The 57,671-nt window shown below is 45.6% G+C and carries 48 protein-coding genes (1 of these 48 running past the window's edge); 28 read left to right on the top strand and 20 right to left on the bottom strand.

Going from position 1 to position 57,671, the window contains the following annotated elements; genetic code table 11:
• Positions 1 to 926: the 3' end of an SO_0444 family Cu/Zn efflux transporter gene (locus tag VNM22_02635; GenBank protein ID HWP46036.1), read on the top strand. 1,246 nt of this gene lie to the left of the window's left edge; only the last 926 of its 2,172 coding nucleotides appear in the window; its start codon lies beyond the left edge, outside the window; its stop codon occupies positions 924 to 926.
• A 236-nt stretch (positions 927 to 1,162) separates the two neighbouring features.
• Here VNM22_02635 and VNM22_02630 read toward each other — a convergent pair whose 3' ends face one another.
• Positions 1,163 to 1,381, bottom strand: coding sequence for a hypothetical protein (locus tag VNM22_02630; protein HWP46035.1), 219 nt, complete (start codon positions 1,379 to 1,381; stop codon positions 1,163 to 1,165).
• Between the two features lie 400 nt (positions 1,382 to 1,781).
• Between VNM22_02630 and VNM22_02625 the strand changes: the two genes are divergently transcribed.
• The 3 genes from VNM22_02625 to VNM22_02615 all read left to right on the top strand — a co-directional run bounded on the left by VNM22_02625 (position 1,782) and on the right by VNM22_02615 (position 5,923).
• Positions 1,782 to 3,707 carry a hypothetical protein gene (locus VNM22_02625; protein HWP46034.1) on the top strand — a complete coding sequence of 642 codons (1,926 nt, stop codon included), beginning with the start codon at positions 1,782 to 1,784 and terminating at the stop codon, positions 3,705 to 3,707.
• Positions 3,708 to 3,711: 4 nt separating this feature from the next.
• Entirely contained in the window at positions 3,712 to 4,998 is a 1,287-nt protein-coding gene (locus VNM22_02620) for a substrate-binding domain-containing protein (protein HWP46033.1), read from the top strand.
• Positions 4,999 to 5,140: 142 nt separating this feature from the next.
• Positions 5,141 to 5,923 carry a hypothetical protein gene (locus VNM22_02615; protein HWP46032.1) on the top strand — a complete coding sequence of 261 codons (783 nt, stop codon included), beginning with the start codon at positions 5,141 to 5,143 and terminating at the stop codon, positions 5,921 to 5,923.
• On the opposite strand, the gene VNM22_02610 is transcribed toward VNM22_02615, so the two are convergent.
• Positions 5,920 to 7,875 carry a patatin-like phospholipase family protein gene (locus tag VNM22_02610; GenBank protein ID HWP46031.1) on the bottom strand — a complete coding sequence of 652 codons (1,956 nt, stop codon included), beginning with the start codon at positions 7,873 to 7,875 and terminating at the stop codon, positions 5,920 to 5,922. The genes VNM22_02615 and VNM22_02610 overlap by 4 nt on opposite strands.
• 33 nt (positions 7,876 to 7,908) lie before the next feature.
• Complete coding sequence (locus VNM22_02605) at positions 7,909 to 8,670, bottom strand: DUF4388 domain-containing protein (protein HWP46030.1); 762 nt, start codon at positions 8,668 to 8,670, stop codon at positions 7,909 to 7,911.
• Between the two features lie 279 nt (positions 8,671 to 8,949).
• Between VNM22_02605 and VNM22_02600 the strand changes: the two genes are divergently transcribed.
• From VNM22_02600 to VNM22_02535, 14 genes are all read left to right on the top strand, one after another.
• Positions 8,950 to 10,146 carry a response regulator gene (locus tag VNM22_02600; protein ID HWP46029.1) on the top strand — a complete coding sequence of 399 codons (1,197 nt, stop codon included), beginning with the start codon at positions 8,950 to 8,952 and terminating at the stop codon, positions 10,144 to 10,146.
• A 420-nt stretch (positions 10,147 to 10,566) separates the two neighbouring features.
• Positions 10,567 to 11,226 carry an RraA family protein gene (locus VNM22_02595; GenBank protein HWP46028.1) on the top strand — a complete coding sequence of 220 codons (660 nt, stop codon included), beginning with the start codon at positions 10,567 to 10,569 and terminating at the stop codon, positions 11,224 to 11,226.
• Positions 11,227 to 11,418: 192 nt separating this feature from the next.
• Complete coding sequence (locus tag VNM22_02590) at positions 11,419 to 12,192, top strand: alpha/beta fold hydrolase (protein HWP46027.1); 774 nt, start codon at positions 11,419 to 11,421, stop codon at positions 12,190 to 12,192.
• On the top strand, positions 12,189 to 12,644 hold the full coding sequence (locus VNM22_02585; protein ID HWP46026.1) for a MaoC family dehydratase: 456 nt from the start codon (positions 12,189 to 12,191) through the stop codon (positions 12,642 to 12,644). Before VNM22_02590 ends, VNM22_02585 begins: the two co-directional genes overlap by 4 nt.
• An 83-nt stretch (positions 12,645 to 12,727) precedes the next feature.
• A complete protein-coding gene (locus tag VNM22_02580; protein HWP46025.1) occupies positions 12,728 to 13,690 on the top strand; it encodes a D-2-hydroxyacid dehydrogenase family protein in 963 nt (320 codons plus the stop codon).
• 77 nt (positions 13,691 to 13,767) lie between these two features.
• A complete protein-coding gene (locus VNM22_02575) occupies positions 13,768 to 16,188 on the top strand; it encodes a GAF domain-containing protein (GenBank protein HWP46024.1) in 2,421 nt (806 codons plus the stop codon).
• A 624-nt stretch (positions 16,189 to 16,812) separates the two neighbouring features.
• Complete coding sequence (locus tag VNM22_02570; protein ID HWP46023.1) at positions 16,813 to 18,762, top strand: PQQ-dependent dehydrogenase, methanol/ethanol family; 1,950 nt, start codon at positions 16,813 to 16,815, stop codon at positions 18,760 to 18,762.
• Between the two features lie 143 nt (positions 18,763 to 18,905).
• On the top strand, positions 18,906 to 19,304 hold the full coding sequence (locus VNM22_02565) for a cytochrome c (protein HWP46022.1): 399 nt from the start codon (positions 18,906 to 18,908) through the stop codon (positions 19,302 to 19,304).
• Between the two features lie 207 nt (positions 19,305 to 19,511).
• The gene (locus VNM22_02560) at positions 19,512 to 20,384 is read left to right on the top strand and encodes an aldolase/citrate lyase family protein (GenBank protein ID HWP46021.1); all 873 of its coding nucleotides are present in this window, start codon (positions 19,512 to 19,514) and stop codon (positions 20,382 to 20,384) included.
• A gap of 47 nt (positions 20,385 to 20,431) precedes the next feature.
• Complete coding sequence (locus VNM22_02555) at positions 20,432 to 20,641, top strand: dodecin (GenBank protein ID HWP46020.1); 210 nt, start codon at positions 20,432 to 20,434, stop codon at positions 20,639 to 20,641.
• Positions 20,642 to 20,753: 112 nt separating this feature from the next.
• Positions 20,754 to 22,181 (top strand): OB-fold domain-containing protein, encoded by a 1,428-nt coding sequence (locus VNM22_02550; protein ID HWP46019.1) that lies wholly within the window; start codon positions 20,754 to 20,756, stop codon positions 22,179 to 22,181.
• 97 nt (positions 22,182 to 22,278) lie between these two features.
• A complete protein-coding gene (locus VNM22_02545; protein HWP46018.1) occupies positions 22,279 to 25,728 on the top strand; it encodes an NB-ARC domain-containing protein in 3,450 nt (1,149 codons plus the stop codon).
• Positions 25,729 to 25,923: 195 nt separating this feature from the next.
• Positions 25,924 to 27,189 carry a nickel-dependent lactate racemase gene (larA, locus tag VNM22_02540; protein ID HWP46017.1) on the top strand — a complete coding sequence of 422 codons (1,266 nt, stop codon included), beginning with the start codon at positions 25,924 to 25,926 and terminating at the stop codon, positions 27,187 to 27,189.
• Between the two features lie 109 nt (positions 27,190 to 27,298).
• Complete coding sequence (locus tag VNM22_02535) at positions 27,299 to 27,640, top strand: phage holin family protein (protein ID HWP46016.1); 342 nt, start codon at positions 27,299 to 27,301, stop codon at positions 27,638 to 27,640.
• Between the two features lie 69 nt (positions 27,641 to 27,709).
• On the opposite strand, the gene acpS is transcribed toward VNM22_02535, so the two are convergent.
• Positions 27,710 to 28,087 (bottom strand): holo-ACP synthase, encoded by a 378-nt coding sequence (acpS, locus tag VNM22_02530; GenBank protein ID HWP46015.1) that lies wholly within the window; start codon positions 28,085 to 28,087, stop codon positions 27,710 to 27,712.
• A gap of 12 nt (positions 28,088 to 28,099) precedes the next feature.
• Positions 28,100 to 28,522, bottom strand: a complete 423-nt coding sequence (locus VNM22_02525) for a VanZ family protein (GenBank protein ID HWP46014.1) — start codon at positions 28,520 to 28,522, stop codon at positions 28,100 to 28,102.
• A 417-nt stretch (positions 28,523 to 28,939) separates the two neighbouring features.
• Here VNM22_02525 and lsrF point away from each other — a divergent pair, with 417 nt between their 5' ends.
• From lsrF to VNM22_02505, 4 genes are all read left to right on the top strand, one after another.
• Positions 28,940 to 29,836 (top strand): 3-hydroxy-5-phosphonooxypentane-2,4-dione thiolase, encoded by an 897-nt coding sequence (gene lsrF, locus VNM22_02520; protein ID HWP46013.1) that lies wholly within the window; start codon positions 28,940 to 28,942, stop codon positions 29,834 to 29,836.
• A gap of 174 nt (positions 29,837 to 30,010) precedes the next feature.
• On the top strand, positions 30,011 to 30,817 hold the full coding sequence (gene otsB, locus VNM22_02515; protein HWP46012.1) for a trehalose-phosphatase: 807 nt from the start codon (positions 30,011 to 30,013) through the stop codon (positions 30,815 to 30,817).
• Position 30,818: 1 nt separating this feature from the next.
• Positions 30,819 to 32,321: a trehalose-6-phosphate synthase gene (locus VNM22_02510; GenBank protein HWP46011.1), complete on the top strand. Its 1,503-nt coding sequence runs from the start codon at positions 30,819 to 30,821 to the stop codon at positions 32,319 to 32,321.
• A gap of 33 nt (positions 32,322 to 32,354) precedes the next feature.
• Positions 32,355 to 33,581, top strand: coding sequence for a cation:proton antiporter (locus tag VNM22_02505; protein HWP46010.1), 1,227 nt, complete (start codon positions 32,355 to 32,357; stop codon positions 33,579 to 33,581).
• 212 nt (positions 33,582 to 33,793) lie between these two features.
• On the opposite strand, the gene VNM22_02500 is transcribed toward VNM22_02505, so the two are convergent.
• Together VNM22_02500 and lpxB are read right to left on the bottom strand one after the other, a co-directional pair.
• Positions 33,794 to 35,389 (bottom strand): class I adenylate-forming enzyme family protein, encoded by a 1,596-nt coding sequence (locus VNM22_02500; protein ID HWP46009.1) that lies wholly within the window; start codon positions 35,387 to 35,389, stop codon positions 33,794 to 33,796.
• 170 nt (positions 35,390 to 35,559) lie between these two features.
• A complete protein-coding gene (gene lpxB / locus VNM22_02495) occupies positions 35,560 to 36,693 on the bottom strand; it encodes a lipid-A-disaccharide synthase (GenBank protein HWP46008.1) in 1,134 nt (377 codons plus the stop codon).
• Between the two features lie 473 nt (positions 36,694 to 37,166).
• On the opposite strand from lpxB, the gene VNM22_02490 reads away from it, so the two are divergent.
• Both VNM22_02490 and VNM22_02485 read left to right on the top strand, forming a co-directional pair.
• Positions 37,167 to 37,817 (top strand): zinc-ribbon domain-containing protein, encoded by a 651-nt coding sequence (locus VNM22_02490; GenBank protein HWP46007.1) that lies wholly within the window; start codon positions 37,167 to 37,169, stop codon positions 37,815 to 37,817.
• Between the two features lie 83 nt (positions 37,818 to 37,900).
• Complete coding sequence (locus VNM22_02485; GenBank protein ID HWP46006.1) at positions 37,901 to 38,404, top strand: Rid family detoxifying hydrolase; 504 nt, start codon at positions 37,901 to 37,903, stop codon at positions 38,402 to 38,404.
• 195 nt (positions 38,405 to 38,599) lie between these two features.
• Here VNM22_02485 and VNM22_02480 read toward each other — a convergent pair whose 3' ends face one another.
• The 5 genes from VNM22_02480 to VNM22_02460 all read right to left on the bottom strand — a co-directional run bounded on the left by VNM22_02480 (position 38,600) and on the right by VNM22_02460 (position 43,555).
• A complete protein-coding gene (locus tag VNM22_02480) occupies positions 38,600 to 39,304 on the bottom strand; it encodes an ABC transporter ATP-binding protein (GenBank protein HWP46005.1) in 705 nt (234 codons plus the stop codon).
• 5 nt (positions 39,305 to 39,309) lie between these two features.
• Entirely contained in the window at positions 39,310 to 40,116 is an 807-nt protein-coding gene (locus VNM22_02475) for an ABC transporter ATP-binding protein (GenBank protein ID HWP46004.1), read from the bottom strand.
• A 2-nt stretch (positions 40,117 to 40,118) separates the two neighbouring features.
• Positions 40,119 to 41,363 (bottom strand): hypothetical protein, encoded by a 1,245-nt coding sequence (locus tag VNM22_02470; GenBank protein ID HWP46003.1) that lies wholly within the window; start codon positions 41,361 to 41,363, stop codon positions 40,119 to 40,121.
• Between the two features lies 1 nt (position 41,364).
• Positions 41,365 to 42,291 carry a branched-chain amino acid ABC transporter permease gene (locus VNM22_02465; protein HWP46002.1) on the bottom strand — a complete coding sequence of 309 codons (927 nt, stop codon included), beginning with the start codon at positions 42,289 to 42,291 and terminating at the stop codon, positions 41,365 to 41,367.
• Between the two features lie 127 nt (positions 42,292 to 42,418).
• Positions 42,419 to 43,555, bottom strand: coding sequence for a branched-chain amino acid ABC transporter substrate-binding protein (locus tag VNM22_02460; protein ID HWP46001.1), 1,137 nt, complete (start codon positions 43,553 to 43,555; stop codon positions 42,419 to 42,421).
• A 339-nt stretch (positions 43,556 to 43,894) separates the two neighbouring features.
• Here VNM22_02460 and VNM22_02455 point away from each other — a divergent pair, with 339 nt between their 5' ends.
• Positions 43,895 to 44,611, top strand: a complete 717-nt coding sequence (locus tag VNM22_02455) for a PHP-associated domain-containing protein (GenBank protein HWP46000.1) — start codon at positions 43,895 to 43,897, stop codon at positions 44,609 to 44,611.
• Between the two features lie 181 nt (positions 44,612 to 44,792).
• Here the strand turns inward: VNM22_02455 and VNM22_02450 are convergent, their stop codons facing one another.
• Positions 44,793 to 47,981: a hypothetical protein gene (locus tag VNM22_02450; protein ID HWP45999.1), complete on the bottom strand. Its 3,189-nt coding sequence runs from the start codon at positions 47,979 to 47,981 to the stop codon at positions 44,793 to 44,795.
• Positions 47,982 to 48,503: 522 nt separating this feature from the next.
• Here VNM22_02450 and VNM22_02445 point away from each other — a divergent pair.
• Positions 48,504 to 49,451, top strand: coding sequence for an alkaline phosphatase family protein (locus VNM22_02445; GenBank protein HWP45998.1), 948 nt, complete (start codon positions 48,504 to 48,506; stop codon positions 49,449 to 49,451).
• 209 nt (positions 49,452 to 49,660) lie between these two features.
• Here VNM22_02445 and VNM22_02440 read toward each other — a convergent pair whose 3' ends face one another.
• The 6 genes from VNM22_02440 to uvrB all read right to left on the bottom strand — a co-directional run bounded on the left by VNM22_02440 (position 49,661) and on the right by uvrB (position 56,311).
• Positions 49,661 to 49,981: a hypothetical protein gene (locus tag VNM22_02440; protein ID HWP45997.1), complete on the bottom strand. Its 321-nt coding sequence runs from the start codon at positions 49,979 to 49,981 to the stop codon at positions 49,661 to 49,663.
• Between the two features lie 774 nt (positions 49,982 to 50,755).
• Positions 50,756 to 52,102: an AI-2E family transporter gene (locus tag VNM22_02435; protein HWP45996.1), complete on the bottom strand. Its 1,347-nt coding sequence runs from the start codon at positions 52,100 to 52,102 to the stop codon at positions 50,756 to 50,758.
• Positions 52,103 to 52,665: 563 nt separating this feature from the next.
• Positions 52,666 to 52,803, bottom strand: coding sequence for a hypothetical protein (locus VNM22_02430; protein ID HWP45995.1), 138 nt, complete (start codon positions 52,801 to 52,803; stop codon positions 52,666 to 52,668).
• A 177-nt stretch (positions 52,804 to 52,980) separates the two neighbouring features.
• A complete protein-coding gene (locus VNM22_02425) occupies positions 52,981 to 53,493 on the bottom strand; it encodes a glycine/sarcosine/betaine reductase selenoprotein B family protein (protein HWP45994.1) in 513 nt (170 codons plus the stop codon).
• A gap of 67 nt (positions 53,494 to 53,560) precedes the next feature.
• Positions 53,561 to 54,193 (bottom strand): cyclase family protein, encoded by a 633-nt coding sequence (locus VNM22_02420; GenBank protein ID HWP45993.1) that lies wholly within the window; start codon positions 54,191 to 54,193, stop codon positions 53,561 to 53,563.
• A gap of 78 nt (positions 54,194 to 54,271) precedes the next feature.
• Positions 54,272 to 56,311, bottom strand: a complete 2,040-nt coding sequence (gene uvrB, locus VNM22_02415; protein ID HWP45992.1) for an excinuclease ABC subunit UvrB — start codon at positions 56,309 to 56,311, stop codon at positions 54,272 to 54,274.
• A 122-nt stretch (positions 56,312 to 56,433) separates the two neighbouring features.
• Here uvrB and VNM22_02410 point away from each other — a divergent pair, with 122 nt between their 5' ends.
• Both VNM22_02410 and VNM22_02405 read left to right on the top strand, forming a co-directional pair.
• Positions 56,434 to 56,802: a hypothetical protein gene (locus tag VNM22_02410; protein HWP45991.1), complete on the top strand. Its 369-nt coding sequence runs from the start codon at positions 56,434 to 56,436 to the stop codon at positions 56,800 to 56,802.
• A 2-nt stretch (positions 56,803 to 56,804) separates the two neighbouring features.
• Positions 56,805 to 57,422, top strand: coding sequence for a metal-dependent hydrolase (locus tag VNM22_02405; protein HWP45990.1), 618 nt, complete (start codon positions 56,805 to 56,807; stop codon positions 57,420 to 57,422).
• Between the two features lie 13 nt (positions 57,423 to 57,435).
• On the opposite strand, the gene VNM22_02400 is transcribed toward VNM22_02405, so the two are convergent.
• On the bottom strand, positions 57,436 to 57,671 hold a 236-nt coding region (locus tag VNM22_02400; GenBank protein HWP45989.1), incomplete at its 5' end, for an EAL domain-containing protein.

Below are 57,671 nucleotides of genomic sequence, written 5' to 3'. Positions count from 1 at the left end.
AGATCGGAGTAAAATTACGGTTTGGTAAGATCATTGCCTCCAACCTTGCTCCCGGCCTTCATTACCACGTTCCATGGCCTATTGAAAAAATTGAAAAGGTCCATAAGGATTTGATTCGAAGGGTTGAGCTTGGATTTAGAACGAATAATCTTTCCTTAGATAGCCAGAATCAGGTCAAAGCCCAGACAGTGACCGAGGGTTCAAACTTAGGCTCACAGTTCATGGTTTCGAATAGTCTTTGGTCTGAACAGAAACAGATAGAGGAGGAATCTTTCTTCCTGACCGGGGATGAGAACATTGTGGATATCAATCTAACGGTACACTATAAGGTGAAGGATCCGGTACAATATGCGTATCGGATGAACGAACCGGACCGTCTGGTACGGAGCTTCACATTATCTGGACTTCGTGAAGTCATTGGACAGATGAAAATTGATGCCGTGCTTACCATAGAAAGGGGAAATATAGAAAGGAAGGTCCAGCATCTTCTGCAAGAGGCTCTAGATGCCTATGAAGCCGGTATAGAAGTTCTCTTTGTTCAACTGTTGGCTGTAGATGCTCCCCGGGAGGTTCATTCTGCATTCCGGGATGTGGCCAGTGCCCAGGAGGATAAACTCCATATCATTAACCGAGCATTAACCTTTGCAGAAGAATCAGTGAATCAGGCTAAAGGGGAAGCTGCAAAAACGATCCAATCCGGCCTGGCCTTCAAGGAGGAAAAAATCTTAAAAGCCCAGGGAGATGCACAAGCCTTTACTCTCAGGAATCAGGCTTACCAGATTTCTCCTGAACTTAATCAGTTCCGTCTTTATCTGGAAACTATGGAAACCATTTTACCTAAAGTTCAAAAAACCTTGAGACCTGGGCCTCGTGATATCAAAGACGTTGATCTTTGGAGATGGAGCGCCACACCCGCAGAGCCCTGATAGGAACCCCTTTCAGATAGTAACATGAAGTAGGGCTAAATAATATAAAATAAAGACTTGAGTTTGGAAGCTCCCCTGGGCGGAAATTACCGAACTTTTTGTATTAACCCTCCTTCCGATGCAAGGGATCTTTTTGAAGCCATTGCGCAAATAACTTAAACAGTCCTCCAGATCGTATAGGCCAGTATGATAAAGATATCTTCGATCATTCTGGGATCTGAATTCGTCCCAATTGTTCAAGGTCCAGGAGTTACCTGACCCATCCATGTCGCCTGGCTGAGGTCGGGAGGAATCTCCCCTGGAGCAATGGCGACTATGGATGAGGTACCGGATGTTGCACAAACCATGGTCATGGCTTCCCGGATTGATATCCCATGGCGCTGTACGAAATATGGGAACCTTATCGTAGCCAGATTCACAGTCAGGGTGGGCATCCCACAGATGAGAGCGTTCACGAATCGGTGCCCCTAACATTGAGACCGTTTCAAAGTTAAAATTTACAGGTTAAGAGAAAAGATGGGGGTTTACTTATTTTAGAAAAGGAAAAGATTTGCCAGAACGATCAAATCGCTCTCTGCAGGGAAGTTTAAGAAGGCCAGGTCCTGTTGTTTCAAGTTTCGATACGCTTTGGCCAGATCTTTTTCCTCAGATTCGATGGGTTTCAGGACGTTGAATCTAAAGTTACACCTCAGGGTAGTATAAACAGCAAAAGGAAAAAGATGCAAAGGTCACCACTTTGAATCTTGTACAAAGCACACTTTTCCCTTGACAAGTTGCGAACTTATGATAATTAACAAAGGTTAATTTTAAAACTGTCACCGGATGGAATCTAGTTTTTAAAAGAAGGAGATAACCATGTTTGGGGGAGGAGAGATTGATCTTATATTTGCAGGGGTTAGAGCGGCCTTAAAGTTTGGTTTTGGAATTCAAAATTTGGTTACCCAGAAAGTGGTCCAGGAGAAGATTGTATTGCCCAGGCCTAAGAAAGAAACCGGGTGGTTAATAGTTGAAGATTACTTTCAAAATGAAGGAAAAAATCTGGTTCGGCCCGGAGGGCCTTATCATAAACCCTGGCAGGATAAGGATGTTCCGGAAACAGCGGAAACAAGTATTCAATCCCTTATTGAGGCTTACGAAGGAATCCTGGGAGCTAAAAGTATTATCAAAGTTTTTAAGAATGCTCCAGAGTTTCAAACTATCTTTGCCCATGTGGAGGAAGAGGAGCAATATGCCGCAATTGCCGCTTTGTTTAAAATAGAAGAGAAAAAGAAAAGCAAGCTATTTACAAAAATTTTTGATCTCACGTTGAGTGTAGTAAGGGAAAATGCACCGCTTTTCGCCGAAAGCAATCCTACCCTCTCCAGAGCCATTACCACCTTTTTACAGGTTTTCCCAACCGATGTAACGGCCCTCAGCAAAGATGAGATCTTCAAGGGGCTTTTAGATACCACCCTTAAAATCGCCGCCAATAATTCAAGTTTGTTTTTAGGCGATAATAAATTCGGCTCGGTCCTAAGGGCAGTTCTAAATCATGCTTCCGATCATATTACCGTAGCAACCAAGGGAAATTATCTGAAAGAGCTCCTCCAGGCAACCATCGATGGGGTTTCTAAAACCACCGGATTGTGGATAAATAAAGAAGTCTTGCAGGATGTGATTACATCGGTTTTGGATGTCGTTTCGGTTAATCTTCGACAAGATAGTGTCTTCCGAACCCAAACCCTGACGGATATTTTACAGATAGCGCTGGATAGCATATCCCGCAATGCTTCGTTAATAGGGGGGGGAGAAAACCTGGCTTCTATGGTTCTGAGCTCGGTCCTTCAGGTTGCCAATCAAGATCTCAGCAGGTTATTGAATCCTAATAAGGCCCTGTTCTCGGATATTCTTAAAATTTCACTTGAAACTATCGGAAAGAATTCAGCCGTATTTCTTCAAAATCAAGATGTCGTTTCCCAGGTTTTGAAGGGTGTTTTGCAAGCTGTGGGAGAGAATCCGGACGCGGCGGTTAGTGGAGAGTTGTTTAAACAGCTTTTTGTAACCTCTTTAACCGAAACCCTGCGAAATTTGCAGCTTATCCTCAGCTCCCAACCTGTCCGAAAGCCCGGTAAGGGTGGTCGGAAACATGAACCGGCTTCTTCTTCGGATTTTCAGCCCGATCTTTTGTCCCAGACGATGAAATCTATCTTAAAAGCCCTGTCAGGAGCCGTTGCTCAATTTATAACCGAAGATCAAAAAACCCAGATAACCCAACTGGCCATGAATATTGTCACCAGAAATTCCGCTATTTTTGAGCGCTATCCCAATTTACTTGCCGATACCCTGGTGACGACTCTGGAAGCTATCTATCGAGGTTCAAACCGCTTAGTGGCCGGAGTTTTGTTAGAAGATACCGTCCGGTTAGCCCTGATTACCGTAGCCAGGAATCCAGGTTTGTACGATCAAGAGAAACTGCTGCTACCCGGAGTTCTCGATTCGCTATTTCAGGTAGCCACCGAGGATAAATCGACCTTGATCCGGGGAGATCTCTTGATGGATTTGGTACAAACTGCCTTAAAAATTGTTTCAACACGTCCGAAGGCCTTCCTTTCAGATAATAAACTGCTGTCCCGGACTTTAACGCTCACTTTACCGATTCTATCTGAGAAGTCAGAAGATTCCCTCACAGGAGAAAATATGGTACGGACTTTCACCCTGGTATTGGAGGCCGTTTCCAAAGAGCCTGATCTTATCCGAAAGAAGGATTTCAGGGCGTTTGTGATCGATTCTATGAAAGGATAAGAAAATGAATCGAAGGGAATTTCTGAAAGCCACTGCTGCCACTGCAGCAGGAATGGTATTAGAAGCCGGTCAATCTTCCCTTTCTTTTCCGGCTATTTTAAAAGGAACCCAGCTCCACCTGCTTCAATGGAGTAATTTTATTTCCCAGGCGGATGTAGAGCTTCAAAGACAGGCCAGTGAATGGGGAAAACAGATGGGGGTGAAGGTAACCATTGAGACGATCAATGCCAATGATCTTCAGGCCCGAATTGCAGCAGCCGTCGAGAACGGAATAGGCCCAGATATTATCCAGATGCTCCGAAACTGGCCCCACTTATACGCCAGTGGATGTATCGATGTAGATGATCTGGCGGAAGAAGTCAAAGCAAGGTATGGAGGTCTTTATAAGTCCTTTGAGGACTACTGCAACATTTCCGGTCACTATAAAGCCGTACCCTATCATGCAGCTTCAGGCTTGCACGTGTATCGAGAGGATTGGTTCCAGGAAGTGGGGGTGGAGAAATTTCCGGATACCTGGGAGGAATATTATCGAATTGGAAAAGAGCTCAAGAGGCGAGGACATCCCTTTGGACAATCGTTGGGACATACCTTTGGAGATGCCCCGGGCTTTTGTCTGGATCTTTTATGGGCCTTTGGGGGTAAAGAGGTAGAAGCCGATGGTAAAACCGTCGCCATCAACAGTCCGGAGAGCCTGCAGGCGGTGGAATTTATGGTAGAACTCTGGCGGGATGCCATGGATGAGACGGGTCTTTCCTGGGACGATACCAGTAACAACCGGGCCTTTTTGGCTGAGCAGATTTCCTGTACCCTCAACGGAGCCAGTATTTATCTGGTTGCCAAGAAGGATTATCCGGAGCTGGCCAGGAAGATTAACCATGGAAGGACTTTAAGAGGTCCGGCTGGAAGGTTTACCGGGATTTTAACCTTTGAGCACGCCATCATGAAGTATTCTAAAAATCAAGGGGCCGCCCGGGAGTTTTTGCAATTTCTCATGGCAAAGGAAAATTACTATAAATGGCTGGATGTGGCTCAAGGATATCTTATCGGACCGGGTCCTGATCAGGAAAACCATCCCCTTTGGCAAAAAGATCCTAAAATGATCGGGTTTCGAGATGTAGGACGATACAGTCGCTCCCTCGGTTATGCCGGCCCCCCTTCTCGTGCCGCCTCGGAAGCCATCTCAAAGTATATCATTGTAGATGTCTTTGCAAAGGCCGTTCAGGGTGAACCACCTAAAAAGGTTTTAGAATGGGCCGAAGCAGAACTACGGGAGATTTATGGGAGAGCTTAAAATCTCTTTTCTGAGAATCGTGAGAACTGGATAAAAAAATCCATTAGGATTTCTATTCTGTTTTCTTCTTTCCCGGCATTCTCTGCGGTTTAATTTTTAACCGCAAAGTTTGCAGAGAAGGCGTAAAGGACACGAAGGGTCTATGATAGCTTCCCGGTTGCCTAATAAATTCCGGCTGGTCTATATTTGTGTGATAATTCTCATTGCAGGATGTACCCCCAGAGAATTAACGCGGGCCAGAGAGTTATTTAACCTGGCATCTGTATATCGTATAAATGGGGAGGACCCTCAGGCTGATCAGGCTTATAGAGACGCTATCCTCTCTTTTCAAAAAATCATTGAGGAAGAAACCAAAGATCCAAAACACCTGGGAAATTTGCAGGTTCTGGCCCAGGCTTATGCTTTGCAGGCCTTTGCTTATATTGAGCTGGGGGAGTTTAAGGAGGCCGAAGAAACCATCCAGCAAGGAAGCAGCATTATGTTAAACGCAAATCCCCGGGAGCGGGAACTTTTCTATATCCTCAGTGGAATCTTACAGACGGCCCAGGCTGCTAGGTTGAATGAAAAGGAGAAAGGCCGATTCCAGCAGAATGTGGTCGATCTCTACAAAGAAGCTGCCGCAACTTTTAAAGCCTTACGGGATATGCCGGGAGTTGAGAGGGATAGTGACATGGTGGCCTATGCCCGGGAAGCGGAAGCCATCAGTTATGGAAATATTGCAGCCGAGTACGAAGCTGATTTTGGGGTTAATAAAAATGTAAACTCTTTAGATAAAGCCATTGAATACTTACAGAAAGCGAAAGAAACCTGCGAGCAGCTCCTGACTAAGGCTTCAAATAAAAATAGACCTTACACCCAATATTTACTTAATCAATATACCCGGGAGCTGGAACTGGCTAAGAGACGGAAGGAAAACATTTCCTAACTTCGCCTGTAGAGTTTTCGCTTACTCCGAATTTCTAAAAGTTTAGGTAACGCTTGCTCGGCAGCCCTTCGACCGGCGTCGATAATTTCAGGTGCTCTTTTAAAGTCCTTCCAACTGAATCCGGTAACCTCAGGTGTGATGGTAAGATCTGCCAGAGTGGCTTTGGAAAGGCCTATCTCATGTTGCAATTTTTGGAATGATCTCATGATGATATCCATCATCTTCCAATCTTCGGTTAAAGCCTCTTCCCGAGTACTTTTTTCCATATCTCCGGAACCGGTGGAGAAATACCGTCTCAGAGGGGACAACGCATTAACCCCTACGACAATATCGGCGCGCATTTCGATAAGATGGCTGACCGGAATGGGATTTATGTTGGACCCATCTACAAAAGTTTTTCCTCCTATCTTTACAGGTGGAAACAGACCTGGTACGGCCATGGAGGCTTGAAGGGCATCCCATAAAGAACCCTTTTCAAAGGCAACGTCTTTTCCGGTTTCTAATTCCATGGTAATAATCCGAAGGGGGATTTTTAACCGGCCAAACGTCTTCAAGGGTCCCAGAAAGCTTGCAATGAGTTTAAGAACTTTTTTGTTTGATAGGAATCCCCCTTGAAAAATCCTGAAGTCCCTCAAGGTCCCCAATTCATACTCATAGGCCAATTGGGAGGCGATCTCGATGAGATTTTTACTTCTGACTCCCGAAGCATAGGCTGCTCCAATGATCGCTCCGGTGTTGGTGGCTGCTATGAGGTCTATGGGTATCTTATTCTGTTCCAGGACATCCAGAACCCCTATATGGGCCAATCCCCTTGCCGCAACCCCGCCCAGGGCAATACCCAATTTTAGCCCGGTAATGTGCCTGGCCAACCTATGAATGGCCTCACTGGTAGGATTATCTGAAGCTTTCTCAACAATCAATTCCCCGGCTTTATGAAACGGCTCGAGGAATTCAGGCCCCCAATCTATTATCAAAGGTGGCGCTCCTGTCAAGAACTCCTCCACTGCACCAGGGTGTTGAGGGGTCTGGTAATATACAGTGATAACCTCCTGCTGATCGAACATATGGACCGGAGGTTCTTCCCCAAAGGGAATTAAAAGGACAATTTTGTCCGATAGGTCTAAAGCTTCAAAAGTACCTTTTGTAATTTCCGGACTCGTATTTATTACCGTATAGCTAAACTTCTCCTTGAGAATAGATAAAATCCGGGCTATTTTCTCTCGACCGATTTTCCCTTCTCTAAGAAATTCAGGAGATAAAGCTAAAAGCTCTAAACCCGAGGGATGGGAAATCAACATCTTTTCTACGAGTTCCTGATTGATTTCTTCGTCCTTAATTTCTTTGTCTGAATCCAGCCTCAAAATCTTGACCAGATTAGGATTCTTAAGGGAGAGATCTAAGACGGCGACCGAGGTTTCGGTTTGTTTCAAAATGCTGGCGGCCAGGTTACTCGTTAAGAAAGCGCCTTCGATTTCTTTCCTAGGATGGTAAATGGCTATAATACTATGGGTTTTGGGGTTACGTTGGACAAGTCCTTTGGTTTTTAAGGAGAGCCTTTGACTCAGGGTTCTAATGACGTTGTGTAAGATCTTAGGCTCTCGATGATAGATCTCTTCAAAAACTGCTTTAGGGATGATGAGGATCTCTGCATCGATGACCACCTCTGCGGTAACGGATCTGATTTCATGGGTGATAACCGAAGTTTCACCAAAAAAATCTCCGGCGTGCAGGTACATGAGTACCTCCGGTCGTCCCTGTTGATTTCGTTCGATGATTTTGACCTGTCCCGAGAGGATAAGATACAGAGCCTGACTGGGATCTCCTTCTTTAAAGATGATGGCCCCTCGGGAGTAATATTTTTTCTCCAATTGAGGGAGAACTCTCCGGAGTTCTGCTACCTCTACCCCTGTAAATAATGCGCTCTTTCTCAGTTCTTGAAGATTAAGCATCATTCCCGCCATTCTCCTGGATAGTGAAAAAGTGGGTTAACGAATTCCACATTTCAACACAACCCAGCGGGCTGATTCCCCCTTTGGCATTTTTTCAGGGTCTGCTCGTCCGAAGGAAAAAACTCCTTCTTCCCAATCTACAAGGGCTTGAAGGGCTTCGGTTCCTTCTAGCCTCCGTTTAGGAGAACTCGTCGTATCCACCAGAATCGCTTTGGTAACATCTCCATACCGCAGGTGGAGTGTACCTGTTTGCTTCGTTCTGGGATTTGTCAAAGTCGCATATCCAGAGGCCCTTACCAAACTTAACATATGAAGCAGGGAAGGCAGATGTTCTTCGGCCAGATTGGCTACCAGGGATGTATGTTTACTCAAACTCCCTCCACCGGATCGAGAAAGCTGATCTAAAGAGCTCCGAAGCTCTCTGAAAAAATCCGAAAAGGCAGAGATATGGGTAGGTTTTACAAGATAGGTGATTTGCCCTTTGAGGGTGTCCTTAGCATCCTGGGTTAAACTCCCCTCTTCCAAAATAAACAGGATGGGAGTCTCTGGCTGGGTTCCTCTCAAAAGAGTCTTTACTTTATTCTGGAACTCTAAAGGGGAAATACCTCCCAACATATGACCCTCTACCATTACGAGCTCCGGAAGGGGTTCTTTTTCTTCCCGAGCCTGATGAAGCAGGAGATGTAAAGCTGCCTCTAACGAATCTATCCGGATTACCGTATGATCGGCAAGCTCCAAAACAGGAATCAAGTAACCGTTTGTAATCGGGTCCGAACTTATTAACAATATCTTAGCCATATTCCATCATGTTCTAAAAGATAAATTCTGATATCATGGATCCTAACCTCTGGATTAAGAGAAAGCTAAAACAAGTAGAAAAATCGAAAAAAACATATCATGAGGTTTTATAGCTTGTCAAATAAAAAGGCACATAAAAATTTCGTTGACAAGTCCGAGAAGAAATCCTATGCTTGGAGGCATACTTCTAAATCATAGCCATTTTGAACCTCTCCGGTTACAGAGATTTTGAAATAAGGCGGTAAAAGCTTTTCTCATCTGGTATAGGAGATAAAATCCATGGGAAACTCAAAAAAGAGTATCCTCATCGTAGAGGATGAGGAGTTGGTACGGCTGGTTCTGGAAAAAAAGCTGGAACAAGAAGGATACCATATCGTAACGGTTGCAAATGGGCGGGGAGCCATAGAGAAAATTCGACAAACGGAATTCGATCTGGTTTTAACGGACTTAAAACTCCAGGATATAACAGGGTTAGAAGTTTTAGAAGAGGTTAAGAAAGTTTTCCCGGATACTATTGTGGTGGTCCTGACAGGATATGGATCTATGAGCAGTGCCATTGAGGCCATGAGCAAGGGAGCTTACTATTATCTCAACAAACCCTGTTCAGATGAAGAGTTAAAGATTACCATTCGAAGGGGCCTGGAAAAAAGAGAAGCTGCCCAAGAACTGAAACAGAAGAATCTGGAAATACTGGAGACCAATAAAAAATTGGAGGAGACCTTAAACCAGCTCAGAGTCACGCAAAACCAATTGGTTCAGGCCGAAAAGATGGCTTCTTTAGGTCAGCTTTTATCAGGAATCGCCCATGAGATTAATAATCCTCTGGCCGGAGTAATGGGTTATGCGCAGTTGCTTCTTAAAGATCCCGGTCTGGAGGAAAAAGTCCGCCAGAGCCTGGAAAAAATTAATAAAGAGGCCAATCGTATTAATAAAATTATCCAAAACCTTCTTCTCTTTACGCGGGGATCTAAACCCATCAAGCGACCCCTTCAAATAAATGAAGTTCTCGAAAGTGTTTTGGAGTTACGAGCCGCCAGTCTGGCCCAAAATCACATCCAGGTTACAAAGAATTTAGCACCTGGATTGCCTGAAATCCAGGGTGATTTCTATCAGCTTCAGCAAGCTTTTTTAAACATTATAGATAATGCCGAAGAAGCCTTGCTGAAGTCCCAAAGACAAAAAAACTTATATATTAGCTCGGAATTAATTTCCAAACTTCCTCCAGATGAAATCCTCCTCCATCTTCCGCTCCCCTTTATTCGAATTACCCTATCCGATAATGGAGCCGGTATTCCGGAAGCTCATTTAAAAAAGATTTTCGATCCTTTCTTCACCTCCAAAGAGGTGGGTAAGGGAGTGGGACTTGGTTTAAGTGTCAGTTACGGAATTATTCAGGTCCACGGAGGTAAGGTAGATTTAATCAGCCAGGTAGATCAGGGAACTTCTTTTTTCGTCGAGATTCCCCTCTCCCAATGAATTCGAATAAAAACCTGCCAGGCAGGAAGAATGATAGGTCTCGGACCCATTCTAAAATGGGTTTCTAACCGGTATCTTCCATCCCGGCACAACCTCATTCCCCTCCGGGATATTACCTCCGTAAGGCGGGCAACTCGAGAAGGTCCTCGGATATCTGTAACAATTTTGTAAAAAATTGTTACAGATACCACGAATTCCAATATCTTGTTGACCTTCGTGGCCGGATATTGTATTTTACGTTTTACACCTTCCCAAATATCCCCCTCTCCCGCAGCGTGGGAGAGGGGTCGGGGGTGGGGACCACTTAAAAGTCAAGCAAAACCAAGTAAACAAAGTTATGGTATAACCAGAAGCCAAGAGTTGGAAGTCAGAAGGGAAACCCTTGAATTCTGATCTCTGACCCCCTGGCCTCTGTCCATCATGGACTTCAAGCAAAGTAAAGAAATTCTATCTAAACTCGATACGGCCTGCCTTTCCGATGCAAACAAGAACCTGAGAGTCCTGGACTCCGGAATACGTCCTATCCGATCGGGCTTAAAACTTATAGGTATTGCCCATACGGTTTCCTGCTACAATGATTTTTTGACGGTCATCAAAGCCCTTAAAGATGCGCAACCCGGAGAAGTTCTGGTGATTGATGGTCAAGGGGGTTCACGGGCCTTGGTCGGTGAGTTGTTTACCAGGGAAGCCCTACGAAAAGGATTGGCCGGAATCATTGTTGATGGGGCTTGTCGAGATACCTGGAGAATTCGAACTTTACAGCTCCCGGTATATGCAAGATCTATCTCTCCCTTATCCGGTACCACCTCCCGAATTTTTGATACCCAGATTCCCATAACCTGTGGGGGAGTTACGGTGAACCCCGGGGATATTGTTTTCGGAGATGAGGATGGAATTCTTGTCGCAAGCCTCAAGGAATTATCCGAAGCCCTACCCATCGCTCAAGAAATCCAGAGTAAAGAAGAGGAGGTTTATAAACGGATGGATAAGGGCGAAAGCCTTTTGGATATGCTAAATTTTGATGAACATTATGCAAAAGTGTCTGGTGGACAGAAAACTTCTTTGAAATTTATCCTTTAATCTAAGCAGGAAATAAGGTAAAATGCTACCCGTGGCGGGAACAGGGTCTGATAAAACCGGTTTAGCAGATCTTTACTTCCTATCCCTGAAAAGATATGGGGACTTTTGCCGTCGGTCGGTAACATAAGAAGGGCTTCGGAAATACCGGGGTCGAATCCTTATTTAACCGCTCCTGGGAGCTTGAGGTTTATCATGCATCTCTATTATCAAACTTATGGAGAAGGCCATCCCCTGATCATTCTACACGGCCTTTTTGGCTCGCTGGAAAACTGGCACTGGCTAAGTAAGGTGTTTGGGGAATTTTTTAAGGTCTTCGCAGTGGATCAACGTAACCATGGCCGGTCTCCCCACAGTGAAACCCTTAACTATACCGTAATGGCCGAGGATATCCTGCAGCTTATGCAGGAGCAAAATCTTTCCTCCGCCCATGTACTGGGCCACTCCATGGGTGCTAAAACAGCTATGCAACTGGCGATTACCTGTCCCGAAAGGGTAGATACCCTCGTGGTGGTGGACATGGCTCCCAGGGCTTATCCGCCCCATCATGGGGAAATATTTAACGCCCTTTATTCTTTAAATTTAAAATCCTTCAAGACCCGTAAGGAGGTTGATGAGGCCTTGACCGGGAAAATCCCGGACTTTTCTACCCGCCAATTCCTGCTTAAAAATTTAATACCCGATGAATCCGGTGGTTTTCGATGGAGAATGAATCTGGACGCTATTTATCAAAACTATGACGAACTCCTCAAGGGGATAGAGACAGACCGAAAGTTTGAGAAGCCAACCCTGTTCATCAAGGGTGGAAATTCTCCCTACATCCAGGATGAAGATCTGGGGAGCATCCAAAAAATTTTTCCCCGGGCTAAAATCCGGGTTGTGGAAGGTGTAGGACATTGGGTTCATGCAGAGGCCCCCCAGGAGTTTTCTAAAATTGTTTTAGATTTTTTGGAGGAAAACAGTCTATGAAAATTCTATCCGGCCTTAAAGAACTCAAGGACTACGTTGGAAAAGAAATTGGGGTCTCGGAGTGGTTTGAGATAACCCAAGATCGCATCAAGGCCTTTGCCGATGTTACCGGAGATCATCAGTGGATCCATGTGGACGTGGAGCGGGCAAAAAAGGAATCCCCCTATGGGGTACCCATCGCCCATGGTTATCTGACCCTTTCCCTGGCTCCGAAATTCATCAACGAAATCTACCAGGTAGAAGGAATTAAGCTGCGCATCAACTATGGGTTAAACAAAGTTCGCTTTACGGGTCCTGTACCTGCCGGAAGTCGGATTCGCATGCGGATACTGCTCATTGAACTGGAGGAGATCAAAGAAGGAGCTCGAACCCTCATGAGATTGACCTTTGAACGGGAAGGACAGGAAAAGCCGGTTTGTGTGGCAGAAGCCATAACGTTATGGTATGTTTAAATTTAATGATTTGAATGAGGTTAAATTTGGTTAAAACGAGGTTATTTCCGAACTTATGAAACATACGCAAAGGAGATAGGGTTATGATGCGAGTTGCCATCTTAGATGATTACCAGGGAGTAGCCCTGAAAATGGCCGATTGGAGTGTTTTGCCGACCGATGTCAAGATCCAGGTGTTCACCGACCATCTATCCGATGAAAATGCCGTAGCAGAACGGCTCAAGGACTTCGAGATTATTGTAGCCATGCGGGAGCGAACCCCTTTCCCAAAGACGTTGCTGGAACGGCTTCCCAGGTTAAAATTACTCGTTACGACCGGAACACGAAATGCTTCCATTGATATGGAGGCGGCTGCGAAACTGGGGATTGTGGTATCCGGTACCGGCCTGCTGATTCAGCCCACCGCGGAATTGACCTGGGGACTTATTCTAGCCCTACTCCGAAATATCCCCTATGAGGACCAGGCAGTACGCTCAGGCCACTGGCAACTCCGAATCGGGATAGGATTACACGGTAAGGTCCTGGGGATATTAGGCCTCGGAAAGCTCGGCTCCCAGGTAGCAGCCTTTGGAAAGGCCTTTGGGATGTCTTTACTTGCCTGGAGTCAGAACCTTACACCGGAGCGGGCCGCTCAATGTGGAGCCACCCTGGTAGGAAAAGAGGAATTGCTATCCCGTTCGGATATCGTTACCATTCATTTGGTCCTGAGTGATCGAACCCGTGGTTTGATAGGGGCCCGGGAGCTGGCCCTCATGAAGCCAACGGCGTATCTTATAAACACTTCTCGAGGTCCCATTGTGGATGAAAAAGCTCTTATCGAAGCTTTAGAAAAAGGAACTATTGCCGGAGCAGCCCTGGACGTCTTCGATATAGAACCTCTACCCCTGGATCACCCCTTCAGAAGATTAAAAAATACCGTCATCACTCCCCATATTGGATACGTGACTAAAGAAACTTATGAGGTATTCTTTAGGGATGCCGTAGAAGATATTCAGGCTTTCCTGGCCGGTAAGCCTGTCAGGGTACTGAATGCTCCCAAAGCCTGAAAATCGGGCTATCCCACCTATTAAAGTGGCTTGAAATCTACCTTGACGTTCTATCCATTTTAACATATCGTTGAAGTATGATTACAATCAATAAACAATTTAATCTGGTTTTTGACGAGAGCCTTATCCAGATCTCTAATACCCGGAAGTTTCCTTTTAAATGTGTCCTCAGTTTCTCACCCTTTATAGACTTCTGGAATCAGACCGGATCCTGGGATCAGGCCTTTAAGGCTCCCCTTATTAAAAAAGTTCGAGAAGAATTAGAGAAGGTACCTGAGTTATTAGGTCCTATTGAAGACCTCTCGATCCTCGAGAAGCACAAAGAACTCATAGATATGCTGATGACTCTGGTTTTTCCACCGGCTTTTTGGGATCGAGATTATCTGGCGGCTATTATTCCTTATCACTTCCGGATTTTCTATGCCACGCCATCTTTTAAGCGATTTCTGATGGAAGATAAGAACTTCATCGGCCGAACGCATTTAGATGAGCGGGCCATGACCTATGGTACCCTGTTGAAAGCCTATAGCCAGATTCTCCAGAAGTTTTACGATGTAAAATTTGAGTTCGAATATCCTCTGATATTTACAACCCGAGATCCTGAAACGGGATTAGACCGTCACTTTAAGCTCAACTTTGATCCACGATTTTGTGAGGTAAAAAAAGTCGGAGAAGTCAAACTCCTGACCGATGAGGAAAAAAAATACCTCTTCAATAACCTGACGAACTTAAAGACCTGGATGGAACTCATACCCCCTGAGAATTTTGAGTTTCACGGTTTTACGGTCATTACGGCTACCGATGTCACAGATCAAGAGGTTCTTTCATCTTTAAAGCGAGATTTGATAGACAGGGAATCTATTGTCTCCAATAAAAAATTCCGCAGCTTGCAGGAAAAGCTAAGAACACTCCTCAGGTTACCGGATCTGGTGTTGGGACTTGCAGCTATCCAGGGGGATCAGGTATTTCTGATTAATTATGGACGTAAACTCGAGAAATGTTGTATCTTCTCCGATTCTCAACATTTTAAAACTTCTGACTTTGCCGGTTCTATTTATGAACGTTCGGTTAAACAGGGGAATTTGCTAATCATTGAAGATCTTGTAACTTATCCCCATCGCTCGCCGGTTGAAGATCAGATCCTCGCCCAAGGGATTCGAAGCATGATCGTTGCGCCTCTCTACTATCAGGATAAACTGATCGGGACCATGGAATTGGGATCCCCGAACCCCGGCGGACTGAATGCCTTAAATGCCCTGAAGTTAGGGGAAGTTCTTCCTTTGTTCTCTGTGGCCGTTAATCGAAGTATGGAAGAGCTGGATAATCGTGTTCAGGCCATCATCAAGAAAAAGTACACCGCCATCCATCCTTCGGTAGATTGGCGTTTTCGAAAAGCCGTTCTTAACTATATTGAGAAACGTAATCGGGGTATCCACGAGGAAATAGAGCAGATTGTATTCGATAACGTTTATCCCTTATTTGGGGCCACAGATATCCGGGGCTCCTCTACGCAGCGTAATGCAGCGATTCAGGCTGATTTAATCGAGCACCTGACGCTGGTCAGGGAAATTATTCTCCTGGCGGCGAGTTATAAATCCCTTCCTATTCTCGATGAACTTGTTTACCGGATCAATAACAAAATAGCAAAAGTAGAAGTGAGTCTGGGCTCCGGAGATGAAATCACTTTGCTTGATTTCTTACGTCGGGAAGTTGAGCCTCTGTTCGATACCTTGAAGGATTTCGGTCCGGGTATCCAGGATAAAATTCAGGCTTATCGATCTGCCCTGGACCCACAATTGGGAATTATCTATCGTAAGCGGAAGGATTTTGAAGAAAGCGTTGCCCGAATCAATGATACCATCTCAGATTATCTCGATGAAGAAGAAGAAAAAGCCCAGGCTATGTTTCCCCACTATTTTGAAAAGCATAAAACCGATGGTGTGGATCACGGGATTTATATCGGTGCCTCCCTGGTTGAGGATGGAAAATTCGATTTACTTTATTTGAAAAATCTTCGCCTCTGGCAGCTCATGACGGTCTGTGGGATAGCCAGGAAAACCGAAGAGTTAAAAGGAAGTTTGAAGCTTCCTTTAGAAACAACTCATTTGATCCTGGTTCAGAATATGCCCATGTCCATTCGGTTCCGCATCGATGAAAAGCAATTCGATGTGGATGGGGCCTACAACATCCGATACGAAATTGTGAAGAAACGCATCGATAAAGCCACGATTAAAGGTGGGGAGGAGCGGTTAACTCAACCCGGTAAGATCGCCATTGTTTATTCTCAACCTAAAGAAGCTCAAGAATATCGGCAATATATCGACTATCTCCAGGATACCGGTTACCTGACCGGTGAAGTAGAAGATTTGGAGTTGGAGGATCTTCAAGGCATCCAGGGGTTAAGAGCATTACGTGTTACGGTAAATTTTCAAACGTCTGTTCAAGGGCAAGGTACCCTGCAGGAAGAAGGAAGAGGTGTTCTACAACCCGTAAACTAAATAAGGGTATAATCGGGGGTTATTCCCATACCCCTCAAGTTAAGGATTAGACCTAAGGTCTGGACATTCCTAATTCCCCCCTGGAGGGGGGAAGGGGGGTGTTCAGGCCGAAAATAAGGCTTTTCCCCTTCTTAGCTTGATGCGTATGGGATTGTCCCCTTTAATGATCAAGATAAGCAATCCTTTGAAGAGTTCTTCATGCCGGTGCAACGGGCATTTGTCCTGTTGTCCCTCCTGTTAAAGGCAAGGAGGTAAGAGGATCCAAAGGACTGGATTCGATTGCTTCCTTGGCTTCTTCCGCGTTTTTTCTTGACATTTTCTAAGTCAAAATTAGGATAAGACTTGTCGGATATTCCTCGAGGAGTATAACAAAAACATAAGCCCCTGTGGAGTAAAACCCACCGGAAGGCAGGCTTCGGAGGAGCGGTGTGGGATCCTATTCTAATAGGTGGATTTACCTAATTAAGGCCGGAGAGTAAGGGGCTATAAATAACACAAAATTTTATCATAGGGTAAGGTGTTGGCCATTAAAAGCCTCAGAGACATGGAGTTACAAACAATTGATAAAAGTTAAAACTTTGTCGGGTAACAGACCGTGTCCTGGTCAGAGGAAAGGAGGTAACGATGACCCTGCTTAAAGATTTCTGGAAAAAGGGGGAGGGTAACAAACCCGGTTTACTGAAGCCCGAAATCCCTGTAGTTGGGAGATGTAAAGGAGCTGCTACCGGGTATGCCATGGAGATCTTGAGTGTCCTTGTGATGATCATGGCAATAGTTATCGGGTTTTTCCATTCCAAGGCTGGTGCAGGTGAAGTGACCTATGAAAACCTGCTTAAAGCACATACCAACACCTCAGAATGGTTGATGTACAGTCGGACCTATGAGGGTCACCGCTATGTTCCACTCACTCAAATTACGCCTGCTAATGTGCATCGGCTTCGTCCTGCATGGGTATTTACAACGGGTGGGGAGAATCGGGGTCTGGAGCTAACCCCGTTGATTCATGATGGGGTACTTTATATTTCAGCCGATCAATCGCGTGTATTCGCAGTTGATGCCCGTACCGGCGTGAAGAAGTGGAGCTATGACCCTAAACTCTCGAAGGATGTGGAGCGTGTATATTGTTGTGGATCTAACAACCGGGGTGTGGCACTTCTTGGCGATATGGTGTATGTCGGTACCCTGGATGCGCGTCTGGTAGCCCTCAACAAAGATACCGGTGCAGTTGTCTGGGAAACTAAAGTGATCGACTGGGAACAAGGATATAGCATTACCGGCGCACCGTTGGTGGTCAAGGATATGGTACTCACCGGTGTGGCGGGGGGTGAGTTTGGCATAAGGGGTTTCGTTAAGGCTTACGATGCGAAGACCGGTAATTTACGGTGGACCACCTACACCATTCCTGGACCCGGTGAGCCTGGGAACGAAACCTGGCCCGGAGATACCTGGAAGAACGGCGGAGGGTCGACCTGGACAACCGGGGTCTTCGATCCAGAACTCAATCTGGTTTATTGGAACACAGGCAATGCCGGGCCCTGGAATTGCCACATCCGCCAGGGTGATAATAAATGGACGGCGGCGACCATCGCCATGGATGCCGATACCGGCAAGATCAAATGGGGCTTCCAGTATACCCCCCATGACTGTTGGGATTATGATAGCATCAGCACCCCGGTACTTGCCGATGTAACCCTTGGAGGCAGGAAGGTAAAGGCCTTAATGCATTATGATAAGAACGGCTTCTTCTATGTTCTCGACCGTACAAATGGTAAATTCATCTACGGTGAACCCATAGTTCCCGGGATTAACTGGACTTTGGGTTTGGATCCTGAGACCGGACGGCCAAAGGTAAATCCAGACATGGTAGCCCAGTCCGGTGGTCCGGAGGTTGCGCCGGTTGTACCCAGCTTAGAAGGAGCCATTGACTGGCAGCCGCTGGCTTACAATACCGACCTCAATTACATTTTCTTCCTGTCCAACGATTGGGCGATGGGTCTCAAGTTTTGGGCGGAGAACAAATTTGCACCCCCTACGAAGGGGGAGTGGTATCTGGGCGCCGATTATCAACAGTACTTAAGAAGCGAAAATACCGGTAACTTTGTAGGGTTTGATGTAGTCAATAGGAAGATCGTCTGGAAGGTAACCGGCCCCGCTCCATTCTGGGCCGGTGCTGTGACAACCCAGAGTGGCCTTGTCTTTACCGGGGATATGCGAGGCTACTTTATGGCCCTCGATGCCCGCACAGGCACGGTACTCTGGCAGTTCCAGACCGGTTCAGGTATCATAGGAAGTCCTATTACCTATGAACTCGACGGGATCCAGTATGTCGTGGTACCTTCGGGTGGTATCGGCGGGGATATGATTTTCTATTACACGGAACCGAAGGCCGGTAACATCTGGGTGTTTGCCCTTGACGGAGGGGGTCCTCCCCGGGTTCCGTCCGGGTCAAATCTGGTTACCATTCCAGGCGCCCTGCCAAAGGTTGGAGAACCCGGCGCTACCCTGGGGGGCAGGGTCTTGCCCGGTTACGGCTTCCCACCCACAGAAGGCTCAGAACCCATAAAAAAGGAGTAAATTAACTCTGCCCTGTCTCCCTCAGGAATTGAAAATGGAATTAAGCCCGGATAAGTTCAGAGAAAGCATCGGTTACCCGGTCAGGGCCGGATATTAAAATTCTATCCCTGAGTCAACAACCTAGCGTTAGTCCCATGAGTCCAATGGAAAAACATCTTGTGAAGAAACGGTCTGGCATAACACAATCCAGGATTGGGCTTGTCACCTTTCTCCTCCTGGGGTTATCCCTGATAAAGGGTTTCGCTGCCGGAGACGAACAAACCCAGGTCAATACAGGTAAAGAGCTAAAGAACCCTTATTTAGGACAAAAGGAAGCAATCGAAGAGGGGGAACGGATCTACCGCAGCCGTTGTGTGGGATGCCATAAGAGCCGAGGTGGCTCCGGTCCCAACCTTTTTAAAACCAAGCTCACCGATAAACAGTTCCTGGAAACTGTGATGAACGGGCGTAAAGGCACAAATATGCCTGCCTGGAGTAACTTATTTTCGATTGAGGACGTTTGGAAGGTCCATGCTTTTGTCATGTCCCGAGACCAACTCTAAGGGACAAAGGGAAGCCCAGGACCTTTGTGGATCATCCTACCGGTCCATGGAAGGTATCATCTAACTCTGAATATCGGGACGAAGGGGGAATATCCTGGATGTTACCCTTATCATTGCCTTTACGCTCATCGTTGTAGGATCGATGGAAGTTAGCATCTTTATTTGGTTCAACTACTTTTATTCAATTTTTTAACGAAAGGAAAAGCTATGCCGAGAATTAATAAAGCCGTGGAGTTACTGGAACAAGGGCAACCGATTTACCTGGTTAACACCGGAGAACTTACTTATGAAAATGGGGTTCGTATGGCCCAGACCTGGGGGGATGCCATTCGCCTGGATTTAGAACATGGTCCCTTTGATATTTTAGCGTTGGGCGAATTCATGCGAGGTCTGGTTGCCGGGGGACCAACCCCAAGTGGGCATCGTACACCCGCGGTGATTGTCGAGCTTCCCACAGATGGAACTGACGAAATGGTTATGCGGGCCAATGCCTGGATGGTTAAGCAGGTACTGGCCCAGGGAGTTCATGGGATTCTGCTTTGTCATGCCGAAACCCCCGGAGCGGTCAGAGTATTGGTGGAGTCTACACGATATTCCTTTCAGAAGATCGGCGTCGGAGATCGGCTGGGACAGGGCCGTAGAGGTAATGGGGGACAGGCTTCTGCAGCGAAAATCTGGGGAGTTAGTGAGAGTGAATATTTGCGGAAAGCAGACGTATGGCCCCTCAATCCAGAAGGAGAAATTCTCTTGGGGGTAAAGATAGAAAACCTTAGAGCCCTGGAAAACGCAGAAAAAACCCTGGCCGTTCCGGGAATTGCCTTTGCAGAATGGGGACCTGGGGACATGGGAATGGCCTTAGGTTATCCTGAACAGCACGATCCTCCTTATCCTCAGGAAATGATCGATATCCGAGAAAAGGTCAAGAATCTTTGTAAAGCTAACCGTATTTTCTTTTTAAACCAGGTCAGCAAAGAGGATATTACGGCCATGATCGATGAAGGGGTCATGGTCTGTAGTGCTCCCAATGCCGAGGTAGCCTCTATAGGTCGGGTATATACCCGAAGAAAAGTACCCTGGTAGTCGCTTTCTATTAAAAAATTAACCCTTTCAACCCAGGAGGAATTTTTATGGGTGACCATATTTACAAATTGATTGAACTAACCGGTTCTTCTACCACTTCTATAGAAGATGCCATCCAGAATGCCCTTACCCGGGCGGCAAGAACCGTTCGTCACTTGCGCTGGTTTCAGGTCGTTGAAACCCGAGGGACCATTGAAGATGGTCGAGTGGGTTATTGGCAGGTTACAATAAAGGTCGGATTTACCCTGGAAGAGTAAGTATCAGATGGAGTGAAAACCTGAGCGAGGTCCCGTAAGGGATGGTGATAGAGGGGTTAGTCGTACCAGTAAAGTAAAGCTTTGGGGATGGAGATCCTTCTTTGGAGAGAAGATGATCGGAATTACCAGATGGGGAGCCTATATACCCTATTATCGGCTTGATGGTCAGACATTAAGTCAGATCTGGGGGGAATCTTTTACCGGAGAGCGGGCCGTTGCTAACTACGATGAGGATAGCCTTACTCTGGCCGCAGAAGCCATCCGAATCTGTCTGAAGGATGAAGACCCCAGAACCTATCAAGGCCTTTATTATGCTTCGACCTCGATGCCTTATCGGGAACATCAAAATGCTACCCTCCTGGCTACCGTTGGCGATTTAAGCACCGATCTATTTACGGCCGATTTTAGCGGTTCCTTACGTGCCTCTACCCAGGCTTTTCGAGCTGCTTATGATGCTGTAAAGGCAGGCTCTGCAGATAAAATCCTCATAGCCGCTTCGGATATTCGGCTTGGAGAACCGGGAAGTGGGTTTGAAGCAACCCTGGGAGATGCCGGTGCTGCACTGGCTATAGGAAAAGAAGGCATCGTTGCAGAAATCCAGGCGTTTTATTCTTATTCTCAAGATTTTCTCGATGTCTGGAGAACGGAAGATCAACGATATGTGAAATCCGGAGATCAAAAATTTATTGAAACCTATGGATATCGGACTTTTATAAGAAGAGCTTTAGAAGGACTTTTGAATAAAGTGGGCTTGAATAAAACCGATATTTCAAGAGTCCTCTTCTTTGCCCCAGACATCAGAACCTTCCGAAGTCTCTCTCAAGACCTGGGATTTAAAAAAGAAGCCTATCTCCCGGACCCTCTCTTAAATACCATAGGATGTACCGGTACGGCTTATCCTTTTCTCTTGTTGATCGCAGCTCTGGAATTGGCGAATCCGGGAGAAAAAATTGTCCTGCTGAGTTATGGGTCAGGAAGTGATGCCATTTTATTCGAAGTGACGGAGAACATTAAGTCCCAAAGTGGAACAAGAATCCTGGCAGAACAGTTGCACCGTAAGAAAAATTTGAATCAGTATGGAAAATATCTCCGGTTTAGAAAGTTGGTTGAAGTTGAGCGATTAAATCCTTTTAGTTCTTTACCTGTCCTTTGGCGCGAAGAAAAGCAAAACCTTCGACTTTATGGTCAGAAGTGCCGGATTTGCGGAGCAATTCAGTATCCCTCCCGGTATATCTGTTGGAAATGTAATACGCAAAACGCTTTTACGGAAGTCCGACTCAATCCGAGGGGAAAGATTTTTACTTTCACAAAAGATTATCTGGTTCCAACACCCAATCCTCCTGTAGTTATGGTCACGGTAGATTTGGAAGGTGGAGGACGCTTCTATGCCCAGATGACAGACTGTGAACCGGATCAGGTTCATATAGGAATGGAAGTAGAACTGACCTTCCGCAAGCTGCATGAAGGGGAAGGATACCATAATTATTTTTGGAAGTTTAGACCGGTTACAACGACCCAGGAGTCTGAATCCAGAAGTTAGAATGTAAAATTTAATGTTACGTCTCATGCGTTCCTTGGCAATCGGATGATTTTTCAGCTTTATTCTGAATTTCTGACTCCTGACCCAGGAGCTTAAAATGAAATTACTTTGCCTTCTACCTTACTCGAGGCTTGCGCGTCTAATTATTGTTATAGGCTTTTTAAGTTGCCTGTTTTTAAGTTATCTGCTCACCTGGATCCAGCCTCATTTCTGGTTGTACTGGGTTGTCTTAGACCTGCTGGTCATTACCCTTATAATTCTCGGCTTTCTTCAAGCTCGTAGGGGCTTCTCTAAATCCCCCCCGGCTATGGTCGTGGACATGAAGATAGAAGGACCTGCCAGGGATAGTTTGCTGACAGCACATATTCAGAATATTGAAAGCAGGATCAAACCCCAGAAAGATCTACCTTATTCAGAAGACTGGGGGGAGGCGACCCCAACAGAACCCTTTTATGGACGGGAAGAGGAACTGAGTAAGCTAACCCGATGGATTAGAACCGACCACTGCCGTATAATCGCCCTATTGGGCATGGGAGGAATAGGTAAAACGGCTCTTTCCAGGAAACTGGCAGAGCAAGTTAAAGATCGCTTTGATTTTGTCATCTGGCGTTCCCTCCGGGAGGCCCCTCCCCTAGAAGATCTGCTGGGGGACTTTCTCCAATTTCTATCCCGCCAGCAAAAACCAGAGCGGCGAAAAAGTGTGGAACGGAGAATAACCCTCTTGATGGAGTATCTCCAGAGACATCGTTGCCTGATTGTCCTGGATAACTTAGAATCGGTCCTTTCCCAACATGACGATCTAGGCCATTATTCAGAGGGATATGAACCCTATGGCTGGCTCATTCAACGAATAGGGGAAATCTCTCATTCGAGCTGTTTGATCTTAACCAGTCGAAGGAAACCCAAAGAAATCTTTCACCTGGAGGGTAGGACCTCCCCGGTTCGATCTTTACACTTAAGCGGATTAAGACCGGCCGAAATTCGAGAAATCTTGAAAGATCAGAATTTATCCGGAACCCAGGAAGCCTGGATAACCCTGGTTAACCGTTATGCCGGGAATCCGTTGGCCTTGAAGCTTGTTTCTGCAACCATCCAACACTCCTTTGGAGGAGACATAACAGAATTTCTAAAGCAGGAGGCCTCAAACTTTAACTTTGAAGATATTCAGGATCTTTTAAATCGACAATTTAATTGCCTGTCCAATCTGGAAGAAGATATTCTCTATTGGCTGGCCATCGGTCGTGAGCCTGTTTCGATAAAGGAATTATTGGAAGATATGATTCATCCTGTATCCAAAGTGAAATTAAAGGAGGCTTTGGAATCTTTACAAAAACGATTTCTGGCTGAAAAAGATGAAAACGAACGTTTTACACTCCCGCCTACCCTCATGGATTATGCAATTAATCGATTAATAGGGCGGATTTGTGAAGAGATTTCCACAGAAACCCCCATCTTCCTCAACAGTCATGCCCTCCTTAAAGCTCAGGAAAAAGATTCCATACGAAATAGTCAGATTCGGGTTATCCTTAAACCTACGGCCGATAGACTTCTTGAGACCTTAGGTAGAGAAGTTGTCGAAAGTAAATTAGACAATATTCTATCAACCCTGCGAGAAAAATCTCCCCTTATACCCGGATATACCGGAGGGAATGCCCTGAATCTTTTAGTCCAGATGGAAAGCGATGTGAGAAGCTATGATTTCTCGAACTTAACAATCTGGCAGGCTTATCTTCCGGGAGTCGTCCTGCATAATGTAAACTTTACCCACGCAGATTTGAGTAAATCTGTTTTCACGAAAACCTTCGGGAGTATTTCTTCGGTTGTATTCAGTTCCGATGGAAAGTTTTTGGCCGCAGGGGGGGCCGATGGTGAAATTCGCCTTTGGCAGGTGGAAGATACCCGGCTACTTTTCACGTTTAAGGGGCATACAGGTTCTGTAATTTCCATTGCTTTTAGCCCGGACAGCAGCATGCTGGCCAGTAGCAGTGATGACCAGACGATTAAATTATGGGATATTCAGACCGGTCGGTGTTTTCAAACCCTGCGAGGACATACCAACTGGGTAAGATCTGTGGTTTTCAATCCCGGTGGAAAAATTCTGGCCAGTAGCGGTGATGATGAAACCATCAAGTTATGGGATGTTCGTACCGGGGAATGCCTGAGAACACTCCAGGGACACACAAATTGGGTATGGTCTGTGGCTTTCAGCCCGGATGGAAATATCCTGGCCAGTGGGAGTGATGACCAGACGATCCGACTCTGGAATAGCCAGACCGGGGAATGTCTCAAAATGTTACAGGGACACACCGGTTGGGTAGATTCTGTGGCTTTTAGCCCGGATGGGAACCTCCTGGCTTCTGGAAGTGCCGACCAAACCATAAGATTATGGGATGTCCAGACCGGTCAATGTTTTAAAATTTTGAGTGGCCATACCGATCGGATAAAGTCTGTTGCGTTCAGTCCTAAAGGAAATATTTTGGGCAGTGGTTCCGATGATCAAAGCATCAAGTTATGGAATATGAAGACGGGTGAGTGTCTTAGAACGCTCCAGGGGCATACCGATTGGGTAAACACAATTGCCTTTAGTCCTGATGGGCATCTGCTGGCCAGTGGGAGTGAAGATCAAACTATCCGCTTATCGGAAGTTCGTACGGGCCAGTGCCTTAGAACTCTCCAGGGATATACCAACGGAATATGGGCTATTGCGCTTAGTCCAGATGGAAGTGTTTTAGCCAGTGGGAGTGAAGATCAACTGGTTCGGTTATGGGATGCCCGAACGGGTCAGTGTTTTAGAATCTTGAAAGGCCATACGAAACGTGTGAGATCCCTTGCCTTCAGTCCCGATAACCGTATTTTGGCCAGTAGTAGCGATGATCAAACCATTAAACTCTGGGATGTCCACACCGGTCAATGCCTCAAAACTTTGAAGGGGCATACTGCTCGGGTGAGATCTGTAACCTTCAGTCAAGATGGGCAAACGCTGGCGAGTCGAAGTGCCGATCGAATTGTAAGAGTATGGGATGTTCGAACGGGCCAGTGCCTGGAAACTTTCCAGGGGCGAACCAGCTATGTCCGATCCGTTGCCTTTAGCCCGGACGGCACTACCTTTGCTGGTGGAAGTGACGATCAAACCGTTGGCTTATGGAGTGTAAGCACAGGTCGGTGCCTTAAAACCTTCCGGGGACATCTGAGCCACGTCTGGTCGGTGGCCTTTAGCCCGGATGGAACCATCCTGGCCAGTGGAAGTGAAGATCAAACGATAAAGTTATGGGGCGTTCCTACCGGCCAATGTCTTAAAACCTTGTACGGTCACCGCCACGGAGTTTGGTCCCTGGTCTTTGATCCTACAGGGGGTGTTTTAATTAGTGGCAGCGAGGATGAAACTATTAAATTTTGGGACGTACAAACAGGTAAATGTCTCAAAACACTGAGAAATGATAGGCTTTATGAAGGGATGAATATCACGGGAGCTAAAGGCCTGTCCGAGGCCCAGAAGGCAACCCTCAAGGCTTTGGGAGCTATCGAAAACCTGGAAAATGTCAGTTGACCCTAAAGATCCACTAACGGATTCTGGATATCCCGGTCTTAAAATTTGTCAGGTTTAAATTCAAATTAGCTTGACGTCTCCCCTTATAGCGTAGTACCTTCCCCTTAGAAGCTATCTACATGACCTATAAGAAATCTGTTTTCCCGGAGAAAATGGATTTCTCCCTTTACAATCTTAAATACGGAGTGTGCTCTTATGAAAGTTAAGCTTGCTTATGGAAAGACCGGGTTAGAAGTAAATTTGCCGGATGACCGGGTAACTGTGGTGGAACCTGAGTTTATTCCCGGCCTGGCAGATGAAAAATCGGCTTTTGTAGAAGCCTTAAGACATCCCATAGGGACGCCACCTCTACAGGATTTGATAAAGTCTTCGGATACCGTGGCCATTGTCTTTTCGGATATTACCCGACCGACTCCTAATAAGAAGATCCTTCCCTGGTTACTAGAAGAAATATCCCACGTTCCGCGAAATCAGGTGGTCCTTATCAATGGAATTGGCCTCCATCGTCCTAATACCCGAGAGGAGCTGATGGATTTAATCGGCCGGGAAGTTATGGACAATTATCGGGTTATCAACCATGAGCCTCATAAAAAAGAGCTATTAACTTATCTGGGAAAGACACGATTTGGAGGAGATATCTGGATCAATTCGGAGTATTTAGAGGCATCGGCTAAGATCTTGACCGGGTTTATCGAGCCTCATTTTTTTGCAGGATTTTCGGGAGGGCCTAAAGCCGTACTACCCAGCGTGAGCGGCCACGACTCTATCATGCATAATCATAGCGCCAAAATGATTGGACATCCCAACGCTTCCTGGGGAATTACCAGCGGAAACCCCATCTTCGAGGAAATGCTAGAGGTTGCCCTGTTGACCCGACCTACTTTTCTGGCCAATGTCACCATTAACAGTAAAAAGGAAATTACCGGAATTTTTGCCGGTGATTTGGTTCAGGCCCACCGTAAGGGAACCGAATTCGTTAAGAAGACGGCCATGCGTCCGGTGTCGAAGCCTTTTGATATTGTAATTACCACCAACAGCGGATATCCCCTGGATCTTAATCTCTACCAGGCCGTTAAAGGAATGTCTGCAGCCTCTCGAATTGTCAAGGAAGGAGGAAGTATTATCATTGCTTCTGAATGCTCCCAGGGAATCCCGGACCATGGTAATTACGGCAAACTACTTCAAATGCGGTCTACACCGGCCGAGTTGCTGGAAATGATTAATGCTCCAGACTTCTCCCTGTTCGATCAATGGCAGGTCCAGATCCAGGCCATGATCCAGCTTAAAGCCAGAGTTTATGTATACTCTCTTTTACCGGATGATGTGATCCAAAAATGCCAGCTTCTCCCCTGTCAAAATATCGAAACAACTGTGGATCGGCTTCTGAAAGAATATGGACCTCAAGCTCGAATAGCAGTGCTTCCTCAAGGGCCTATGACAATCCCTTATTTAGTAGAATAACCCGACCGGTTCATTGTTCTTTGTATCATTGTTCTTTGTAAACGACGAAGGATTAAAAGGGGTGATAATCGGTAGATAACAGGCAAGGGACAATGGATCCAATGATTTTATGATGCACATCCTTTTACGTTGGTTATTGTCGGCTGTGTCCTTTATCATTGTGGCGAAGATCTTGCCGGGATTTCGGCTTAAGGATTTTCAAAGAGCTCTGGCTGCTGCCGCAGTTTACGGGATTCTCCAGTTTCTTTTATTCAAGCTTCTGGTCATTATCAGCTTTATTCCAGTTATCTTGACCTTTGGACTCTTTGTATTTGTGATCAATGCGTTTCTTCTCTATCTGACCGATGTGCTGGTGGAAGGATTTGAAATCGATAATGCTCTTACCACTCTGATCGGAGCAGTTCTTTTGAGCCTGTTGAATAATTTATTTTACTTCCTACTCCGGGTCTAGAAAGATAGCCGTGTTTCCAAAACTATCCTCACTCGATAGTGAGGTACTTTAAACCCCCTCTTTTTATCCTTAACATTCGATAAGGGCTTGGGCAATGGCATAATCTCCATCGTGGGATAAACTGATCAGTACCTGCTTGACCTGGAGCTCCCCGGCAAGCTCCTGGCATTTACCGGAGAGTTTGACCTGGGGTCGACCTCCTTCATCGTTGAACACCTCTACATCATGCCAGGTTACCCCTCGACTCCAGCCGGTTCCAAAAGCCTTGAATACAGCTTCCTTGACCGCAAATCGCACGGCATAATGTTGAATTTTTAAGGCTTTGCTGGAACAGTATTCAATTTCCCGAGGGGTAAAGACGCGTTCAAGAAATCGCTTCCCCCTTCGATTTATAACCTCTTCTAATCGGGAGATACGAACCACATCGATACCTATACCGTAAATCATAGGGAGAGGACTTTATTTTTTAAATACCCGGGTTTTTAAAAAACTAATCAGACAAAAGATACCCACGGCCAAAACAGCCCCAGCAAAATCGGCGACTATATCGCGAACGCTAAATTCTCGATGCGGTACAAACAACTGATGAATCTCATCCGAGATTCCATACAGGGTCGTGGTCCATAGAGTAAGTAAATACCGGGTACCTTGATGGGCAGGAATGGTATACATCGAGAAACTCCGAAGAAGAAGCATACCTAAAAAAGAATACTCGATGGTATGCAGGAGATAATCGGGGGCCTTCCGGGGTATCGGCGGATGGGATAGAGAAGATAGATAAAAAATAACTGCCATATAGATAAAACTAGGGGCCCACGTGTAAAGAAAATATAAGGCCTTGTTCCGTCGAAGCCGGTTGAGATAGGATTGGGTTAAATACATGTTAAGAACCTACGGTAAGTTTTCATCCTTGTCAACCTCGGGATGTCGATAAAAAGTTTTTAGAAATTTCTTGCTAATTCGAATAGTACTTTGGTAAAGGTAAATTTAAATAGCTATTCTGCCCTCACCCCCCTCTCCCGAAGCCTTGGGAGAAGGAGGTGAGGGCAAAACGATCCTTTCAAATTTTAGGTAAAATGATTTTTATATTTCCCGATAAGGATTAATTTGTTTAAAGGAACCACGCAGGCCCTTACCCCCTGACTCCTCTCCCGAGGCTTCTGGAGAGGGGAAGTGTGGAGAAGCGGTCCGATGCTTTACTTCACTCCTCTCTCCTCTTGTGGGAGAGGGGCCGGGGGTGAGGGTATGCAGTACATTTAAAGATCCTAACCCGCTCATCTTAACAAAAGGAGGTTGAAAATGGCAGATAAAGACAGCTTACAAGAAACACACAATTTTTATTTGGATATTCCCATGGAAAATGAACTGTTCAGATTACGAGGTTCCAATTCGCTGGATTGGGGGATGAAAAATCGATTATCAAAAATATTTTGTCCGGAAACCGGCCGTACGGTGATGCTGGCCATTGATCATGGATATTTTTTAGGACCCACCACAGGATTGGAACGGGTTGATGTGACGATCCTGCCCCTGCTTCCCTACGCCGATACCCTTATGTGTACCCGAGGAATTCTGCGCTCTACCATTCCTCCAACCTTTACAAAGGGGATTGTCCTCCGGGCCAGTGGAGGTCCCAGCATCCTTAAAGAGCTCTCCAATGAAGAAATTGCCGTTGACATTGAAGACGCCATTCGTTTGAATATTGCAGCTCTTGCCGTCCAGGTCTTTGTTGGAGGTGAATACGAGACCAAATCGATTCACAACATGACCCGACTGGTAGATCTGGGCCATCGGTATGGGATTCCAGTTTTGGGCGTTACCGCCGTAGGTAAAGAGATGGTTCGGGATGCAAAATACCTGCGCCTGGCAACCCGAATATGTGCAGAATTGGGTGCCTCTTATATTAAGACCTATTATGTTTCCGAAGGATTTGAGACCATAACGGCTTCCTGTCCGGTTCCCATCGTTATTGCCGGCGGAAAAAAAATTCCGAAACTCGAAGCCCTGAGAATGGCTTACCAGGCTGTTCAGCAAGGCGCCGCAGGGGTTGACATGGGGCGAAACATATTCCAGTCTGAAGATCCCGTAGCCATGATTCAGGCTGTGAGAAAAGTGGTCCATGAAGACATGAAACCGGAAGAAGCTTACGAGTTGTGCCTGACTTTAGAAAATGAAAGAAAAAGACAAAGAAGGTAAGAATCTGTAATTCTACTTCCCTGTGAAAGGGTTAGGATCCTACCCATTTGTGTTTTGTGGGACTTTACCGGTAGAGAAATTTGTTTATCGGGATAAAAGCCATAACCCCATCAACATTCGGGTATTGTTGAAGTGGTTGATGAAAAGGAGAACCGTTTTTGGAGGTACGAAAGAATGAGATTGTTCCAAAACAATCTGCGACAAGACCAATTACTGGAGTTATTCTTTATCATGCTGTCAAGTACCCATCAACGGGCACTACTTCTTGATTACGATGGAACCCTGGCACCATTTCGTATCCAACGGGATCAAGCGACTCCATATCCTGGTGTACGTGAGGCCTTAGAGACCCTCTTCGAGGCTCGTCATACTCGTATTGTCTTAATTACCGGACGGTGGATAAAGGATCTGATTCCGCTTCTTGGACTTAAATCTCCTGTGGAGATTTGGGGTTCTCATGGCTGGGAACGTCTGATGCCGGACGGTACTTATGAAATAGCTAAATTGGATGAACGGGCTCTACAAGGCCTTACCAAAGCAAACGCATGGATCGAAGCAGAAGGCCTCAGAGACCGTTGCGAACAAAAACCCGCCAGTCTTGCTCTTCATTGGAGAGGATTAGAACTGAGGGTCGTTAAACAAATGCGGGAGAAAATCCTGAAGAGCTGGTCACTGCTTTCTTGGGAGACAGGACTCACCTTGCACGAATTTGATGGTGGGATTGAACTTAGAGTTCCCGGAAGAAGCAAGGGTTTTGCAGTGGAGACAATTCTTTCGGAAATGGGGGAAGATACTGTCGTGGCCTATTTGGGAGATGATCAAACCGACGAAGATGCCTTTAAAGCTGTCAAAGGAAAAGGACTTGGTATCCTGGTTCGTGAAAAGTTCCGCCCCACCCGTGCAGATATCTGGCTAAAACCCCCTGAAGAATTGTTGGAATTTTTCTCAAATTGGGAGCAGGCTTGTAAAAAAGGAAAGTGACATGAAAACACAAGGGAGTCGCCTTATCATTGTATCAAACCGATTGCCCATTGTCTTGACTCAAGGAGAAAATGGGCAATGGAGTATCAAGCCTGGCTCTGGTGGATTGGTTACTGCCCTGGTTCCAATATTACGAAATCGTGGAGGAGTATGGATCGGTTGGTCTGGAATGGTGGAAGAAGAAAATGTAGATTTGGGAGAGCTTCTGGCCGATGCAACTAAAAAATCAGGATATACCCTTAGACCGGTCTCCCTGACAGCTGAGGAAAAAAGCAAATTCTATCATGGATTTTCCAATGAAATTATCTGGCCTCTCTTTCACGACCTTCAATCTCGCTGCAATTTTGATCCGACCTATTGGCTTGTTTATCAATCAGTTAATCACAAATTCGCCCGTGTGATTGCTGAGAATATCAAGGAAAATGATTTTATCTGGGTTCATGACTATCACCTGATGAACGTAGCGAAGGAATTGCGTGCCATGGGAGTTACCTCCAAGATAGGATTTTTTCTCCATATTCCCTTCCCTCCATTGGATATCTTCATCAAGCTTCCATGGCGATTTCAAGTTTTGCATGCCCTTTTGGAGTATGATACCCTCGGATTTCAGACCTTAAGGGATCGGCACAACTTTGTGCAGTGTCTTCGTATCCTGATCCGGGACATTACCCTATATGGCAAGGGGCAAATCCTCACGGGTCGTATTAAGAACCGAGAAGTCAGGATAGGTAGTTTCCCCATTAGTATCGACTATCGTGCATTCGCCAAACAGGCTGCCTCCCAGGAGGTTTGTGAGAGAGCCCGATGTCTCCGTGAGGCTCTCCTGAATTGCCGTATCATCCTGGGTGTGGATCGTCTGGATTATACCAAGGGGATTCCCGAAAGGTTGAAAGCCTTCAGGAATGCCCTTATCCGTTTTCCAGATTTGCATCGGAAGGTTACACTGGTCCAGATAGTGGTACCCAGCCGTGTAGAGATTCCCGAATACTCAGATCTCAAAGTAGAAATTGAACGTCTGGTGAGTGAGATCAACGGACAGTTCACCCAACCCGGTTGGGTACCGATTCATTATATCTTTCGGAGCCTGGAACGTACAGAACTCCTTGCCTATTACCGGGCTGCGGATATTGCCCTGGTGACTCCCTTGAAAGATGGAATGAACCTGGTAGCTAAGGAATACTGTGCTTGTAGTATATATGGAGATGATGTGTTGATTTTGAGTGAATTTGCCGGTGCAGCAGTTCAGTTACAGAAGGGGGCCCTTTTGGTGAACCCCTATGACATTGAAGGTGTAGCCGAAGCAATTTATCGGGCCGTTAACATGAGCCAGACTGAGAGGCGATCTCGGATGCGGAAACTGCGTCGGTCCATTCGAGAACAGGATATTTTCTGGTGGGTAGACTCGTTTCTTCAAGCAAGTATTGCCCAGCATTTGGATGATTTCCCTCCTTTAGAAGGTTATGTACCTCTGGATGACTACTTACCTCAGGTTGAGCTCGAATAAGGAAATGGTTTTATGGGGCTTTGATAAGAATTTATGGAACATTTAGATATTCCAAAGTTTTTGGGACTGATGGTTATTATGCTGGGAATGGCCAAACTGGCCGGAGCTCTGGCCCAGCGGATCGGCCAACCGGCAGTCCTTGGAGAATTAATAGCCGGGATGATCCTTGGTCCTTCAGTCTTGGGGTTGGTAGATCCCAACATCGAGGTCATCCATCTCCTTGCCGAAGTAGGGGTGATTATCCTCCTCTTTGAGATTGGCCTGGAAACCGACTTGAAGAAGCTGTTGCAGGTAGGAGGTGCCTCGACCGTGGTTGCCATTGTTGGGGTGGCTTTGCCGTTTATACTGGGGTATATGGTCTGTTGGTTCCTGGGGTTGAGCAATCTGGTGGCGATAGTAGCAGGTGCCGCGCTGACGGCTACCAGTGTGGGTATTACCGCTCGCGTACTCTCCGACCTGGGTCGATTACAGGAGCCAGAAAGCCAGATCGTATTGGGAGCAGCAATTATCGACGATATTATTGGATTAATAATTCTTACGGTAGTGGCCGGGCTGACCCAGGGCCAGGAAGTAACCATTTTCCAGGTAATTAAAATAACCGGGATCGCCTTTGGCTTTTTGATTATTACCCTGCTGCTTGGAAGTTTGATTGTTCCCCTTTTGTTTCGTTGGGTCGGTCAGATCGATCTATCAGGAACTCTTACGGTACCGGCAGTTATACTGGCCTTTAGCCTGGCATGGCTCGCCGACCAGGCCGGCTCGGCCATGATTATGGGAGCCTTCACTGCCGGGCTTTTACTGGTAAAAATCCCTCAAGCCCATGAAATTGAAGTGGGTATAGCCCATCTCGGGCACTTCTTTGTTCCGCTCTTTTTTATTTCAGTCGGTGCAGCGGTTGATGTACGAGTCTTGAATCCAGCAAATCCGGCTAACCGACAAACTCTATTGATTGGAAGTCTTCTTGTGATCGCCGCCATATCGGGCAAATTCCTGGCAGGGTACGCGCCATTTTGGTTTCGCGGTAAGAAGAGTGTTATCGGTGTAGGCATGATCCCCCGGGGGGAGGTGGGTTTAATTTTTGCTCAGATGGGTTTAAGCAGCGGGGTCTTTAATCTAAGACTCTTCAGTGCCATTACCTTGATGGTTATGATCACAACTTTTATAGCCCCACCCCTTCTGAAATTCCTGTTTCCGGCCAAACAGCCAGGACGGGAACCACCGGAACCGGAGGGGATTGAGGATCTGGTTACCAAACCCTGATTTGCCGAAACCGACCAGTGTACGGGCGTAAGGCCTTACACCCCTACCGGTCCATTGGATATAAATCTGCTCTTTTCATCCCTCCTGGAGGGGAGTACCTTTCTGCTCACAAATAAGGAAATTACTCCTTTTATTTCACCGTCCAGTATAAACCCCCTCCAGGAAAATTCCAGGAAAATTGAAGAAGTGTCAGGCCATTATCTTCTGACTTTCTATGGTTTCATCCTCTCCCTTTCCCGTTCTACTAAAACCCTCCGCAAAATCTTGCCTGAAGCTGTTTTGGGAATTGTCTCCAGGAACTCAATTTCACGGATTTTCTTATATCCGGCAACCCGCTCTTCCACGAATTTCATTAACTCTTCGGCAGTTGTATGATAGCTTTTCCTAAGAACCACGACCCCTTTAGGAACCTCTCCGGCTTCCGGGTCAGGTTTCGAGAAAACGGCGCAATCAGCCACGGCAGGATGCTGAAAGAGTATGGCTTCCAGTTCGGCAGGGGCTATGCCGAATCCTTTGTATTTGATCATTTCCTTTTTTCGATCTACAATATAGACAAATCCATCTTTATCAATTTTGGCAATATCACCGGTGTAAAGCCAGCCGTTTCGAAGAGCCTGTCGGGTCGCTTCTGGGTTTTTCCAATAACCTTTCATAACATGGGGGCCTCGCACAATCAACTCACCGACTTCATCCGGGCCTAACTCCTTTTCACCGGTTTCTATATCCACGATTTTATGCTCCTGATCCGATATACCCAATCCGACCGATTCCAATTTGGCAAAATCTCCATCTACCGGATTGGCATGGGTTAGTGGAGAGGCTTCGGTCAGGCCATAACCTTGAAGAACCCGGACTCCGGTTAATTCTTTAACAATTCTACCTACTTCGGGAGCCAGGGGAGCAGCTCCGGTGAAAATAAACCGGAGAGAGGAAAGATTGTATTGTTTAATCTCTGGATAATTGGCCATGGCAATCAAGATAGGCGGTACGGCAAAGTGCATGGTTACCCGATACTTTTCAACTAAGGTCAGAGATTCAACCATATCAAACCGTTCCATGAGGACCTGCGTGGCCCCGGCATAGATGGAACTCCCCATGAGCATAGTCCCGTAGATATGATAAAAGGGAAGGAAAATCAGCAGAGTATCTCGATCGGTCATTCGTGAGGAGGAAATAAACTGGATATGATTGGTCACCAGGTTCGACTGGGTCAACATGGTTCCTTTAGGAAGTCCCGTTGTTCCACTGGAGTAAGGAAGGGCGACCAGATCCTCTCGCAGGTCTAAATCCACAGGAGGCGGACGTTTAGGAGAGGATTTACGGATAAGGTCATCGAACGAAAGCGTATCTTCTGCCGGCGTGGCTCCTACTACAATCACCGTCTTAAGTTCCGGCATATCGGGTCGTGCTTCCCGAACCACTGGATATAAAGTCTCCTGGGTAATTAAGACCTTAGCCTCAGAATCATTGATCTGATAAGCCACTTCCATTTTCTTGTAAGAGGGATTTAAAGGTGTTGCAACGGCTCCGATCCTCGCCGCAGCAATAAAACTAATCACCCATTCGGGTCGGTTCATCATAAATAGTGCAACCTTATCTCCCTTGGTGACTCCTAGACTCAAAAGGGCATTGGCCATACTGTTAACCAGGGCATCTAACTCTCGGAAGGTAATGCAAAGATCTTTAAAGATAATTGCGGGTTTATTTGAATACTTCTGAGCTGCCTCCCTCAGCATCTCGTGATAAGGTATCTCAGGATACTCCAGGGAGGGTCTGAAAAGTGCTGATTTGAAAATCAGATCTGGCATAGAAACACCGTATGAGAGTATGGGAGTATAGGGGTATGAGGTATGGAGGTATGGGGGTGTGGGAGTAGGGGAATGGCTATACTCCCATACTCCCACACTTCCATACTCTCACACCTCCATACCTCATACCCCCATACCTCCATACCCCTACACTTCCATACTCTCACACCTCATATCTTTTTCAGAACTTCGATGACAGCCTGAGCCGCCCGATCAGAGGCACCGGGTTCTCCCAGTTTTTCCCTGACTTTAGCCAATTCTTCTCGGATAGCCATCAGTTTAGCTGGATCCTGGAGAAGTTTGATGGCTTCCTGGGCGATTCGTTCGGGAGTTGCATCCTGTTGGATCAGTTCGGGTGCCAGTTGCTTTCCGGCAACCAGGTTGACCATTCCAATGTAAGGGACTCGAATGAGCCTTTTTCCCAGTGCATAGGTTAACGGAGATACTTTATAGGTAATGATCATGGGAACCTTTAAAAGGGCTGCTTCTATGGTTACGGTACCTGAAGCGACTATTAATAAATCGGCAGCATTCATGGCTTCATAGCCTCTGTTTTTTATGATTTGAACAGGGGTCTGTCCTGGAAATTTTAAGAGAAGCGCTTCCTGGATGGAAGGGGCCAGGGGGAGGATAAATTGGGTCTGGGGAATTTGTTTAGAGATAAGATCTGCAGCCGATCGCATAACCGGATAGAGTCGCCTGATTTCATTTTCTCGACTTCCCGGGAGTAGTCCGATAAGGGGGCGGGAAGGATCCAGTCCGTATCCCCTGCAGAATTGGATTTTATCAAGTTCAGGTTTAACCCGATCTATCAGGGGATGCCCAACCCAGGTTACATCAACCCCTACCTGTTGGTATAGCTCTTGCTCAAAGGGAAAGATAACGATCATTTTCGTAACCAGCCTGGCAATAAGGTAAATACGATTTCGCCGCCAGGCCCATACTTGAGGACTTATATAATAAACAATGGGGATTTTAAGTTTTTTGGCTTTTCGAGCTACTCTGAGGTTAAAATCGGGATAATCGATCAAAATGAGTAGATCCGGTCTGGAGGTTTTAAGGGTATGAAGGACCTGCCTATATACTTTTCGGATAGTATTAAGTTTTGCCAGAACTTCCCAAGCTCCGGTTACTCCCAATCGGGAAATATCCTGGATCAGAGTGACTCCTTCTCTTTGCATGTGAATCCCACCAATTCCGTAAAATCTTCCTTCCGGCAAGGAGCTGCGGATAGATTTGACCAAATAGGCTCCATGAAGGTCCCCAGAAGCTTCCCCGGCAATGAGCATGATCTTTGGTGACATCAAAATCATAAAAATTGTGTATCATAGGTTATAAAGGCGGTCAAATAAAAAATTTGATATGTGAAAGTACTTGACAGCGAAAAGCTAATTTACTAGGATTATTCAAGCTATCATGGATCCTTTAACTTTGCCTAAAAGGCAGATAGTTATTCAGTCCTAAAGACGTTAGGACCTATATATCGAGGAAGTACTCTGCTATTGATAAGACTCCCAAGAGAGCAACTTTCCAGGGTAGGTTTTTAGTAACTTCTGGAGAGGTACCTCCATCTTTGTCTTCTCCTCCGGTTTTATAGAAATGGGAGAAGGGTCAAAGTAAAGGCCTGTTTAGGTATACTTCTGGGAAACCTATCCTTGAAAGCCAAAGGATCAGAGGTGGGGGTCCTAGCAAGGAGAGAATCGACTCAAACTTTGCAAAGCAGGATTGCCGAAGTCAATCCGTTTTGCATCGTTTGAGTTCTCAGGTGAATTCGGCTGTGAAGATTATTATTCAATGTCCAGGTTGTAAGTCCAAGTACAAAATGGAAAAGGCTAAAATTCCAGATGAAGGGAAAAAAATAAAATGTCCTAAATGTACTCGCGTATTTATTGTAAAAAAGCCTAAAGAAACTGCTGGCTCTAAACCCGTTCCTCCCCCCTCAGTTCCCAAACAACCTCCATCGACAGAGAAACCAAAGGAAACTTCTAAACAGCCTTTTCTACCCAAACAATCCCCTCTACCCAGGCCGCAACCTGAACCGGTTAAAGAAGAGAAAAAAGGTTATGTTCCCTTAAAGGATCGGCCACGGCCCATAACTTGCCGGGACCTTTTTGAAACCATGCATGAGCGCTTTATTCCAGAAAAGGCTCAAGGCTTTGATGCTACCATTGCCTATTCTATCTCTGGAGATAGTACCGATAAGGGCGGAGAATGGACCGTCCGGGTGATCGATCAAAAATGTATTGTCAGGGAAGGGATCGATCCAACTGCTCCTACGAAAGTCTCGGTTAAAGCCAAGGATTATATGAAGATAGCCACCGGTAAAATGGACGGAAGGGTTGCTTTTATGTTGGGTAAAATCAAAATTAGAGGAGATAAAACTCCTCTGGCCGGTTTTAGAGAGTTATTCAGAAAACCGGAGATTTGATAAAGAATGAGAGAAAAATGAGAGAAAGGGGAGTAAGGAGGACCCTAAGATCGTTCGGACTTAGATTTCATAAAAGGAGGAGTATGATGATATCAAATAGTCGGGTTCGTGTTGTTACCTTACTGGCCGGCTTTGCTGGTCTGATCCTCGGAATCCTGATGACTGTAGTATTGCAAAGTGTAGTACCTGCCCAACAATCAGGGGATCGGCGTATCGTGATTCGTCCCGAGAAGTCACCGAAGACAGGGCTTCCCTTCAGCCCGGGTATCCTCGTTGGTAACACTCTGTATGTGTCCGGTCACCTGGGCCGCGATCCGGTCACCGCCAGGCTGGTATCTGGTGGTATCGAAGCCGAGACGCGCCAGGCGCTCACCAATATAGGGGAAGTCCTGAAGGCTGCGGGGATGGATTTCAAAGACGTAGTATCGGTGACGGCTTACATTACAAGTTTCGAGGATTTTGCAAAATTCAACCAAGTATACCGCGAGTTTTTTCCCCATGATCCACCGGCCAGGGCCACCGTACAGGTTGCTGCACTGAACGACGGCGCACGGATCGAGTTACAGATGATCGCGGTCAAGCCGTAAGGGTGGCCAAAGTAAATCAAGGGGGTAGAACGTGCCAGATCGATGAAGAGGCATCCGGTCTGCAGGGTTGGTAGGTTGAAATAAGTTTAGTGTTTGATGCTTCTTAACGGTGCATGCTCTTTCCCTGCCGGTCGGCAGGGGCGATTCAAGCCTGTGAATGGGCTGGATTCCAGGCTTTCCCTTTTTCTAGTTTTATTACTCTCCCAGATATGCCTCCCGTACCCGTTTATCTCTTAGAAGGGCTTTCGCATCATCCTGCATGACGATTTGACCGGTTTCCATGACATAGCCTTTTTGGGCTAAGTTTAAGGCCATATGGGCATTTTGTTCGACCAGAAATATAGTCGTTCCTTCTTCGTTGATTTCCTTGATAATTTTAAAAATCTGCTCTACAATCATGGGGGCTAATCCCAGGGAAGGTTCATCTAACAACAGAAGCTTCGGTCTGGCCATGAGGGCTCTGGCTATGGCCAACATTTGTTGTTCTCCCCCACTGAGGGTTCCCCCGGCCTGCTTTTGTCGCTCCCTTAAAATAGGGAATAAAGAGAAAACATGGTCTAGATCTTCTCGAATCTTTGTTTTATCCCGTCGCAGAAAAGCCCCCATTTCTAAGTTTTCCAGGACGGTAAGGCGGGGGAAAATTCTACGACCTTCGGGAACTTGAGAGATTCCCATGGCCACAATCTGATCCGGCGGTTTATTCATGATGGGTTCTCCATTAAATTCGATTATTCCCTGGCGAATCTTATTAATACCGCAGATAGACATGAGGGTGGTAGACTTTCCGGCTCCATTGCCGCCGATAAGACAAACAATTTCTCCCTGGTTTACCTCCAGGGAAACCCCTTTAAGGGCATGGATATGGCCATAGAAGGTATGTACGTTATGTAATCGCAGCATGGATATTAACCGTGTGAAATCTCTTTTCCCAGATAAGCTTCAATGACTTTGGGATCTTTCTGAACCTCCTTAGGAGACCCTTCTGAGATTTTTTCACCGTGATCCAGAACAACGATCCGATCCGAGATCCCCATGACCAGTTTCATATGGTGTTCGATGAGCAAAACCGTGATGTCCCGAGCCCGAATCTTATCGATGAGGGACATCAGCACCTTGGTTTCCTGGGGATTCATACCGGCTGCTGGCTCATCGAGTAAAAGGAGATGCGGATCGGTACTGAGGGCACGGGCAATCTCCAGGCGTCGTTGGTCTCCATAGGGGAGATTTTTGGCCAGCATCCAGGCTTTATCCCGAAGTCCTACAAAATGAAGTAAATCCATGGACTTAGAGGCAAGGTCCCTTTCTTCTTTTAGAACCTTAGGGGTTCTGAAAATAGACCCCAAAACTCCGGAATGCAGTCGACAATGGGCTCCGGTCATTACATTTTCCAGGGCCGTCATATCGGCAAAGAGGCGAATATTCTGAAAAGTCCGGGCAAGGCCCCATTTGGTAATCTGGTTAGGTTTGACGATCTTTCGAGAGGAAGAAGAATAAATCTGAATAGGACCTGAGGTATATTTGGTATGGATAACAATTTCTCCCTTGGTGGGGGGGTACATGCCGGTCACACAATTGAAAAAAGTTGTTTTCCCGGCCCCGTTAGGGCCGATCAATCCTACAATTTCCCCTTCATCGATATAAAAATCGAGATTTTCAATAGCTTTAAGACCGCCGAAGTATTTCGCAAGCTTTCGGGTTTCTAGTAACCGCATGATCAGAGCTCCTGACTTTTACTGGCTACTTCATAAACAAATTCTGGCTTTTGTTCTATTATCTTTTCCTCTTTTTCAGGATGCAATTCCAATTTGCGACGTGCACTGGGGATCAAACCCTGGGGTCGGAAAATCATCACCAAAACCATCAACATCCCAAAAATGAGCATTCGGGCCCGTGAGAAGTCTACTTGCATAAAGGGAAGGTAGAAATCCCTTAGCATTTCAGGAAGGACTACCAGCACAATTGCACCCAGGATAACGCCTGGAATACTTCCCATTCCCCCTAAGACGACCATACACAGGATAATGACCGATTCAAAGAAAGTGAAACTTTCCGGTGAGATAAAACTCATTTTACTGGCGAAAAATACCCCGCCCAAACCGGCCCACATGGCTCCCAAGGCAAAGGCCAGAAGCTTCATCCGGGTGGTATCAATACCCATAGCCTCTGCAGCGACTTCATCTTCTCGGATGGCGATCCAGGCTCGTCCAATCCTCGAGTGGTTCAGCCGGTTGACCACAAAAATGGTTATGATAACAATCAGGAGGATTAAGTAATAGTAATGGATAGGCTGGCTAAAAACGAACTTTTTACCCAGAGATGGGGCTTCAATTCCGATTAATCCGTTGGGACCCCGGGTCACCCGGTCCCAGTTGTTCAGAATAATTCGAATCATCTCCCCAAATCCCAGGGTGACAATGGCCAGATAATCTCCTCGTAATCGAAGCGTAGGGGCTCCCAACAGGACACCAAAAGTGGCCGCCATCAAGGCTCCTAAAGGAAGGGCTAACCAGAAGGAAGTGCCATAATGAATGGATAGTAAACCGTATAAATAGGCACCTACGGCATAAAATGCAACATATCCCAGATCCAGTAATCCGGCCAGCCCTACGACGATATTTAAACCCAGGGCCAGACAAATATAGATTCCACACATGACGGCCACGTCCACGACATAACGATTGTTGAATAGGGGAAATAAGAGGGCTAAAACCAGGAGAATCCCCAAGACAATACGTCGGTCTATCCGGTTGAGATTACGGTGAAAGCCTTGTTGATAAGAAGAAGCTCTTTCTAACCATTGTTTGACGGTCTTGGTATTCCGTAGGGTGGTTATCGCTAACCATAATCCCCCACCGGCTAAGAGAAGGATTATCAAAAGCCCCGCATGTTTTCCCATAAAAGGAAAGGTAAGAAATCCAAACCACAGAGAGATGGCCATCACTCTAAGAATTTTTTTCATGCTATATCTTCTCCGCGACCTGTTCGCCTAATAGACCTGAAGGTCTAAATATCAAAACTAAAACTAAAATGGCAAAGGCAAAAACATCCTTATACTGAGCTCCATGGGGAGGAGGAATAAATCCGGCTGCAAAGGCTTCCAGTAAACCCAAAAGAAATCCTCCCAGCATGGCTCCAGCAATGTTTCCAACCCCACCCAATACAGCCGCCGTGAAAGCTTTTAAACCTGCCACATAACCGATATAAAAATTGACCAATCCATAATACATTCCCACCATAATCCCTGCAACGGCGGCTAAGGACGATCCGATAATGAAAGTTATAGAGATCACCCGATCAATGTTGATTCCTACCAGACTGGCCATTTTCTTATCTTGGGCAGTCGCCCGCATGGCCTTACCTAATCGAGTATTTTTAATAAATAACTGGAGGGCTATCATCAGAAGGACCGAGATCACCATGATAAAAACCTGGATGTAGGATATGCGAACTTCATCTATATTAATCCCACCTGTAAATAAGGGGGGAAAGAATTTATCTCGAGCCCCCTGGGTCAGCATGACGTAATTTTGTAAAAAAATAGACATACCCAGGGCTGTAATGAGGGGTGATAACCTGGGGGCCTGACGGAGAGGGCGATAGGCGATTCGTTCCATGGTAAACCCGTAGGCGGCGCAATATACCATGGAAACCACCAGGACAATTCCCATGGCCAGTGCAAGGCTGTTCTGGGTCAGACCTTGCATGCTTAAAACTCCCAGCGTAATAATCCCTATATATGCCCCGATCATGTAAATCTCTCCATGGGCAAAATTGATCAACTCGATAATTCCATAGACCATAGTATATCCCAGGGCAATAAGTGCATAAACGGCCCCGATTGTAAGTCCGTTAATCAACTGCTGGATAATATATTCAAGAAAAGACATTTAAAACAGCAGGTAGAAAGCTGTAACAGGAAACAAGGGAGGAGAGGGGCAAAAACAGTTACTCACTTACATCCCCTCTACCATCCCTTGCTCCCTAATTTGCTGTTTCCATCCTCTATCTAGTTACTCATTTTTTCTTCAACTCTTGAACCTGAACGAATTTTCCGTTTTTGACCTGCCAAAATACATAGGGTGATTCCAGAACATCACCCTTTTCATCGAACTGGATCGGTCCTAAGGCGGTATTAAATTTGGTCTTATGGATATAGTCGATTAATTTATTTCCGTCGGTGCTGGCCGTGCCTTTAATAGCCTCCAGGAGAATATTGGTTGCCACATAGCTGTAGATGGTATAAGCTCCTACCTCTTTGGCTTGGGGGAATTTTTCTTTAAATTTTTTAATGAAAGGCTGGGCTTCTGGAATTTTTTCCTGGTCCGGGGTAAAGCTGATATAAGCTCCTTCAGCTGCAGGTCCTGCACCATCGATAAATTCCTGGATGAAGACCCCGTCTCCGCTTACAAAAATGGTGTTCAACCCCAGATCTTTGGATTGTTTAGCCAGCAAAATGGCTTCAGGATGAATCCCTCCAAAATAGAGAACCTCCGGATTTTTCTGTTTGGCAGCAGTTAAAACCGCCGTATAATCCTTATCCCCCTGGACAATTCCGGTATAGAAAACCGGCTCAACACCTAACTTTTTGAGGCCTTTGACGGTCTCATCGGCTAACCCCTGACCGTACGTGGTTTTATCGTGGAAGACGGCTACTTTCGTTTTCTTAAGGGTATTGACGATAAAATCTGCTGCAACAGCCCCCTGTTGGTCATCCCGACCGCAGACTCGAAATACATTTTTTAGTTTACGATCTGTAAATTGAGGATTGGTAGAAGCCGGAGTGATTTGGGGGATAGGAACCTTGGCATAAACCGTTGAGGCCGGAATAGAACAACTGGAGTTGAAATGGCCTATGACCCCAACAACCCCTTCATTGACAAACTTGTTGGCAACCGCCACAGCCTGTTTGGGATCATGCTGATCGTCTCCCCAGATGATCTCAATCTTTTTTCCGAGAACACCTCCTTTTTCATTCCATTCTTCCATGGCAATGGTGCCTCCGTTTTTCAATTGCTCCCCAAAAGCCCCCTGATCCCCGGTGAGGGGACCTGCCAGCCCCAATTTAATAACCTCTTCTGCTGGGTAGGCATTTGCAGCCATCAACCCTGGAATTAGGGTTCCCATCAAAATAAGCAAGAGAAATTTTCTCATAGGACCTCCTTTTGTTAGGTTAAACTGAGAAACTTCTTCGTCGGATTTCGTCAAAGTAATGATGGAACAGGAAAAACCCTTTAAAGAAAGGAAAATACGTTACTTCTACTCTTTTGTTTTAGGAAATTCTCCTGGATCTGTCAAGATAAATTTCACGATTGCTTTTTTCTTTTTTAAATATTGCTCCAATCGTTAAAATTGCATCACTTTTGCATGGAAGAGAAAGTATTGTTATTTATTCGGATCTTTCTTATATTTCATGAAAGATCTCTCATAGACGCTCTGCTAAAGATTAAGCACTCAGAGATAAAGATAAGTTTTTGATGAGGAGAATCAGACATGACGCAATCCAGAAAACTGAAAGCCGATTTTCATTTACATACTTCCGAGGATCCGGAGGATCTTTTTATTCGACATAGCTCTACAGAGCTCATTGATAAGGCAGCCGAATATGGGTTTGATGTGTTGGCCATTACCCTTCATAACCGACAACTTTATACCGATTATTTGAAAAATTATGCTTTGGATCGAGGGATACTCCTGATCCCAGGAATGGAAGCAACCATCGAAGGCAAGCATATTCTTCTTCTTAATATGAACTGCGATTTAAGCAAAATCCGAAGGATTCAGGATTTAAATCGATATACCGGTGAAGATACCCTGGTTATCGCAGCCCATCCCTTCTTTCCAGATTCTAAATGCCTGGGATCCAAACTAGAAAAGAATATAGAGGTTTTTAACGCTATCGAGTATAGCCATTTTTATCTAAAAAAAATCAATTTCAATGAAAAGGCCGTACAGGTGGCGACTAAATATCAACTACCCCTGGTAGGCACCTCGGATACCCACATCCTACATCAATTCGGTAAGACTTTCTCCCTGGTGGAGGCCGATCCAGAAATCGGTTCGGTGATTGAAGCAATTAAAAAAAGACGGATTGAAGTCGTCAGTCAGGCCTTAACTCCCACCTATGCCGCAACGACCATGCTTCAATTGAAATCCGGGATTATCAAGAAGATAGAAAGGAAATTAAAGAAGTTCTTTTCGTCCCGGTAAAATAAAAAAGTACTTGCTTTAAAGGCTTTAAAGAAAGGTTTCTAGATTTTGCTTCCACTCTGTTCACCCTGAGCCCTTCGACAAACTGGCCCCAACGGCATCGAAGAGCTCAGGACGATGGGAGGAAGGTGGTAGAGGATTTATTCCAGGAAACGACCCAAGAAAAATCCCTTCCTCCGGCTTATCTCTTGGCCAATTCCAGCTTCAACTCTTCAATTACTTTTTGGAGTTTACCGATTTGATTGTCCGCTTTAACCAAAGCAATGGCTTTTTCGCTGACGGCTTGATTGGCTATATCCAACTGACCGCGGAGCTGGCTTACTTGAGTGGTTAACTCTCCCAGAGCCTTTTCCTTTTCTTCTAGTTTTTTCCTGAACTCTTCTTGCATCTGGTTAAACTGGCTTTGGAGTTGGACAAGGGTTTTTTCCTTTTCATCCAGATTCTTCCGAACTTCTTCCAGTTGATTTTGTAACTGATCGGGTTGAGAACGCAAGCTTTCAAGGGCCTGATCTTTTTCCCGGAGTTGGTTGTTTGCATTGTCTAACTGGCTTTGGAGTTGAGCTATCTGGGTCAACAGACCCTCTATTTCCTTGCTCTTTTCTTCCTGGTTACGTTGAGCTTCTTCTTGTACCTGTGTCAATCGGGTCGTTAAGGTCGTAAGCTCCTCCTCTTTTCCCCGGAGATGGGCTAAGGCTTCTTCAAGTTTACCCTGTAATTGATTTACCTGGTCGGTTAAGCTTGCAAGCAACTTGTCTTTCTCCTGGAGGTTTTGTTTCGACTCTTCCTGTAATCGGTTAAGTTGATCTGTAGCCGCCGCCAAGGCTTTATCCTTTTCGCTTAGATTCTCATTAGCTGCTGCCAGTTGGTTTTGGAGTTGATCGAACTGCATAGCCCAGTTCGCCAGGGCCTGATCCTTTTCGGCAAGGACCTTCTGGCTCTCTTCCTGAGCCCGGGTAAGCTGAGCTTTTAAATCAGCTATCAGCCGATCTTTTTCTTCTTGCAATTGATTGAGCTCTTGGGTTACCCTGGCTAAGGCCATGCTCTTTTCACTTATCATGTCCTGCAGAGTCTTCAACTGCCCCCGCAACTGATTAACCTGTTGGGTCAGGTTGGTCACTGCCGCCTCTTTCTCCGTCAAATTTTGTTGAGATTCTTTTTTTAACTGATCGAGCTGTCGACTCAGGTTAGTTAAGGCCAGAGTCTTTTCACTTATATTCTGATTGGCAACCTCTATCTGGGTTCGTAGTTGATTTATCTCTGCTGTCAACTCTGCAATCTGTTGCTCTTTTCCATCTAAAACTTTTCTGGCTTCCTCCCGTTCTTGAGCTATCTGATCCTTAAGCGCCAGGAGGGTCCGCTCCTTTTCATTCAAAGCCTGTTGAGTCTGGTTCTGTAACTGATTCAGGGAAGCATTCAAGGAGGCAATGATTTTGTCTTTCTCCTCCAGGTTCTTCTTCATTTCTTCTTGTAGCTGACGGAACTGCTTATGCGAATCGGCCAACGCAAGGGTCTTTTCACTCACACTCTGGTTGGCAAAATCCAGTTGTCCTTGAAGTTGATTTAATCTGGCCGTTAGATCTGCAACTACCCGGTCTTTTTCTTCTAAACCTTTCTTTATTTCCCCCTGTAGTTGATGAACCTGCGTGTTTAAGTCCGCAGCTATCTTTTCATTTTTCTCCAAATTCTCCTGGAGTTGGTTTCGCTGATGAATCAAATGGGCTAAAGCATTGGTTTTTTCACTGAGATTTTGATGGGTTACTTCCAGTTGACCACGTAATTGATTTAGCTGGCCTGTTAAATCTCCGATCATCCTGTCTTTCTTTGCCAGATCCTCCTGGAGTTGATTGAGTTGGTTGGTCAGGTTTACCAGGGTAATAGCTTTTTCACCTATATTTTGATGGGCCGTATTCAGTTGGGTTCGCAGCTGATTTACTTCTTGGGTTAGATCTCCGATCTTTTGTTCTTTCTCTGCCAGGTTCTTTTGAGTCTCTTTTTGTTCTCTGCTCAATTCTTCAAGATTGTTTTGGATCTTAGCCTGTAGATTTTTCTGTTGCTGGAGTGCTTCGGTTAACCGATTCACTTCGGTATTTTTTGCCTCTAATTGAGCCCGTAATTGGTTTAACTGATGGGTTAAATCGGCAAGAACTGCTTCCTTTTCTTGCAGATTTTTCTTACTTTCCTCCTGGACTCGATCCAATCGATTGGCCAAATCAGAAAGGGCTAAGGTTTTTTCGCTGAGGCTTTGATTGGCCGCATTAAGCTGACCCAGAGACTGGTTTAGTTGTGCAGTCAGGTCGGTAAGGATCTGCTCTTTTTCGGTTACATCCTTTTGATATTCCTCTTGAAGTTGATTCAACTGCTTGCTTAAGTTATTAAGCGCAAGGCTCTTTTCACTGGCGTTTTGATGAGCAATATCCATTTGACCTCGGATTTGGTTGATCTGCGAAGCCAGTTCATTAGCCATTCGCTCCTTTTCTGCTAAAATCCTTTGGGTTTCCTCTTGCTCCTGACTCTTCTTTTCTAAGTTACTTCGGACTTCCTCCAATTGTTTAGCATGCCGGTTGAGATCTGCCATCAGGTTATCGATCTGAGTGTTTTTCTCATTCAGTTGGGCCTGCAATTGGTTGATCCGGCTGTTCAACTCCTCCAGGGCTTTGTTCTTTTCTTCCAGATTTTTTTGGGCTTCTTCGTGGGTCCGATTTAACTCTTTATGAATTCCCTGTAGTTCAACCAGATCCTGGTTGGTTTTCTTTAGCTGATCCTGCAACTGAGCAATCTGCTCAGTTAAATGCGTAGTTTCCCTGTCCTTTGCAGCTAACCTCTTATTTTCCTCTTGAAGCCGTCCGATCTGTTCTTTTAAGTCGGCCAGGGTTTTATCCTTTTCGGCAAGACCTTTGTTTTCCTCTTGAAGCCGTCCGATCTGTTCTTTTAAGTCGGTTAAGGCTTTATCCCTTTCATTCAGGCTTTGATCGGCGTTTTTGAGTTGATCTTGCAATTCATTTACCCGAGCGGTTAAATCTCTTACCTGAACTTCCTTTTCACTCAGTGCTTTCTTAAAGTCCTCCTGGACCTGGTTAAGTTGAGTTCGTAGGGTTATGAGCTCTTTGTCTTTTTCTTCAATATTTCTGCCGGCGTCTTCAAGTTTGCTCTGTGAATTTTTAAGCTGGGTATTTAAATCGGCCAGGATTTTATCTTTTTCACTTAACTGCTTTTGAGATTCCTCTTGGATTTGATTTAACTGATAACCCAATTTACGAACTTCGCTCCTTTTGCTTACATAGAGTCCTGTCATAAAAACTACCGCTACGGTCATGACAAGACTCAAAATGCCTAAACTTTTCTTTGTAAAAATCGGATTTTGTACTTCCATACTTCTTTTCTGACTGCCTCCTCCCTAAAGTTGTTAAACTACCATTGAAAACTGATAACCATTGTCCAACAAGAATCCCCTATTTCTGGGGAATATGTCAAGGAGTTTTTTGGAAATCTTCATGGAACGTGGAATCCAGATAATTTTTAATCCTCTTTGCGTTTTATAGAAAGAAGTACCATATTGTTATTTTGTAATACCTATTACCTCTTTAGTAAGAATGGGAAAAGTTATGGCAACAGCCTTCCTTTAACCTCGATCAAGAGCTTTTAGTTACCCCCTGATTTTTCAAAAATCCTATAAACGGTAATATCTTTGTGGAAATCTTTAATTTCAAGTACAAAGGACACAAATAGCAGGAAAGTTTTATTAAACAACGTCTGTTCCAGTTTATTGAGACCTTCAGAAAGGTTCATTAACTTCCAGGGCTTTATCAAAGGCCACCGAAAGACGGTTTAACTTTCTCGGTTTTTGATAAAGTCTGAGGGTCTAAAGGGTATTATCTGGAAAGGATGGAGAAGAATGGGAAAGGCAGGAGTGAAAAAAAATGTAACCTTCTTTCATACACTTATCCATGCTCTTCTTTTAACGATGATGGGGATCATACGTTTTTATATCTACCCAACCGCCTCTTTTGCTCAGACCCCCTGTACCCCTGGGACCCCTAAGCACTTCCAGCGCGTGCTTATCATTGTTCTTGAGAATCAGAATTATGAGGATGTAATGAAAGATTCTTACTTCCGCTCCCTGGCCCAGCGTGGTGCGAACTTCACCAATTTTCATGGGTTGTTTCATCCTTCTTACTCGAACTATTTAGCCATGGTATCCGGAAAGGAGATCCGAACTCACTTCGACTGGCAGGTTGATTTAACAGATCATAAAACAATTGCCGATCTGCTCCAATCCCATGGACTTAGATGGAAGAACTATGCCGAAGGGTACCCGGATAGGCGGAGTATGGATCCGAAGAAGCATCCGGATTTTTGTTTCACAGAATCTCGTTATGGCCGTTATGCCAGAAAGCATGTACCCTTTGTAAGCTTCATACCCAGTCATCAGCGGGAAAAGTATTGTGCCAACATTGTTCCGGCAAGCCAATTTGCCGAAGATTTAAGGAATAAGGAACTTCCCGAATATGCATTTTACACGCCGGATATGGATCATAACGGCCATGATACCGATTTAGCCCATGCTTCCCGCTGGCTCCAGGGTTTTCTGGAGCCTCTCCTTCAAGATCCAGATTTTATGGCCAGGACACTCCTTGTGATCACCTTTGATGAATCCGGTAAGGAGAATAAAAGAAAGGATAATCACATCTATACAGTATTCCTAGGGGGAATGGTAAAACCCGGTGACTACCATGAGAACTATAATCATTTTAACGTGTTACGAACCATTGAAGACAATTTCTGTTTGGGTACCCTTGCAGAGGGGGATAGTCGGGCTCAACCCATAGATGTTTGGAAGTAAAACAACCCTGGATATTTCTTCTTGGTTGAACTACCTTTAGTTAACAAAATGAGGGGTTATCTCTAGAGCCATAAATCCTGAGTAACCAATCCTAAACAGTTAGAACGAATTTTCGAACGGTCTGGTAGGGGTGGGTTTGAAACCCACCTTAAGAGAATCCTAGTTAGATGGCTTTGTCCAAAATTCCTGCCTGGCTCTTCCTTACACCATCACGTTTCTATCAATTCTGTATCTTCTCCTCCCTCATCTCCTTCATTTCCACCGTTATCTCCTTCGTCGTTGTTATTTCCGTTGTCATCATCATCATTTTCATGGGAGCATAGGGAGATTTTCTGTTCTTTCCAGGATGGTTTTAATTCGATTAAGGTAGTTTTGATATTTAATCCCTGGAAAGCACCGGGCCAGACATTTTGTGAGTTTGTCTCTGCACCTCCTTTGTAGGCTAAATAGGCCGACAGGTAGGTTAACCGTCTCGGTTGATGCTCGGTGGGAATTATTATCCTAGAAATCGGTCGGATAAGATTTTGCATACATATAAAACAAAATCCTAAGAGGGCTCCTATAAAGATCCTTCTCTTGAAAATAACTACCATAATTCTTTCTCCTTCCTGAATGGAGGTTCTTGGATGGAGGATTCATCAGATCCTTCTGGAGAATACCCCATCGGTTTTCTTGGAGATTCAATTTCCCCTCGATAGGCTCCCTCCCCGATGCCCCCACCCTGACCCTCCCCGTGGACGGGGAGGGAAAATGGGGAGGGCTGGGAGTGGGGCTATGGGGTTTACCAGGAAAATATGAGGTAAGGGGTCGGGTAGTCCTATGCGGTTACCTTCCAAGAGTAGCTATAGAGGTCTACTTCCAGATTTTCAGATCGGTTGCCTCATCCCCGGATTATACAGAACGGAGCTTTTTGCTTTTACCTCTTTTCTAAAGCAAAGGCCATACCACCGATTGGCTTCTGTCTGCCAGGGGTACTTTCCAATTTCCCAAAGGCCTCCCTCTCCTGAAGCTTCGGGAGAGGAGCCGGGTGAGGGCAGACCATTACACAGAATTAACTTTACAAAGTACTGATTTTTTTAGTCTTTACAGGAGTTCATTTGTTTTAAAAACATGACAGATCGTCATCCATTTAGGACTCGGTCCCTTCAAGGCTTCGGATAAAATCCGTAGGATCCAGGCTTTCCTCCATGTCACTTTTTTACGACGACAGGTTAAAAAGCGATTTCATAGGGCCATTACCACCGGAGTCTCTATTTTAATTTAGAATTTAACAGGGGTCAGAAAAGTTGAGGTACGACTAAAGCCTACCCTTCGAATTGATCGACAGTTTCACCCAGGAAAATCCCGATAGGTTTCAGGTTTTCAAAGCTATCGATAATGACTTTCAGGGAAACCAGCAAGGGGGTCGAAAGCAAAAGTCCCACTGGACCCCAAAGCCAGGTCCAAAAGATAGCCGATAATAACTGGGCAATGGGATTTAGGTCGATCTGATGACCGACCAGGCTGGGGGTGATATAATTACCTTCTAAATTTTGAATGAAAAGATATATGGTCACCAACAGCAAAGCATGTTTCCAGCCTTCATATTGAATAATAGCCATCAGGGTAGGAGGAATTATGGCAATAAAAGGGCCTACATAAGGGATAAAATTGAGGATACCTACCAGAGGTCCCCAGATATAGAAATAAGGAATACCCTGTAAAAAAAATGAAAGGGTATGGACAACGGCAAGCCCCAGATTAATCAGGGACATTACAATAAGGTAGCGTTGAATTTTTTGGCTGATATTATCGATAATGTTGATGGTCAGTTTTCGATCTGCTCGACTGGCGATGGCAATCAGTTTCTTTTTAAAGATGATTTGATCTTTAAGCAAGAAGAGAACAAAAAACAGGACGAGTACAAAGGTACTTACCACATCAAAGGTCGTGGTTAAGGTTTTGAAATAATGGGTTGCTTGGTTAGCAATTCTGACCTCTGGAATATCCTTTTTTTCTTCCTTGGTTAGATCCTCGGTTTTCTCCTGGATCTGCTTTACTTCCTTCTGGACTCCTCCAATCAAGGTCCGAAGTTTATGAGAATATTTTGGAAAATCTTCCATAAAGTTTTGTACCTGGCCTATCAAAAAATAGAGACCTGTGAGGATAATACTTAAGGCTAAGAGTACGGCCAGGATACTGGCGACGGTATGGGGGATTTTAAGCCAGTGGGTTGTAAAGCTGACCAAAGGACTTAAAATATAGGAAAGATAGAGGGCTAGGATAAAAGGAATTATAACCGGCTGGGCGAAGTAACAAAAAGCGATAATGGTCCCTATTCCTAAAATAACCAGGGCCCAACTTCGCAACTGAACAATGGTCGGTACGCCTTCAACGATGGTTCTGCCGTTTCCACCTAACGTTCCATTCGTATTAGCTCGGGATTCTCCATTTGCCTTTGAACCCTTTGTGGAAGCAGACAAAGGCGGTATCTGCGTAACAATGATCCCATCTTCGTAATTCTCTGTGTAGGTTTCTGGGGATTTATCAAACCGGGATTTGCAACTGGTACTACAGAAATAATAGGTATGATTCTGGTATCGACTACGCCAGCGCAATCGTGCCGGATTCAAGCGCGTTCTACAAACGGGATCTCGGGTCACTGGTGTCATATTCTAGATTAGAATTGGAGATAAAGTTTATAAGTTTTACCTAGCCCAAAATCGGATATTTTTCACTAAGTTAAAATACAGCAAATGAGCCTGAATGCCACACCTTTTTATTTGAGAAGTCATACCGGTTTCAAATTTGTGCACTGAACGATCCAGTTCCTCCCCGGCCTCAACCCCTCTTTTGAAGTTTCAGGGGAAGGGTAGGAAAGGGGGACATACCCATCAAGCTAAGAAGAGGAAAAGCCTTATTTTCGGCCTGAACATCCTCCCTTGCTCCCTTGAGGGGGGAACAGGGGCCTAAGCGCCAGGATAGGAAGGTTAGCCCCGGCGGGGCAAGCTGTTGATAATCCCTGGCATAAACTAGGGGAAACAGGATAACAGGATCCTCTAAGCTCCGTCAGGGGCAACCTGTTTACCAGGATGTGAAAAAATTCTGAATTCTGAATCTCCCCACTTATATCGGGGGCTACCCATGGTTCGTTCCTGACAGGGCTTTTCAGCTTAACCTGGCGCCGGGGATGGAGGGTTAAGGTAGTCTGTCCATGGGCAGGCGGAACGCAACTTTATGGAACTTTATCCACAAGGGGAGAGGAAAAAGGGTTCTGATAGGTTTCTCGACGCCAACGGTGGGGGAGATCCCGGATCGTGCCGGGGGTATCCAGAGTCTGGAGCGCATCCAGCATCTCTTTTAGAATGGTCATTTGTTGATTTACCTGAAAGGGTTCTCCCAAAGGATGCCCGAAAGGCCAGCGAAGAGACAAAGCCCTGGGAGGTTTAACGGCTTCTGTAACCTTACGTACCAGGGTGATAGAAATCGTAGAAATACCCTTCCGTTCAACTTCTCGCTGGATCAGTCCTACAGACTGATTGCAGAGCCCTCAAGCCGGAGTTAAAAGGACTGCATCCACCTGAGCCGCCCTAAGTTTTTCGGCCACCTCGGGGGCCGTTTGTCGTATCAGGATATCTATCAAATCTTTATCGATATGTCCCATAAAACTGTAATGAAAAGGAGCTTCTTCTCCAATGACCCGGAGTTGGGCCAGCTCTTTTAAGCGTTCTATAGGGAAGATGATATTGATATCCCTGTCGGCATCGCGATGATCGTAGTAATCATGGGTAATCGTTAAGTCCTCCCGGTGAGTATCTCGAGGAATCTCCCGGTAAGTAGGGTCTCCGTGGGGGTTTTTCATGTCAAAGGGGAGTTGATTTTTTAAATGAACGCCACCTGTTGTAATTAAGGCAACCCGACAATCCCTAAGCTTTTTCTTTAAAGGCGTCCAGGGAACGTCCCGACTTTCCCAAAAAGAGGTTTTCTCTGCCCAACGATCTACGAGTTGAGGGAATTTTGTAAAGAATTTAGCCAGAAGTCTATTTTTAATACTTCGGAACAAGGGAAAAAATCAAGATGAAAAGAGAAAAGCTCAAGATCTGTTTCTTGGGCCTTTCATTTTGACCCTTTTAGCTTAAGCTTTTCAAAATGGCTCGAACCGGAGCTCCATCTCCGTTTTTAATCTTGATGGGAAGACAACATATCTCGTAATCCCCGGGTTCCACCTCCGAGAGATTCAGTCCCTCCAAAGGAATGACTTCATGGCTCAGGAGAGTGTGGTGAACCGGAAATTCTGTGCTTCCAAAGGCTTCAACCGAAAGATAATCGATCCCTATCAACTTAATTCCCTTCTCGACCAGATATTCGGCTGCCTTTTGGGAAAGATGAACAAAATCGGTATGAAAAATTTCATCTTTCCAGCATTCCAGGGAATTTCGAGTTTTAAAAAGAACACGTTCAATCCCCTGCCAGGATAAACCCTTCAAGTCATCCACTTCGATTCTTTTTTCAACGTTAAGTTCATAAACCCTCACTCTTCCTATGAAAATATCCAGTGGAATCTGGTCTATGGTTTTACCATCCCGAATGAAATGTCCCGGCGCATCCAGATGGGTTCCTGTGTGGGAACCCAGTGTGATGAGGGAAACGTTAGCCGGGTCGCCCCGGTCCAGATCCAAAGCCTTCTCAATCCTGAGGGGAGGGTCTCCCGGCCAGGTCGGCAACTCATTGGATAAGGGAACGGAAATATCGTAAATTTTCATATTTGAGGCTTGAAACTTGGAACTCGAGGTCAGGTTATCCTGCCTGTCGGCAGGTCTATTCTCTCACCTCAGATGCTTTTAACTTCCAGATCGCTTTTTCAACTCTTTGATCTTATCCCTCAGCACGGCAGCCCTTTCAAACTCCAGTTTCTTAGCCGCTTCCTTCATCTCTTTCTCTAACCTGGCTATCAGATTGGAAATATCTTCCTCAGTCAGATACTCCGCCGGCTTCTCGGCCACTAACAATTTATCCTGCGCCAGGTCCAGTGACCCATCCTGAGAAAGGGGAACCGTATAGTAATCCGCTTCATAAATGCTTCCCAGAATGTTGGTGATAGACTTCTGAATGGACTCTGGTGTAATTCCATGTTCTTCATTGTATCTTCGCTGTTTTTCTCTTCGTCGGTTGGATTCTTGAATGGCTTCCCGGATAGATTGGGTTATCTTATCTGCATACATAATGACCAATCCGTTGACATTTCGGGCAGCTCGTCCCGCAGTTTGAATCAAGGAGGTTGTAGACCGCAGGTAGCCTTCCTTATCGGCATCTAAAATTGCAACCAGAGAAACTTCCGGGATATCGAGTCCTTCTCGAAGCAAATTCACTCCAATGAGCGCATCGTATTTTCCCATCCGGAGGTCCCGGATAATCTCCACCCGCTCCAACGTATCGATATCGGAATGGAGGTAGCGCACTTTCAAACCCAGGTCGGTGTAATATTCGGTAAGATCTTCGGCCATTCGTTTGGTTAGTGTAGTTACCAGTACCCGTTCATTTCGCCTGGCCCGGGCTTTGATTTCTGTCATGAGATCATCGACCTGTCCGGCAACGGGTCGAACTACAATCTCGGGATCCATAAGTCCGGTGGGGCGGATAACCTGCTCTACAACGACTCCCTGGCTTTTTTCCAATTCATAAGGACCCGGTGTGGCCGAAACGTAAATGACCTGGGAGACCTGTTTTTCAAACTCCTCAAATTTCAATGGACGGTTGTCCAGGGCCGAAGGAAGCCGAAATCCGTATTCCACCAGGGTGGTCTTTCGGGAACGGTCTCCAATATACATGCCTTTAAGTTGGGGGATGGTCACATGGCTTTCATCAATGACGATCAGCGAATCTCTGGGGAAGTAGTCCAGCAAAGTGGGAGGGGGTTCTCCCGGCTGTCGCCCACTGAGATGACGGGAGTAATTTTCAATCCCATGGCAGTAACCCACCTCCTGAATCATCTCCAGATCGAACATGGTTCGTTGATGGAGCCGCTGCATTTCCAGCAACTTTCCTTGTGCCCGAAGTTCTGCTTCCCGTTCTGCCAGCTCTATTTTAATATTTTCGATGGCCCGCTTGAGAGTAGCCGCTGGGGTAACATAATGACTGGCAGGATAAATGACCACCCGGTCCAGCTTCCCCAAGGTTTTTCCCGTTAATGGATCAAAAACAGCCAGGGTATCTACTTCATCCCCAAACAACTCAATCCGAATGCCTTCATCCTGGTAAGAAGGATAAATTTCAATGACATCCCCTCGAGCCCGAAAAGTTCCCCGAGAGAAACCGATATCGTTGCGCTCATAATGGATGGAAACAAGTTTCCTCAAAATTTCTTGGCGACTGATGGGTTGTCCCTGGTCTAAAAAAAGGAGCATGCCATAATAGGCCTCCGGAGAACCCAAACCGTAAATGCAAGAGACGCTGGCCACAATGATGACATCCCGTCTTTCAAAAAGGGATCGGGTTGCCGAATGCCGCATTTTATCGATATACTCGTTAATCGAAGCATCCTTCTCTATATAGGTATCTGTGCTGGGAATATAAGCCTCCGGCTGATAGTAATCGTAATAACTGACAAAGTACTCTACGGCGTTGTCAGGAAAAAATTCACGAAATTCATTGAAAAGCTGGGCGGCTAAAGTTTTATTATGGGCAATAACCAGGGTGGGCTTCTGAACCTGCTCGATAACATTGGCGATGGTGAAAGTCTTACCCGATCCGGTCACTCCCAATAAGACCTGATGGGGATCTCCCCTTTTTATGCCTTCCACCAACTCTCGAATAGCAGAAATTTGATCCCCGGCGGGTTTAAAATTGGAGACCAGGCGAAATTTGTTGGGTTTACGTTGCATATTTATATATTCAACCTGTTTATAAGAAGCGTCAAGGGGGAATATGGCTTGACAGTTCTCTGGGTGGATGTATCTTTCTTTTTAAAAAGGAAAATTTGGAAGGATTAGAGAGAGGTTAGAATATGATAAAAATCATTGCTTATCAAGGTCCCCGCGGGGAACTCACCCGAGACTATCGGGAATGGATTGAGTCGGTATGTAAATATCTGGTGGAGAATCCAGAAGAAGCCGGAAATATTATGTATACAGAAGATGCTTTGCATATCATGGATGAATTGATGGATAATGAAGATTACGATCCGGAGGAAATCCAGCCTATTTTAGAGAAAATAGCGGATATTGCCCATGAAAACAGGTTTATTCTTTCTCGTGTTCCCATAGGTTGGGAGGAGCAGGAAACAGAAGGTGAGGTTGACAACTGGGTAGTTGAAATGAACGCTCGAAACTATCTGATGGAATTGGATGAGGAATTAGATGAGGATTTAGACTAAACATGCCGACGATTTTTACCCATGCCATTGTTGGCTACGGTCTGGCCCGATTGATAACCCATTCTTTTCAGGTTAGAGATCAATACGGGCTTTTATCTGCGGTCTTACCGGTTATTCCCGATCTGGATGCCCTTCTGATGCCCTGGATTCCTTATTCCCACCCCTTGGGTCATCGCGGATTCAGCCATTCCCTGTTTTTTGCTGGAGTTCTGGCCCTGGGGGCTTCCCATTTTCCCTCCAAAATCACCCCGGTTTTCTCTTCAGGATGGCTGGGATTGATTCTATTTTACTGGGGGATCACTGTTTCCCACGGAGTTCTGGATGCTATGACAGATGGAGGGCTTGGAATTGCCTTTTTCGCTCCCTTTGATAATACCCGGTATTTTCTACCTTTCCGACCTATTCCGGTCGCTCCCCTGGGTATTTCTTCTTTTTTTTCGAGTCGGGGTTTGCAGGTTTTCTGGGTTGAATTTACTCTGTTCTGGTTCTTTGCTCTGGCCATGATCATCTGGAGCTGGGAAAGCGTCCCTTTACGAAAGGTCTTAGGAAGCCTGTTGATTTTAGCCGGAATAATAGCCTGGGGCTGGCGAATCCGACAATTACCTCGATCTTTTCAGTAACTATAACAATTTCTCAGGGTTTGATGTAGCTGGTCTTATAATTGGAATTTTCTGTTGTGCATTTCTTAAAACATCGATCTTCCTTTAATAACTTTTCAAACTCCTCAACCGGTACAGGTTTACCAAACAGGTAACCCTGGGCCTCATCACACTGTTGGGCACATAAAAAAAACAACTGCTCCTCCGTCTCCACCCCCTCCGCTAAAACCTTCAACTCCAAAGCATGGGCCATGTCTATGATTAACCTGG

This window comes from Candidatus Limnocylindrales bacterium, from assembly GCA_035559535.1.
Classification (GTDB): domain Bacteria; phylum Moduliflexota; class Moduliflexia; order Moduliflexales; family JAUQPW01; genus JAUQPW01.
Note: the sequence above shows the minus strand (reverse complement) of the source record. Positions and strands in the feature narration are given on the sequence as shown.

What these genes read in the sequence shown, in the direction of transcription:
- VNM22_02625 (HWP46034.1), top strand. Translation starts at nt 1,782, where the DNA reads ATGTTTGGGGGAGGAGAGATTGATCTTATATTTGCAGGGGTTAGAGCG.
- VNM22_02620 (HWP46033.1), top strand. Translation starts at nt 3,712, where the DNA reads ATGAATCGAAGGGAATTTCTGAAAGCCACTGCTGCCACTGCAGCAGGA.
- VNM22_02615 (HWP46032.1), top strand. Translation starts at nt 5,141, where the DNA reads ATGATAGCTTCCCGGTTGCCTAATAAATTCCGGCTGGTCTATATTTGT.
- VNM22_02610 (HWP46031.1), bottom strand. Translation starts at nt 7,875, where the DNA reads ATGATGCTTAATCTTCAAGAACTGAGAAAGAGCGCATTATTTACAGGG.
- VNM22_02605 (HWP46030.1), bottom strand. Translation starts at nt 8,670, where the DNA reads ATGGCTAAGATATTGTTAATAAGTTCGGACCCGATTACAAACGGTTAC.
- VNM22_02600 (HWP46029.1), top strand. Translation starts at nt 8,950, where the DNA reads ATGGGAAACTCAAAAAAGAGTATCCTCATCGTAGAGGATGAGGAGTTG.
- VNM22_02595 (HWP46028.1), top strand. Translation starts at nt 10,567, where the DNA reads ATGGACTTCAAGCAAAGTAAAGAAATTCTATCTAAACTCGATACGGCC.
- VNM22_02590 (HWP46027.1), top strand. Translation starts at nt 11,419, where the DNA reads ATGCATCTCTATTATCAAACTTATGGAGAAGGCCATCCCCTGATCATT.
- VNM22_02585 (HWP46026.1), top strand. Translation starts at nt 12,189, where the DNA reads ATGAAAATTCTATCCGGCCTTAAAGAACTCAAGGACTACGTTGGAAAA.
- VNM22_02580 (HWP46025.1), top strand. Translation starts at nt 12,728, where the DNA reads ATGATGCGAGTTGCCATCTTAGATGATTACCAGGGAGTAGCCCTGAAA.
- VNM22_02575 (HWP46024.1), top strand. Translation starts at nt 13,768, where the DNA reads ATGATTACAATCAATAAACAATTTAATCTGGTTTTTGACGAGAGCCTT.
- VNM22_02570 (HWP46023.1), top strand. Translation starts at nt 16,813, where the DNA reads ATGACCCTGCTTAAAGATTTCTGGAAAAAGGGGGAGGGTAACAAACCC.
- VNM22_02565 (HWP46022.1), top strand. Translation starts at nt 18,906, where the DNA reads ATGGAAAAACATCTTGTGAAGAAACGGTCTGGCATAACACAATCCAGG.
- VNM22_02560 (HWP46021.1), top strand. Translation starts at nt 19,512, where the DNA reads ATGCCGAGAATTAATAAAGCCGTGGAGTTACTGGAACAAGGGCAACCG.
- VNM22_02555 (HWP46020.1), top strand. Translation starts at nt 20,432, where the DNA reads ATGGGTGACCATATTTACAAATTGATTGAACTAACCGGTTCTTCTACC.
- VNM22_02550 (HWP46019.1), top strand. Translation starts at nt 20,754, where the DNA reads ATGATCGGAATTACCAGATGGGGAGCCTATATACCCTATTATCGGCTT.
- VNM22_02545 (HWP46018.1), top strand. Translation starts at nt 22,279, where the DNA reads ATGAAATTACTTTGCCTTCTACCTTACTCGAGGCTTGCGCGTCTAATT.
- larA (HWP46017.1), top strand. Translation starts at nt 25,924, where the DNA reads ATGAAAGTTAAGCTTGCTTATGGAAAGACCGGGTTAGAAGTAAATTTG.
- VNM22_02535 (HWP46016.1), top strand. Translation starts at nt 27,299, where the DNA reads ATGATGCACATCCTTTTACGTTGGTTATTGTCGGCTGTGTCCTTTATC.
- acpS (HWP46015.1), bottom strand. Translation starts at nt 28,087, where the DNA reads ATGATTTACGGTATAGGTATCGATGTGGTTCGTATCTCCCGATTAGAA.
- VNM22_02525 (HWP46014.1), bottom strand. Translation starts at nt 28,522, where the DNA reads ATGTATTTAACCCAATCCTATCTCAACCGGCTTCGACGGAACAAGGCC.
- lsrF (HWP46013.1), top strand. Translation starts at nt 28,940, where the DNA reads ATGGCAGATAAAGACAGCTTACAAGAAACACACAATTTTTATTTGGAT.
- otsB (HWP46012.1), top strand. Translation starts at nt 30,011, where the DNA reads ATGAGATTGTTCCAAAACAATCTGCGACAAGACCAATTACTGGAGTTA.
- VNM22_02510 (HWP46011.1), top strand. Translation starts at nt 30,819, where the DNA reads ATGAAAACACAAGGGAGTCGCCTTATCATTGTATCAAACCGATTGCCC.
- VNM22_02505 (HWP46010.1), top strand. Translation starts at nt 32,355, where the DNA reads ATGGAACATTTAGATATTCCAAAGTTTTTGGGACTGATGGTTATTATG.
- VNM22_02500 (HWP46009.1), bottom strand. Translation starts at nt 35,389, where the DNA reads ATGCCAGATCTGATTTTCAAATCAGCACTTTTCAGACCCTCCCTGGAG.
- lpxB (HWP46008.1), bottom strand. Translation starts at nt 36,693, where the DNA reads ATGTCACCAAAGATCATGCTCATTGCCGGGGAAGCTTCTGGGGACCTT.
- VNM22_02485 (HWP46006.1), top strand. Translation starts at nt 37,901, where the DNA reads ATGATGATATCAAATAGTCGGGTTCGTGTTGTTACCTTACTGGCCGGC.
- VNM22_02480 (HWP46005.1), bottom strand. Translation starts at nt 39,304, where the DNA reads ATGCTGCGATTACATAACGTACATACCTTCTATGGCCATATCCATGCC.
- VNM22_02475 (HWP46004.1), bottom strand. Translation starts at nt 40,116, where the DNA reads ATGCGGTTACTAGAAACCCGAAAGCTTGCGAAATACTTCGGCGGTCTT.
- VNM22_02470 (HWP46003.1), bottom strand. Translation starts at nt 41,363, where the DNA reads ATGAAAAAAATTCTTAGAGTGATGGCCATCTCTCTGTGGTTTGGATTT.
- VNM22_02465 (HWP46002.1), bottom strand. Translation starts at nt 42,291, where the DNA reads ATGTCTTTTCTTGAATATATTATCCAGCAGTTGATTAACGGACTTACA.
- VNM22_02460 (HWP46001.1), bottom strand. Translation starts at nt 43,555, where the DNA reads ATGAGAAAATTTCTCTTGCTTATTTTGATGGGAACCCTAATTCCAGGG.
- VNM22_02455 (HWP46000.1), top strand. Translation starts at nt 43,895, where the DNA reads ATGACGCAATCCAGAAAACTGAAAGCCGATTTTCATTTACATACTTCC.
- VNM22_02450 (HWP45999.1), bottom strand. Translation starts at nt 47,981, where the DNA reads ATGGAAGTACAAAATCCGATTTTTACAAAGAAAAGTTTAGGCATTTTG.
- VNM22_02445 (HWP45998.1), top strand. Translation starts at nt 48,504, where the DNA reads ATGGGAAAGGCAGGAGTGAAAAAAAATGTAACCTTCTTTCATACACTT.
- VNM22_02440 (HWP45997.1), bottom strand. Translation starts at nt 49,981, where the DNA reads ATGCAAAATCTTATCCGACCGATTTCTAGGATAATAATTCCCACCGAG.
- VNM22_02435 (HWP45996.1), bottom strand. Translation starts at nt 52,102, where the DNA reads ATGACACCAGTGACCCGAGATCCCGTTTGTAGAACGCGCTTGAATCCG.
- VNM22_02430 (HWP45995.1), bottom strand. Translation starts at nt 52,803, where the DNA reads ATGACCATTCTAAAAGAGATGCTGGATGCGCTCCAGACTCTGGATACC.
- VNM22_02420 (HWP45993.1), bottom strand. Translation starts at nt 54,193, where the DNA reads ATGAAAATTTACGATATTTCCGTTCCCTTATCCAATGAGTTGCCGACC.
- uvrB (HWP45992.1), bottom strand. Translation starts at nt 56,311, where the DNA reads ATGCAACGTAAACCCAACAAATTTCGCCTGGTCTCCAATTTTAAACCC.
- VNM22_02410 (HWP45991.1), top strand. Translation starts at nt 56,434, where the DNA reads ATGATAAAAATCATTGCTTATCAAGGTCCCCGCGGGGAACTCACCCGA.
- VNM22_02405 (HWP45990.1), top strand. Translation starts at nt 56,805, where the DNA reads ATGCCGACGATTTTTACCCATGCCATTGTTGGCTACGGTCTGGCCCGA.